We start from the raw sequence: 57,671 nt of genomic DNA on the forward strand, positions 1-57,671 counted from the left end.
CCGCCGCCAATCAGACAGGTTTCTTTCTTGTCATAGCAACCCGGTTTTGCAAGAAACAAGCGCCCATATATCGATAAAACACCGGTTACTCCGTCAATCGCGCGACTCAATCGATTTCCGGAAACCAGTTCGAGGGAATGAGCTTCTTGTCATTGGCAATATGGTCGCGTATGACGGTGTCTATCACATACGGGTCGAACTGCACGACGTTGCTCAAGTTCGGGTTATATGAAATATCTATGTATTGGATATTCCCATGACTAAAATTGATATACGTGATATCATTGTGCGAAACAATGATCTTTCGCAAGGAGAACCCGATGTCTATCCCGGTCAGCCGGTTGTGGGACAAATCGATCTCCCTGATTGTGGCTTTGTCGTATAATTTTCTTCTTTCCCTTTCGGGCAACTGCCATTGAGGATCGATTCTAAATTCGAAAATCTTGTGGAATGAATTGTACGACAGATTGAGCGTTACGATTTCTCTCGGCAGGTAATCCACAATCACGGTGTCCAACCGGTTATTGGACAAGTCCAATGACTTAATGGTAAAGTCCGAAAGGTCTGGGAAATCGGAAATGGAGTCGTACGACAAATCGAAGTAATCGATCACCGAATCACACGGCAACTGCATCAGCCGCTCCAACTTGCTTTGTTTCTCCGCTGCAACGGTATGCTCCCCCGTCTGTTTTTGGGAAGTGCCGCCCGTGCAGGAAAAGAGCGGCAGGAGCATTAAGAAAATGTATATCCTGTTCATAACCTATAAATTTTTCAGTTTTGATGATCCCGGCGGTACTCCTCCAACGCGGCATCGATTATGCCATGATTGTACCTTCTCATATAGTCGTGAAGCCGGTCGTTCCTTGTCTCCGTGGGAGAGTCAACCCAGGTTCCCGTCTGATCCTGCGTGAAGAAAATCGAAACAAACTCATCGCTGTAACCTTTATTTTTTAGATATTCGACAGCCTTTTCTCTTTTATTATTCGCGTAACGCATCGCGTCCTGATACCTGCCCCATCCATCAACGTAACCTCCGTCCCACGTTCCGTCGGCAACCATCTGGTCATACTCCTCTACCGTGTATGGGTCTTTCCGGGTCCCGTTGCCGCCGCCAATCAGACAGGTTTCTTTCTTGTCATAGCAACCCGGTTTTGCAAGAAACAAGCGCCCATATATCGATAAAACACCGGTTACTCCGTCAATCGTGCGACTCAATCGATTTCCGGGAACCAGTTCGAGGGAATGAGCTTCTTGTCATTGGCAATATGGTCGCGTATGACGGTGTCTATCACATACGGGTCGAACTGCACGACGTTGCTCAAGTTCGGGTTATATGAAATATCTATGTATTGGATATTTCCATGACTAAAATTGATATACGTGATATCATTGTGCGAAACAATGATCTTTCGCAAGGAGAACCCGATGTCTATCCCGGTCAGCCGGTTGTGGGACAAATCGATCTCCCTGATTGTGGCTTTGTCGTATAATTTTCTTCTTTCCCTTTCGGTCAACTGCCATTGGGGATCAATATCAAATTCGAAAATCTTGTGGAATGAATTGTACGACAGATTGAGCGTTACGATTTCTCTCGGCAGGTAATCCACAATCACGGTGTCCAACCGGTTATTGGACAAGTCCAATGATTTAATGGCATAGTCCGAAAGGTCTGGGAAATCGGAAATGGAGTCGTACGACAAATCGAAGTAATCGATCACCGAATCACGCGGCAACTGCATCAGCCGCTCCAACTTGCTTTGTTTCTCCGCTGCAACGGTATGCTCCCCCGTCTGTTTTTGGGAAGTGCCGCCCGTGCAGGAAAAGAGCGGCAGGAGCATTAAGCAAATGTATATCCTGTTCATAACCTATAAATTTTTCAGTTTTGATGATCACGGCGGTACTCCTCCAACGCGGCATCGATTATGCCATGATTGTACCTTCTCATATAGTCGTGAAGCCGGTCGTTCCTTGTCTCCGTGGGAGAGTCAACCCAAGTTCCCGTCTGATCCTGCGTGAAGAAAATCGAGACAAACTCATCGCTGTAACCACCTTCTTTCAAAAAGTGAGTCCACTTTAAAACGTTTTCTTTCAAAATCCTGTTCATTTTTTCTCTCCACACATCCCAATTCAGTCGTGTTTCAAACTCCTGACGCAACGCAGTCCTCAATTTCATGTAACGCTCTTTGTCGCCGAATACCGATCGTATCTTCTCCAACCTTTCGCCGATGCGGCGGGAGGCATTGAAAAGCCGTTCTTTCCCTCTCGTACCGGATGACTTACGCCACCGACGTAGGCGGCGATACTCGGTACGCCATAGGCTGATGTTTTCCCTTGCAGGAAATCAAGACCAAAAAAATTAGTAAAACAAAAGCCCTAATTATATTCGTAATTCTATTAATTCCAGTTGTTTTCATGATGATGTTTTCAATTTACCGAATCACTTATGATAATATAATCTACATGTTCAGGACCAATACTGCCAATATATATTAATTTTCTATTATTGGCTATATTGTTATGAATTACCGTATCTATTTTGTAAGGATCAAAGCCTACCACATTACTCAGATTCGGATTATAAGAGACATCTACATACTCTATGTTTTTATGGCTAAAAGATATGGATGTCAGCTCATTGTGTGACGCATTAATTTTTCGGATAGGTACACCTATGCTAACGGATGAGATCCGATTGTGAGAAGCATCTATCTCTTTTAAGTTATTGGACGGTGGTTTTATTTCAAGAATATAAAAGTTCCTGAGCAGGTTGTTTGATAGATTTAGCTTTTCGATACCTTTTGGTAAGAAATCCACGATAAATGTATCTATTTCATTATGTGACAAATCCAATGATTTAATGGTATAGACCGAAAGATCGGGGAACTCCCGGATACTATCGTTCGACAAATCGTAAAAATCAATTACCGTGTCAACGGGAAAGGTTAGAAGAAGTTCCAACTTGCCCGGTTCTTTCCCCGATTCCGTTTGTTGCTCGCTGATTTTCCTGTTTTCCCTGCAGGAAATCAAAACAGCGATAGAAATTAATACAAAATATGTTTTTTTCATGAGTCAATCCATTTAATATCCATAATAATCTCTTCTGTATTCTTCCAACGCGGCGTCTATTATTGGACGATTATATTTTTCCATATACTCGTGCATGTTGCTAACAATAGCATCGGCAATTTCATGCTCCCAAATACCTTTCTCATTCTTTTCAAAGAAAATATCAACAAATTCTTCACTGTATCCTTGGGATATCAAATCTGCCGCTGCGATATGGGGCCAACCATTGGCATTTCTTAATGCCTCCTGATATCTTGCATAGTGGTTTGCATGTTGCGCCTCGTGTGCGAGTGTTATCAGCAACTTTTCCTCCATATTGCGCGCCTTTGAAAAATCATAGCCCATATTGTCGAGACCATTGTGGGGATTGTTCCATCCGGCACTGTCGATAAAAATTGCATTAAAGTCGATATGATATGATTCGGGTGAGGGATAAGATGTCAAGGCCAGTGTTACTGCATTGCCCTGTGCCTGGAGATTCCTCACGCCAAAAGTCATGTGCACGATGCCCTTGTCGAAATAAGCGAGTAAGTTTTTTATCACGGAGTTGGTTTCCAGGATTCTTGTCAGTTGCGAGTTAAAGGCGCTGTGTCCTGTGGTGTTAAGGGTGAAATGGTTTGAGTTGGAGATATCCACCCCGTCTTTAAGGGGATCGATCCCGCCGCCATACCATCCTCCTCCGCCTCCTCCGCCTCCTCCGCCTCCTCCGCCGTAGCCCGGAGGCATTTGTCCAAATATGTCTCCGCTCACTCCATACCCCCACCAATAACCGGAGTCTCCTGACGAACCGGAATCCCCTCCGGTAAAGTCATTCCAAAATCCCGAATCAATTCCTCCCCATTCGTTGGTATTGCCATCACCGGAGGAACTTCCAAAATTATCATTCGATCCGTTGTTCTCATTTCCGGAATCACTGCCTCCGCATGAACCTCCACAACTTCCCGTGACAACCACATCTTTGAATGTGTATCCCCATCCGTCAACATAACCGCCATTCCATGTTCCGTCGGCAACCATCTGGTCAAACTCCGCAACGGTATAAGGATTGGAAGCACTTCCGTCTCCTCCCCCGATAAAACCATGCTGAACAGTTTCACTCAGCACCGGCATTCTTTCTGCCAATTCGTTCAAACTCAATTTTGTCAGTTTCTTTCTTGTCATAACAATTAAATTAAAAAAATAAATAGTTATAGATCAGACTAACAAGAGTCTGTTTTTATTTGAATAAAACACTTTTTGAAACAGATCCGACACTCCTCTGACAGGAATCATTCCTTTTTCCCGAAGTTTTTCCACTGCTTCAAACATAGACATCAATTCAGGAAGGTCTTTTTTGTTTTTTTCAATCAGGTACAACAAAACCTCACGCACTATTTTTTCCGAAGTTTTCACCTGTTCTTCCCCTTTTCGGTTCGTTATTTGGTTTTCTGAAATCCGACAATAGAGCAACGGTTGGGATTCCACATAAAACGTTCCGCCCTTCTTGGCGATTTCCGTCCACAGTTTGTAGTCTTCGGCATAAGCATAGTTTTCATAGCTCAACTGATTTTCCTTCAAAAAGTCTTTTCGTATCATCGCAGTAGGATGACACATAAAATTCCCTTTTAGAAATTGTAACAGCGGATACTCTACCAATCCGCTTATATTTCCGGATATCCCCCGTGGAAGTGCGCCTTTTCCAGTATGCTGCATCCATGTGCCGCAGACCGTGATGCCCGGTTCGGCTTCCATTAAGGCAAACTGAATTTTCAGTCTGTCAGGGTGCATGATGTCATCGGCATCCATACAGGCTATGTATCTGCCTCGCGCCGCATCCATCCCAAGGTTGAGCGATGCTGTAAAATCGTGCTTATTCTCCAATAAAACCATTCGCTTATCATCGTAGGCGCGAATAATGTCGCGTGTGCCATCCGTAGAACCATCATCCACTACAATGCACTCAAAATCGGGGAATGATTGGCAATTCACACTGTCTATTGCTTCCCTGATATACATTTCCGCATTGTAAGCCGGCATTACGATGGAGATAGCAGGTGTTTGTTTATCTTTATCTGTTGTCATTTTCTCATTTATATTATTGGCTCAACTCTCTGTACACTTCCAGGGTTCTGTTTATCATCAGTTCGAGATTTAACTTCTGCTCATACAGTTGCCGTGCATTTTCACTCAGCATTTTTCTCAATTTCTCACTGTTTATTAAACGGATCAGTTGGGCAGCCATCATTTCTACATCTACAGAAAGTCCAAAAACGGGAGAGAATCTGGTTTTTACTTTTAAGGCATTCACTCCATCGGTGAAAATTTCGTCCAAACCATCCACCGCCGTTGTTATAATCGGCATACCGAACATGGCCATTTCTATTGCCACATAGCTTGCCTGCTCTTGCAGTGAGGCAATTATTCCTATATCACACGCTGAATACAGTTCTTTTAATTCGTCAAAAGGAATCCGCCCTTTTACATCAACTTCCAAATCTGGAAAATCCTGCTTCAGTTGATTTCGAAATTGCGGATTGCAGGTTCCCGCAATTGTCAGCGAAACATTGTAGCCTTGTTGCCGTACCAGACGTAAGGCCTTAAGAATATACACAACCCCTTTACTCTCGCTTACTACGCCCACATAGAGACAGTGAAATTTATCATTTTTTGTTTTCTTTCCTTGATTTTCTATGTGTAAAGCTAAATCATTTATACCGTTGGGTATCACTCGGATATTGTGGGAATAGCGGTGTATGCATTTTTTTAGGAAGTCCACGGCACAGTTGGTTACGCACAGCAACGCATCGGGTGCGGCGTAAGATTGCAGTTCACAATTGTTGGTTGCATAAATCCCGGGGTTGGGCTTTTTGGCATTCTCCGCATTGCCGTAAGTTAATTGATAGAGTTTGTTGAAACGCTTCTTATCGCTGTTGTACAGTCCTTTCCAAGGGATACAATGCAAGTGAGTGATTATTTTACAGTTGATTTGTTCCCGAATATATACCGCCAAATCTATTAAGTTAAGCGTATGCAGGTGGATGATGCGTTTTTCTTTTCCATCAAAAAGATGTTTGGTAAGTCTATAGACCTGTCTATTGTATTTTCGTATCCAGAAGCGTTCGGCTATGATGGTGTTATACTGCTGCGGCATCGGGATGCTGAATTTCACGTAATGGTCAATCGTTTCTTCTTTCGGGAAAAGTAGCGTGTCATCATTTCGCAGGTGTATCCAATGCACTTGTATGTCCGCAACATCCTGAAGTCCGCTGATCAGCGTGCTTACGTACCTGTCCACGCCGGAAGTGTTGGTGGCGTGGGACATGTCGATGAGATAGAGGTTGATGAGAGACATGATCTTAAAATAAAACAGTTTTCTTGTGTGTCAAATAAATCAACAGCCTGCTCACTCCTTGTTCATACCCGGCTTTAAAAACTCCGGGCGGCATAAGCTTTAAAATCGTTTTCTCTATTTCGTTTTCTTCTCCCATCAAAAGCAAGCTTAAATGCTTGTCATTTCCCAATAATTGAGATAGTTCAATGCGGTCTTTTAAACTTGCATTTTTCACATCATCTAAAGCCGAAAATCGTTTGTTATCATTGATTATATCGTTGTATTTTCCTGTTTTGTCTAATTTTTCCAAATAATACGCAACCCTGCGGGAACTCTTCACTCGCCCGCTTCTATACAAATCGGCATAATCATCTAAAACCACCCGCGAATAATTTACATATCCGCACTCGTAAACTACTTTTAGATATTTCTCAAACTTTAATAAAACCGTAGTTTTGCTGTTGATGTAATGTATATCTTTGAAATCAAGAAACTGAATGGCCAAATAGAGTTCATTTGCCTCGAAAATGCTTTTCATTGCTTCATCTATCCGTTTATCGACAGGATTATGATATGATTCTACGGCAGCCAAAAAATAATTTAGCCGTATCGAATCCAGCAAGGTCTTAGGGTTTTCCTTTGCTTTTTCAAATCCGGACAGTATTTTTTCGTATTTCTCACCAAACAACTCATCAAAATCGGCATCGATGAAGTCGTTTTTTATCAGATAAATCAACACATGGCCAATTCCGCTGAGCCCGTTTTCAAAGCCAATATCATCCGTTTTGCTTATCAGTGCTTCCTGCAACAGATCAAAAGCTTGGTCTTCTATATATTCGTCTTGCAGGTAGCGTGCAACTTCGAATAACGCCCAGGCAATTCCCGCCTTCCCGTTGTAAAGTCCGGAAGAGTTGATGGAGCAGGCATTGAGGAGGAGGTAGTCAACCAGTTTTCGTATGGTTACAACGTTGATCATTTTTTAACACCCGTATTTCTTGCAATTCCACATTTTCTTTGAAATCATGCAACACCATGGTTCTTGGCGTAAAATAACTGTTCTCGGTATCTCTGATAGATTAAGAACAAAATATAGATGACATTTAGTCTCGAGAATACCCGGTTTATTCCGGTTACAAAGTTATAAAATAGTATAAATCGGCAAATTATTTCGATAGTTTTTTGTTATAAAAATACCCATGATACAGCATGTCGTTTGAGCAAGAGTAACCTCTGAAAAGGTATACCCCCATCCTTCTACATAAACACCGTTCCATGATACTAATAAGCGGAACTCTTTATTATCTTATAATCTTTATCTGTTTCGGAGCATCAATCTCACTTTTTATTTTTCCGTCGGCTTGTTTCACATGTTTTACTGTCACGACACCGTAAGGTGTGGGAAATGATCCTTCCGCAAAAGCGAGAACACCCAGGTTCGGACGTATGCGGATTACCTTTGATCCGGGTTCGATCACCTGGATCCCCAACACATGGGCCGTCAACCAGGCGGTTGGTCCGGATGCCCATCCGTGACAGAGGCTGGCCCTGAGGCCGATATAGCAATGATCACCCCCGTCGGCATGAATATCGAACTTCGCCGGGTCAGGAAGTTGATCGATCGGTAAGGCATTCAATCGTTCTTCATAATTGAAATTCTCCCAGAAGGTGGTGGCGCCCAAATCGAGCATTGCTCCCCAATAATCGGAGATAATGTCCATTGCTTCCTGGTATTTGCCGTCTTTCGCCAATGCCTCCAGCATGTAATAGCCATAGAAGGTCGCGAAATCATTTGCCCCGTTTCTGAGTATAACCGGAGAAGCTTGATTGGGAGGCAACATCCCTGCCAATGCGAGCAATGAGGCTGCCTGTTTATTGCCATGATGGGGTGGAAGGTGCTTATGTAGTGATGCAGCTGCTTTTATACATGCATTCTTGAGTTCCCTGTCGTTCAACCATCCGGCAATATCCTTTCCTGCTTCCATAGCCATCAGCGTCAAAGAGTGGAGTCCGGCATGGATCACGTTGGAATCTCTGGCCGTGGGCCAATCGAGAAAACGCCCTTCATCGAGATTTTCCCTGCCATCCGGCCCTATATTTGAAATGACCTGACGGATCAAAGACGAGAGATAGTCCTGCTGTTCTTTCAGATAATCCCAATCCCCATGATACAGGTAAAGATCGCGATGGGCAATTAGCCACCACAATGAATAGGAGGAGATCCCGTTCATCCATCGGGGTAGGGGGGTGGTGTCCCTTCCGAAATCGAGACTCTTTTTCACCACTTCGTGATCCCCGAACACGGCGTGTATGGTCATGATTTCCGGATGGATGTCCCCCAACCATACCAGCCGGTCTCTTTTTATTCCGTCCCACAGGTACTCCTGCATATTCAGGTGAACGGTATAGGCTCCCGTTTCCCATATTTCGTTCAGTCGTTCGTTATCGCATTTGAATGAACCCAGGTAAGGGATATTCCTGTACCGGAAAATCGCTCTTACCGATCGTAGCGGCAGTTCCACACCTTTATCCAACAGATCTATCCGTACGAACCGGAATCCGGAATTGCCCACCTCTACGGTTCCCAACCAGGGGAGTTCGAGTGTGTAATCTCTTAAAGAATGATCATTGGTGGCTGAACCCATGCCCGGCACACTGTTGTCAATACAATCGCTCATGGCTTCCGAAACCGACTCTCCCAAACGGATACGTACTCGCACCGGCTTTTTCTCGCCTCTTATCGCGGCGGCAATTTCTATTCCGCCGTAGAGTTCTTTTCCGAAATCGAGTAACACCGAGGCCTGTGCTTCGTCGTCCGACCGGAGGAGACACATGCCTGTTCCGCTGGTTGAGAGTTGTCCGTCGAATGGTGCCAACAGCACTTCGGCGTTCTTCACCTGTTGGTTTTTATCATCCGATTGCCAGACTATTTTCACAGGGGTAAGATATGCCCTTGTAATTTCGTCTTTGATCAGTTGTCCCTGGAAGGTTTTTTCTGCCAAGTATTTTTGGGCCGGAACGTTTTCCGCTAAAAGAAAAAGAAAAAGAATAAAGAATAAACGAGTTTTCATATGATTGGTGAGTTAAGAACTTAGAAGTTAGAACTGGGAGCTTAGAATTATCAATTATCGTGCACAGTAGACTATCGCCCAGGACATTATCGCGCGCAGCGCGCTATCATTTGTAATGTCGCGAGTGATAGGGATATTACCGTTCCACAGAGAACTGCCATTTCCCTGAACCGATATTTTCAATTATTGAAAAATTTCCCTCCCGTTTATATTTTACCGGTTGACCATTGATGCGTAAAGTCTGCCTTCGGCAATAGAAAGGAAGGTGTATTTCGGCGGTAGTGTTGGCCGGAATGTCGACTTCAAGCCGGAACGATTGACCCGGATCATTGGTAAAGCTTGCCGTTATGTCGCCCCGGATGGTGGGATGTCTGATCTGGGCTGATTTCAGCGAATCAGGCTGCGGCTTGATCCGTATCTTCCGGAAACCCGGTTCCAATGGTTCTATTCCCATCAGTTTGCGTGGGATCAGGTTGGCAGGTGCCGCACCCCAGGCATGGTTCCAGTCCTGATTGGGTTTATATTTGTTGTCCCACGCTTCGAGCGTGATTGTGGAACCGGCACGGATCATATTATACCAGCTCCTTTCTCCGGTGGAAGTGAGCAGCTGTAGCCCGTATCCGGCATCGTGGGCGTCGTAGAGGGCGTCGAGCAGGAATTGTGAACCGTACACACTACAAGCCATTCCGCGGGAACGGATAAACTCCAACACACTGTTGATCCGGTTTTCAGTGACCAATCCGAAAGCCAGCGCAAACATATTGGCATGGAGGGATGCGTGGTCTGTGTCGATGCCATCGATATAAACACCTCTTTTTTTATCGAAAAGGTGGTTATTGAAAGATTGTTTCAACTTGGCGGCACGTTCGTTATAGAATTTCTGATCAGCTGCCTTTCCTAACGTTCCCGCAATTCGCGCCATCAATACCAGGGTTCTGTAATGGAAGGCATTGACTACCGTGTTGATATCGGTGAAGACAAATCCGTCGGTCTCACCGCCTTCCTCCTTTTCCAACCCAAGGATACCGGTATGCGGCCAATCGACAATATCCCGTATCTGCCCGTCGAAATGGATAGATTGAAGCACTTCCGGCGTTACCTTGCCTGTGCGGGTACTGATAAAACCTCTTTCATCGGAGAGCGCGATCAGTGTTTTTGCCTGAAGGTCTTCATAAAAGTGCGCCAACGAGAGGTCATTACCGGTGTACATATAGTCTTCCCACGCTATGAGAACGGATTGCAGATGCCATTCGGTTGGCCAGGTGGGCTTCCGTATGAGGTATTCATGCGTATGGCGTGCCATGCTGTAATCGCGGGCTACGCCGTAGTGCGATAGTTGGTTGATCAGCGCGTCCGCTTCGTAAGGAATTCTTTCGCGGTCCCCGTCAATATAAATACCGAGGAAGGATGTTGCCTTTATCGAGTATTTACTGATATCCCAAACCCGGTTGAGTATTGTGTCGGAACTGTGGAAGTGAGAGTCGAAATCGTTGAACGGATAAAAAGCCGTCTCCCGTATCAGGTCTTTTTCCCCGAGCGGATGTTTATAATCTTCTATTTCGCAGTAGCGGAACGGGGTCACCTCTCCGATATATTCCGGCATCAGTACAGCCTGTGGGCCGGTATTTCTTTTATCGGGACGAATGGCGACCACATAGGTTTTCCAGCCTTTGTCAAGTCTTATTTTGTATCGGGAGTAGCGGATTGAAGCCTCCGGGGAGCGGTTAACCTCTCCGTTCATTTCTGTTTCTCCCAAATGGACGGTCACACTATCGGTTCCGGTGTCGGAATACAGATTCACCCTTACTCTGCCGAAAGATGCTTTGCCGAAGTCGGCAAAATAACGCATCTCATCGATCCGGTTTATTTTTACCGGATATTCGTCTTGTTTCTGAATCGGATACCGGTCTGTTGCGTAATCGACTAGATTTGGCGCTGTTTTAAAAGCCGAAATTCGGGAAAAACCCGATTCTTCTCCACCCTGATCCCATGTTTTTACTTTCCAGAAATAGACTTTTCCCGGTTCAAGATGTTTGCCGTTATACAGAATATTGACAGAACGATTCCCTTCCACTTTTCCGGAATCCCACAGATCAGCGGAATCTTTCAACAGAAAATCCCTCTTTGACGCGACTAATAACCGATAGGCTGTTTGCCGGGTGTTTTTTTCCCGGGAAGGTATTGCCCATCCGAAAAATGGTTCGCGGGTACTTATTTCAGTAAACTGGAAATTTTCTCTTTGAGAAACCGCTTTGTCTATCGGTGTGGTTACAGGATAGCCGTTTACATATACCTGTTCGGCCTGTGATAACAGATTCACCGTTAACTGGTATGGAACGGATTGCTCCTGTGCGTTGGCAGTAATGGACAAAAATACAAATAAGATCGAGGGTGATATTATTTTTCTGAAATGCATGAATGCCTGAAATTAGTTGCTGTTTTGTTTTATACGTCCTGAATTTCTGTATTCCATAGGGGTAACCCCGACTCTCTTTTTAAAGAAGGATAAGAAGTACTCATAGGAGCTGAAATTCAATTCGTAGGAAATCTCCTTTATAGAATAATTGGTTTCAGCCAATAACTCCTTGGCCTTTCTTAATTTTAATTCCTGAAAATACTGTGCCGGGGCATAACCGGTGTACTCCTTAAATGCTTTCCTGAATAAAGAGTAGCTGATCCCCAAGTTGGTGGCAATCTCTTTGATATCGACGTTTTTATGGATATTTTCAATCATGATGACTTTTGCCCGTTCAATTTTCTGAGCGGATTCCTTCGACTCGAAGTTCCTGTTTTGCGCCAGCGATAAAATCGTACCCAGGATATTAAATGCAATTCCTGCCAGATTCTGCTGTGCGGCCGTTTTATCTTCTTTAGCCACTTTAATGGCTGTGGAAAACAGGTTTACAAGATCTTCGTTCACCCCTACACTGAGAATCTGATTCTCCGGAGATATGAACCCGTTTGCCACGATATCATCAATGATCTTTCCGTCAAAGCCGATGTAATATTCATTCCATCCGATTTCTTTGAGTGGGCAGTAGGTATGCCATTGCCCGGGAAAAAGAAAAATAACCTGTCCTTTGGTAATATTTGTCCTTTTTGTGGAATCGGAAGAAAAAACTCCTTTTCCTTTACTGATATAAACGATTTGATATTCCGATAAAATACGTCCGTTATTTGGGGTGAAGTAGTAACTTTTGGGATGTTCCTTGGACGGATACGCCGTATTGGGTGCGATGGGCTGAAAACCAACGGTGTTGACCGTTAGCCCGAATTTTTTATCTTTTTCGTTTACTAACAGGTATTTAAAATCGATTCCTAAGTCGTTAAATCTCATGTTTTGTCTGTTTAGATTTGCATGTTTTATTTTGGGTGTAAATAGTTGTTTTCCTTCCCATTTAGCTTGACGAAAACGCTATTTCGGTTGTAAATTTACATAAATAAACCGAATTCAATGGCTTCCTGTTACACTTTCCGTGGGAAGTCAGCGATTTTCGCTTTGCTTCAATGGCTTCCTGTTACACTTTCAGTGGGAAGTCAGCGATTTTCAATTCCCGCCGCGCTCATCACTCTGTGTTGCGGCATATTGCAAATATTGTCAGGTCAGTACATGATTCATAAAACCGATAGGATTAAAACAGATTGGGTATTACCAAAGAAAATATCAAAACCGCCATGCCGATAGCCAGGAAAATGACGGCCTTTTTTCCCGCGCCTTTCCACTCTTTGAGGATAATGCCCCACACGTTGCTGAAAACCACGTTTAGAGACATCAGTATGCTCCATGAAAAAGCCATCATCACACTGCCGGGTTCGAAAAAGCTTTGTCCCATGCCCAACCCGAAAAATTGAGAATACCAGAGAAGCCCTGCCAGTGCACAAAACAGAAGATTATTTACCAAAACGGCTTTTGAGGAGCGTTTTATCTCACCGCTCGTTTTATTTTTCCGGTTCATATAGAGACAATACACGAGATTGGTGACAAATCCGCCAAGGGTGACCAATAGTGTGACCGGATTCTGTGCGAACAGCTCCTTTGCTCCGGCAGCGATGGCCGCTTCTTTTACCGGTATCCCGGCGCTTAATCCCAGACTGAAACAGGCACTCATTACGCCTGCAAACAACGCGATAAGAAGTCCCTTTTTCAGGGCAAAATCTTTGATCGCTTTTTTCCTCTCCTCTTCGGACATATTCTTTGAACGGAGGCTGCCGGCATACCCTACTAATGCAATACCTGCCAGTGTAACGGCAACAGCCAGCAACAAAACCAATCCTTTCGGGGAGAAAAGATCCGTGCCGGCAAGCATTGCCGGGATAAGTGTCCCGAAAGCGGCGCAGGTTCCCAGCGCCACTGATTGCCCGAGGGCGATACCCAGAAAACGCATGCTTAATCCGAAAGTCAATCCCCCGATTCCCCAAAGCACCCCGTACCCAATGGCTTTCCATGAGGCAGCCGCGTGGGAGGTATAGATTGCGATCAAGTCCGATGGCGTACTGGCCATGAATGCCCCCAGAAGAGGAAAGATCAGCCATGCGAAAATTCCCTGCATCAGCCAGAAGTTTTCCCATGACCACTCTTTTATCTTATTGATGGGGACGTATGAGCTTGATTGGCCCATACTTCCCACAGCAATAATAATTAAACCCAGAATTGTATTCATTGTTTAGACTCGTTTAGAGGTTACCTGATCTTCATACTCCTGGACCTCCTGTACATACGCATCGCCCACAGGTACGTTCTGCTGCCGGCAATAGTAATTATATACCGCGTTCCAAGGCATCGATTTCAATTCTTCCAGATAGGCCAGCCGTTGGAAATTTTTATCCTGCCGTTCAAATTCCCTTAATTGCGGGGTCGGCTCGAGCAGCGCTTGCAACATCGCTTTCTGGGTAGCGCGGATTCCCACTATGTAAGCTCCCAGGCGATTGATCGATGCATCGAAATAATCGAGCCCGACATGTACACGATCGGCGTGACCGGAACGGACAATCTCCTGAGTTAAAGCCAACAACTCGTCGCTTAAGATCACTACGTGATCGCTATCCCAACGTTCCGGACGACTTACATGCAGATTAAGTTCAGGCACAAAAAGGAGCATCGAAGAGATTTTGTCGGCGATCGATTCGGTCGGATGGAAATGCCCGGCATCCAGTGTCAGCATCATATTGTTTTTTACCGCATAACCCATATAAAATTCATGCGATCCCACCACATAACTTTCGCTGCCGATACCAAACAATTTACATTCCACACAATCTTTCAGGTAATCCGTACTGATCTTTTCGGTGAAAACATCGTCGAGCGCCTCTTTCATCAGTAGTCTGTGGGCAAAGCGTGAAACGGTTTTGTCCTTTTCTCCGTCGGGAAACCAGATATTGTGGATACAGGGATCGCCTTGCTGCCGACCGATTTCAGCCGCGATACGACGACAACGGCGCAGGTGCTCTTTCCAGAACTCCCTGATCTCAGGATCAAAATGAGAGATCGTGTATCCGCTCTCACCTTTGGGGTGCGAGAAAAGGGTGCAGTTGAAATCGAGTTTTACGCCGACTTTCTTCGCCCAGTCGATCCATGATTGAAAATGTTTTGGTTCGATCTGGTCACGATCGACGAATTGACCGCCAAAATCGCCATAGATGGCATGCAAGCTGATCCTGTGTGTTCCGGGGATCAACGTGAGCACTTTCTCGAAATCACTCCGTAGCTCCTCTATCGTCCTGGCTTTTCCAGGATAGTTCCCGGTAGCCTGGATGCCACCTGTCAACTCCCCGTCTGGATTTTCAAATCCCGACACATCGTCTGCCTGCCAGCAGTGAATGGATATGGAGAGATTATTCAGTTTCTCAATAGCCTGGTCAACATCCACTCCCATCGACGCGTATTGTACCTTTGCCTCTTCATACGCTTTTTTAAGTTGTTCTTCTTTCATACCTTTAAATTTAGATTCAAGATTCAAGAACCAAGAATCAAGATTGTTATTTACTTTTATTGTTATTTTTCATCATCACATCATCACATCATCACATCATCACACCGATTATGCTATATGTTCCTGTAAACATTCAGGTAATCAATGTAGTGGCTCTCCCATAGAGCGGTCTCTTCCGGCTCGAATGTATCGAGGTCAATGGAGTTTCTCACGATTTGACGGATTTCTTGTTTGTCATTGACTATACCGGCAGCTTTTGCCTGTAATAAAATATTTCCCATTGCCGTAGCTTCTGACGGGCCGGCAACGACCGGCTTGCCGATGGCGTTGGCAGCAAAGGTATTGAGCAATTTGTTTTGGGCTCCCCCGCCGATAATATGCAGGACTTGGATGGGAAATGTGGCAAGTTGCTGAAGATCAGCCAATACCTGCTTGTATCGGAAAGCAAGACTTTCGTAAATGCAACGGGCCAATTCTCCCATTGTTCGAGGGATATATTGATTTGTTTCTTTGCAATAAGACTGAATAGCCGTGGTCATGGATCCCGGGGCAGCGAAGCATGGTGAATCGGGATTGATAAAACATTTGAAAGGGACCGACTGTTTTGCAGCGGCTACTATATCTTCATAACTGACCGGTTGATAACTCTCCCATTCTTTTTTGCATTGTTCAATCAACCACATTCCACAGATATTTTTCAGCAGGCGGATAGATCCGTCGGCACCTCCTTCGTTGGTAAAGTTGAGTCGAAAGGTTTCGTCATTGATTACAGGCGTTTCCGACTCGATGCCCATTAATGACCATGTCCCCGAACTCAGATATGCGAAGTTTCCATCTTTCGCAGGCGTAGCCAAAACGGCCGAAGCCGTGTCGTGACCCGCAACGGCTATGACGGACAGATCCTTTATGCCAGTCAGGCGCTGGACAGATGGGGATATATTGGCTATCTTATGTCCCGGATATACCAGCATACCGAAGTGATTGTCATCCAGTTGCAGTGCTTGAAGGAGCGACCTGTCGAAATTTCGTGTGTAAGCATCGAGCATTTGTGAAGTGGAGGAGATGGTGTATTCTGTCACCGCCGTCCCCGTCAGCAGATAGGATAGGGCATCGGGCATAAACAGTATCTTGTGGATGACCGGATAGATCGACGAATTTTCATGCAGGAGGGTGTCGAGTTGGAAGAGAGTGTTAAAGTTCATGTTCTGGATTCCCGTTTTTCGATATACCTCTTCTTTCGGAATTTTGGAGAAAAAACGCTCCGGCGCGTCGAATGTACGGGGATCCCTGTAACTGTAAGGCATACGCAATGGTTCACCATCCTTTCCGAAACAGACAAAGTCTACCCCCCATGTGTCAATACCCAGGGAGGTGACGCGCGGCCTGTGAGATTTGACTTCCCGTACTGATGTTATAATCTGGTCATACAAATAGAAGAGATCCCAATAGAAACGATTGTTCACTTCGATGATAGGATTAGGGAAACGACTGATTTCCTTTAACTCCAATTGATCATTTTGGATAGTTCCCAGCATTGCTCTTCCGCTACTGGCACCCAAATCGATTGCTAAGAATGACATTAAATTATCCACACTCATGATGAGGTTAAATTCAAATTTTTTTTAAGATTGTCCGCAAACTTACAGGATAAATTGAATATATGCAATGAAATAAATGATTTTATGACTGTGTTTTTTGATAATGTTATTCTTGATTCCTTGTGGCCTTGATTATTATTTTCATGCGCTTGGAAATACTTGGATTTTCATGTACTTTTGTAAAGTAATTAAAAACTGAAAGTTATGTTACAGGGACAGATAGTAAAACATAAGTTTTGTCAAGCATAAAAATATCGCACCTGTTTAAGTAAATCCCGACCAGTAATAGGATGAAGATGAAAATGAAAATGAAAAAAAGGATATATATCAATGACTGGTTACTGTTTAAGCCCTATGAGCATCCCGTCAAAACGGATATGTATTATTTAAGGATATGCAACGATGTGAAGCGCGTTCTTTGTGCCGATAATAATTTCTTTACATTGGCAAACCGTTTTGATGAGAAAGAGATCAACAGTCTGGCATGTTTTCTGACGTCGTATTTTGAAGACATTATTTCCGGGACAAATATCTGGAAGAGCTTTGTAAGGGTGCACATGCGCTTATATAATAAACAGTTGCCTTTCTATGATCTGCAGGAGTATTATGAGGGAGAAATAAATACGCAGGAGGTGTGCTTTTTAACCTGGTATTTTTTCAATACTATTCAGGACGAAATCTTTTTCAATCCTTTCAATCCTTTTTTCCTCGAGGCAGCCGGAGCGGTAATGTCGGTTTTTGACGATGCATGGGATCATGCACCGGAGAACGATGATCTTTCCTCCTTTTATCGCATGAATGATACAGAGCGTGATTTTTATGCTGCAAGGCAGTTTGTTGAGACCGTTTTGTTCAGGACTTACCTTTTTGGTATCGATAGCATCCCGGTGCTTGAAGAGAAAAACGACGAAATAATCACAAAATACAGGAATGATGAAAAGCTGATGTTTTTTCTCAATGAGAACACCGATGCGCTCATTCACCATCACCGGACCCGGTTGCTCGCATTTACCGGCAAGGAATGGGCGGCCGAAATAATAGGGGAAAGTCATCCGCTAAAGTCGGATTTTCTGGAAATGTCTCCTAAAATACAGGGCTATTTCCTTTATAAGGGACAGGATCAAACGGATGTGTTTATCGAACACATTGCCTCGGGAAAACGCTTTCATCTGACAAAAAAATCATTCGATCATGCTGATAAATTAAAGGTGATAGACACTATTATTTTTATCGGGATCGTGAAATGGAAGGGAGAATGGTGGTTTTCAGGAACGTATTTTCAGGCACCGTTCAACAAGGAACTGGTGGCGTATGAAAAAAGTTCCATACAAAGCCGGGCACAGGTGAATTTTTTGGATCATCAATCGAATGATGTGGATGAGATGCTGAAGCAACAGGAGAAAGCTTTTCTGGATTTCAATCATGGTTCTCCGATAGCGTTCTTGCCGGTCGGTGAGACAGAGGGGTTTATGAAAGCCTATATGGAGTTCTTCAATAAATCACTGAATCTTTCCGAAAAAGAAATCAAAGAGTCGGAAGAGAGAATTCGGAAAGAAGGGATGAAGAAGCCGGATGATCAATCGTTTGATTTTCCTGAAGATTTTGAAACGGGTTTGGTGTTTTTCAATCCGAAGAGCGGCTGTGAAATGGTTTTTGAAGTCAATTCTGCTTTCCCCTTGCCGGACAACCCCTATTTCAGGCCCGAATTAAGCGAAGAGCATATTCAGTGCTTATTGATGGACGAAAGCATTTCTTCTGAGTTGGTAATGTTTTGCATAGATAATTGCAGGGAGGAGTTGCCTTTTTTCAATGCCGGTCCCGGGCAACTATATCTGGAAGATATCGACTTTTTACTGCGTTTCTGGAAGAGGGATAATTATTATACGCTTCCTGCCGTCACGTTGATAGGGCAGAAAGAGTAATCCCTATTCCCATATTCGCCTTGTGGCGAGTATGGGAATAGATAAACAGCAAATTTTATATTGGAAAACTATAAAGATGAAGAAAGGCCGGTCACTTTCTAATTGATTAAATGAAAAAGCTGTATCTTTACCAATAGAAAAAACAAGTGTTATGGCAAAGACTGTAAATAGCATAGAGGAAGCAAGCGTAAAAGAATCCGTCTTGGAGAAAATAAAGTCGGTAAAACCCAATCTTGCCATGTACGGTATCAGGGGTATCGTCACAAAAAACGGGCTAAGCCCTTATATCGGTCCCCAGATATTAGAAGAAGTGCAATATGCCTAAAGAACCGATTCAATACCTCCTGCATAATACCCAAACTATATAGGCAGATTATGGAAGTGATAGGAAAAGAATAAAACGACTTGAAATCATTTGTAAGATGAAAACCAGGGCTAAGGTCGTATCGAATTATTCTCCTGCTCATTTCATCTTTTTTGAGGTATTCTGTTGTAAGATAAGTGTAAAATATATAAAAAATGCTAAAATATTTGACGGGTAAGAAAAATTACCTTTATATTTGCGATATAAAATGTCATTTATTTTTATATAGATTCAGTTAACCGGTTTAGCAGCCGTGTAAAGAAGATGGAAAAAGTCTCTATGCAGGATATCGCAGATAAGTTAGGCCTTTCAAAAGGAACAGTCTCGCTTGTGTTGAGCGGCAAGGCAAGAGGGAGCCGTGTGAGCGAGGAGACGTGCAGGAAGGTCAGGCAAACGGCAGAAGAGATGAACTATCAACCGAATGAGATAGCCCGTAGCCTGAGTACAGGCAAGAGCATGTCTATCGGAGTGATTGTGACTGATATTTCGAACGAATTTTTCGGAAACCTTACCTTCCATATACAGGAACAGGCAAAGAAATATGGCTATACGGTAATCACCACAAATACAAATGAATCATTAGAAGAATTTAACGACGCTGTTACTAATTTATTGAACAAACAAATAGACGGCATCATATTTGTGCCTGTAGTCGGAGGAGAGAAGGTCGCCGAAAAAATCATAAAAAGACATCTTCCGGTAGTGCAGGTCGACCGTTATTTTCCGGATATGAAAGCCAGTTACATTATCGTGGATAATTACAAAGTATCTGCAGAGATAACTGAGTTACTTATCAAAAAGGGAAACAGGAGGATTGCAGTTGTTTGTTATGACATCGATCTGAATGCATTGAGGGAAAGAAGGCAGGGTTATATCGATACGATGAACCGTTATGGACTGTTAGACACTACACTTATAAAAGATATCAATTATGAAGACCAGGAAGAACAGATAAAGCAAGCCATCATCGACTTGAAAAACAATCCCGACAAAGTGGATGCTATATTCTTTTGCTCCCGGAGAGTATTCATTACCGGAGTAAAGCATATGCATAGAGAGGGTATAAAAATACCGGAAGACATGGAAGTGTTATGTTTCGATAAGATCGATTCTTTTTCTATTGCGAACATTCCTATTCATTACATTGAGCAACCTATCGGGGAAATGGGAAAAAAAGCGGTCGATATTCTTATAGAACAGATCAACGGAGCGAATGATATAAAACAATATGTATTGGATGCGGAAATCAAACATTCTATCTGAAATTTTATTAGCCAAGATGATACGATTTTTTATAAATGATTAGTTAACCGGTTTAGCTATTGAATAGAAGGCGAAATAATTTGATTCTTAGGATTTATATTCAAATAAGGTTGGGCGGTGGATAGAAAAAGAGGATTATAATTCTAAAAAGAGTAAATACTTTTTTTAATCTAAACAAATGAAAATGAAATGCAAAAAAGAAATTTAAATCTAGTGAAAGGAATCTTGTTCACTATAACGTGGATATTTTCCCTGTATTTATCAGCTCAAAACCTGACTGTAACAGGTACGGTTACTGATACTAAAGGCGAATCATTGATTGGAGTAACTGTTCAAATAGAAGGAACAAGTACAGGGACAGTTACCGATATTGATGGTGGTTTCATATTGTCTAATGTGCCTTCAAATGCCATATTAGAGGTCTCTTATGTAGGTATGGTAACGCAGACAATATTGGTAAATGGGAGAAGTTCCATCCATATTGTCTTGGTGGAGGATCCCAAAACATTGGAAGAGGTGGTCGTCGTAGGTTATGGGACCCAAAAAAAAGGAAATCTCACCGCTGCGATTAGTACCATTAAAAATGAGGAAATACTAACTACGACACATACAAGTTTAGCGCAAAGGTTGCAAGGTAAGATCCCCGGCTTACAGATCCGGCAAAACACGGGAGCACCGGGGGATTATGACGCGATGATTAATATTCGTGGGTTTGGTTCCCCCTTATTTATAATTGATGGTACAACCCGTGTAAGCGGGGCCGAATTTCAACGGATAAATCCGGATGATATTGAAAATGTTACCATACTCAAAGATGGAGCTGCTGCCATTTACGGTATGAATGCGGCAAACGGGGTTATTCTGGTAACCACAAAACGTGGAACACGAGGTAAAGCTAAATTTCAATATAATGGGGCAATTAGTTTTAGTACTCCTACGGAAATGCCGGAGATGGCAAATGCTTACCAATGGATTGTGATGAGAAATGATGCGGCAGTCAATATGGGATTGGCTCCTATTTATTCAGAAGAAGAAGTCGAAAAATGGCGTCAGGGAGGGGAAGGCTATGAAAGTGTTGATTGGTATAATCAAACAATGAAAAAATCTGCCATGCAGCAGCAACATACCTTTTCAGTACAGGGAGGTACAGAGATGGTTAGCTATTATGCCAGTTTCGGCTATACAAAAGACCCCGGATTATTAAAGTCAAATGCCATTAATTATGAAAAATATTCCATTCGTTCGAATGTGACAGCAAGGTTAAGTAAGTACCTGACGTCAGAAATAGACCTATCCGGATGGTATGATGAAAAAGATGGTTCAAGGTGGAGTTTCTTTGATATTATCAGAGGTACGATTTCAGAATTACCCATCCATACACCGTATGCAAATAACAACCCTGAATATCCTGCTTATGTGTATGACGGACAGGCCTATAACCCGGTCGTTACCTCTGACCCCGATTTGGTCGGTTATACAAAGGGTGTCAATAAGTCTTTTAAATCATCTGTTTCATTAATCTATGACGTCCCTTTCGTTGAAGGGATGCAACTTAAAGGTGTCGCCTATTACGAACATGGCAACAGTTATTCCAAATCGTTGAATAAGAGTTTTACCATGTATACTTATGATCAGACAAATGATACCTATGTCCCATTTCTTTATGGTCATCCGACAACACTCCATAATGGCTGGTCAGATGGAAACGGCATTACCCTACAGGCTCATCTGAACTATAAGAAAACAATTGCAGATAAACATAATATCGGGGTCACCGGCGTATATGAAGAGCGTAATGGCTGGTCGCGTTCGGCCGGACTACAAAGAGAATTCCAGTTTTACACAATTGACCAGATCGATATGGGAGATGACAATAACCAACGAACCAGTGGAATGGAAGACATGTCCGGATTTCGTTCGCTTTTAGGACGATTGACTTATGATTATATGGGCAAGTATCTGGTTGAATTAGCGGCACGGTATGACGGATCATATCGGTATCATCCGGATAGAAGATGGGGATTTTTCCCTGTTCTTTCGGGAGGATGGCGGATATCAGAAGAGCCGTTTTTTAAAGAAAATATTTCGTTTGTATCCAATTTGAAATTACGGGGATCGTACGGACTGGTAGGTGAGGATGCCGGAAGTCCTTTTCAGCATGTAGGGGGATTTTCTTTAAACTCCGGAGGGTATGAATTTGTAAACGGATCATGGACGAGTGGTGCTTCTGCTCCTGGAGTAGTAAATGAAGCACTCACATGGTATAAATCAAATATCAAAGATGTCGGCTTTGATTTAGGGCTTTTTGATAATCAGGTAAAAGTTGAATTTGACGTTTATCAACGTGATCGAAGCGGTTTGTTGGCTTACCGCAATGCAACATTACCCAATACATTTGGGGCCAGTCTTCCGCAGGAAAATTTGAACAAAGACCGTGTCAGGGGAATTGAATTTGCCGTGGGTTATGGTAAACAGGTGACTAGGGATTTTAATTTCAATGTCAGTGCAAACTTTAATTTCGCCCGTACGATGGTAGTCTACGCCGAACGAGGACCATTTGTAAACAGTATGGATCGTTGGAGGAACGGACAAAACGGACGATGGAGCGATGTGGTATGGATGTATGATTATATCGGACAATTTCAGTCTGAAGAAGATATCATCAATGCTCCAATTCAAAACGGAACTTTGGGAAACAGCCTTGAATTACCCGGAGACTTTCAATACAGGGATGTGAATAATGATGGTGTGATAGATGGCAATGATGTTATTCCTTTGGCTTGGGGTGGAAATCCTAAAATGTATTATGGATTGACTTTCAGTGCAAAATGGAAGGATTTTGATTTTAATATGCTCTGGCAGGGTTCAGGAAAGTATTCCGTCAGGTTTACGCACAATTATGCGACCATGCTATGGAATGACGGTAATATGCCGGCATACTTCTATGACAGATGGCATTTATCGGATCCTTATGATCCGAACAGCGAATGGGTTGCCGGAGAGTGGCCGGCAATAAGACGTCAACCGGATGTGGGAGCTATGTACAATGAAAGTTCGGTATGGAGAAAAGATGCGTCATATGTCCGATTGAAATCATTGGAAATAGGATACAGTCTTCCTTCTACTTATCTCGATCCGTTAGGAGTCCAGAACCTCCGTATCTACTTAAACGGATATAACTTATTGACCCTATGCGACCCATTTGTCAAACCTTTTGATCCGGAACGAATAGAAGGTTCACTGAATACAGGGTGGGTATATCCTTTGAACAAGAGTTTTAATATAGGAATTAATCTTACATTTTAATATTATGGAACGAAATACAGAAAGGTGTATTTTGGGGCTGCACCATAAGAAATTGGAATTATCCTGTTTAAATCCCATGTTAATTCAAATAGAAATTTATAATCGTATGAGAAAAACAAATATACTATTGTTGATTATATCAGTTACTCTGTTATTGTTTACATCTTGTCGTAACGATATAATGGATCTTCAACCTTTAAACAAGGTAAGTTCGGAAGTGTTACTTGCTAATGAAGACGGTATCCGTGTTTATTTGGCTAATTTATATTATCAGGCTCCTTTTGAGGATTTTACCTATAACCGGGTAGGATTCCACACGGGTTTGGTGAATACGGTGGGTATTCATCCGGATGCCCAGGCAGGAAATGCCGTTAATTCGGAATTCAACCATCTGGTAGATGGTGAAAACTTCCCATGGTGGGATGCCGGCTATAAGTTTAACAGGGACGTTAATCTGTTGATAAGGGAAATACCCAACATTGCATCTCTCAACGAAGAGAAGAAAAACGAATTACTCAGTGAAGCACATTTTTTGAGGGCTTTTGGTTATTATGCCCTGGCCAAACGGTATGGAGGAGTACCTATTATTGCAGAATATCAGGAATACACATCGGACATAGAATCGCTGAAAGTACCCCGAAGTACTGAAAGGGATACATGGGATTTTGTAATGTCGGAATGTGACGAAGCCATAAAGTATTTACCTTCAACCCGTAGTGGAAGTGACTCAAGAAGAGCCACAAAATGGGCTGCTTATGCATTAAAATCCAGGGCCGCTCTGCATGCGGCATCGGTTGCTAAGTATTGGAACAAAGCGGCGCTTTCCGGGGAAGCTGTTTCACAAGGCTTGGTGGGTATGGATCCCTCGCTTGCAGATCATTATTATAAACTTTGTATAGAAGCATCCAAAGCCATAATGGATGGAGGAGTACACGCCCTTTATAAAGCGAATCCCGCATCAGTAGATGAAGCAATTGATAACTTGTTGAAGCTTTTTCAGGATCCGAATGTGGCACCGGAAGAGGCAATCTTGGTTTACGGATATGGAAAACCGGGAAGCGGCCATAGTATGGATTTCTGGTATAATCCGAATCAGACTGCAGACGGGGCTCCCCATCCGGGAAGAATGAATCCGACATTGGAACTGGTCGACATGTATGAAAGCTATTCAAATCCCGGTTATGATGCTCCGATTGTCACTACGGTAGACGGAAACATCAATGACTACAACGGGTATAGTAAAGATAAATCATATTTATATTTTGATACGCCGTATGATATCTTTAAAGATAAAGATGCCCGTTTATGGTCAACGGTTGTGTTGCCCGGAACTGAATGGAAAGGTGTAACGATTAATATTCAGGCTGGATACATACAACCCGACGGTACGCCTGTTATTGAAGCGGATAAGGCATCTATTGTCGTGAATGGCGTTACCTATCACACTTTTGGTGCAGATGCATGGAAAGAATATTCGGGTTTCGACCAGCAACACCTGGCGGAAATGACCCGTACCGGATTTAGTTTCAAAAAGTTTTTGTCTCCAACTCCGGTCGATGGAAATAAGGATCTGGGTTATTCTACGAGTGACTGGATGGAGTTCCGTTATGCGGAAATTCTGCTTAATTATGCGGAAGCCGTTGTTGAAAGCGGCTATACCGATAACAATGCCCAGTCTACAGCCAAAGAAGCATTGAATGCTACAAGAAAAAGAGCCGGTCACACTACCGATATTCCTTTGACATTAGAGAATATTTTACGTGAAAGACGGGTAGAGCTTGCTTTTGAAAATAAACGTTGGTGGGACCTGATCCGGAGAAGAGAATTCCATGAAGTATTTAACAATACAATTCAGAAAGCTTTATGTCCGGTATTAGACCTACAGGTCAGCCCTCCGAAATATATTTTTGTCAGGAAATATATTATTCGGGCGATACCACTCTCTTTTGACCGAAGGATGTATTATGGACCTATACCGGGAATCGGCTCTAATGATTTAATTCAAAATCCTCAGTATTAATTAGCTAAAAAAATATTATGAAACGAATAAGATTATATTTTCTGCCTTTCTTTTTGGGGCTGTTCGTATTCTATTCCTGTGAACTGGATAATTATGATTATCCTGATGCAGCGCTAACTGGCAGTATTATTGATTCCGAAACGAATGAACTTATCGAGTCCGACATAATCAATGGAACCACCATCAAGCTTATTGAACATGGTTATGATCCTGTCTCGCCACAATACCTGAGGGTGAAAAATGATGGTACATATGCCAATACGCTTTTATTTTCAAATACGTATACGGTACAACCCGACCAGCGTAATTTTTTACAAATAGATGAACAGGAGGTTAAAATCGGAAAAGATACGCAACTCGATTTCAGGGTAACACCGTATATCCGGGTAAAAGATGCAAAGATTGTGAAAGAAGGGAACAATATTATAGCCACCTTCCGACTTCAGCAGACGACCCCTGATGCTGTTGCTAAAATTGGGCTGTATGCCCACAGCCAGTCAATTGTAGGGGAGCCCGTATACTTAATAGCCGCGGAAATAGCACTGAACCGGCAGGTTACCGGAGAGGAGACTTTCAAGGTCGCTATCAATGTGGCAAGAAATACCGCGTTGTTGAAACCTAATCAATCGTATTATTTCAGGATAGGAGCCGTAAGCAGCATTGCCGGTGCCAAGTTCAATTATGCATCGGCCCAACTGATCAATGTAGGGGAAATTAGTCCGGAGATCGAACCGGAAGGTACTTCTTTTGATAAATGTGAATCAACAGAAGGATGGGCCGGTGGTGATGGCGATCCGACTTTGGATTCCGACAACCCGCAAGAAGGAAACCATTCCGTCAGGTTCCAGTCCGGAGGTGGATTTATTATTCAGAAAAACTTTGGACAACCTGTAAATGCAAATGTAGGGCTGGAATACGGCGTCTTGCAGTTTCATTTATATATCTCGGATGTTTCCGTTATTAATTGGGACTGGCCGGGACAAATTGAGATAACAAGTTCCGGTAATCCTGACTCCCAGGAATTACACTGGAATTTTATGAGTCAACTTCGTCTTAGAAACGGATGGAACAAAGTTGTGCTGAAACTTTCGGAAGCCGAAGTAAGCGGCGGCAATATAGATCTTGCAGCGATTAATTTCTTCAGAATTTATCATCTTGATGTGCAAGGTCCTGTTGAGATCAAAATTGACAATATGAAATTCTACGAAGAATATTGAACAGAATCGGGCAGGTTTTAATTATCGTACAAAATAATAATTAGAACCTGCTCCTCTCTGAAATATTCATAAAATCCATTTATTATGAATTTTTTTACAGGTTCCATTGCTTTTCTACTTTCAGGGATACTCCTGTCCGTTTCCGGATGCGATAAAAAAGGCAGTTTACCGTCATCGTCAATGCAGGAAAAACCGGAAAACGCCATGTATGTATACACATTAAAAGGCTCTTCTACGGTGTCATCATATGATGAGGCTATGGCGGTTGCTTGTATCCAGGGCATTTTAAACAGAGACGGAATCCATTTATACGTTTTATCCAACACATTGAATAAACCATCTTATTGGCTTGATAAATTTATGGCAAGAGGCTGGTTGGCCGGAAAAGAACAGGTGCCTGTTTCTTCTTTTGAACAATTGTTGGAGTTAACAAAAACGAAATTGAAAGGAGTCATCATCTGGGATACGGAAGTGCCTGCTACAATGAATGTGGCAACTACTTTAGCCGGACTCGAAGATGCTCTGGTATTAAGTCCCGATATGGCGAATACATATTTAGAAAAACTGGGACTGCCTGTTATAAAGGATTTCAGGGGCGTTTTTACGGGTGTGGAAACAGGCAGTAAGAAAAATGATGCTTATCGCTGGGCTATCAGGGAATTCCTGGAAACAGGCCGCTGTAATCCGCACTGGTTATATCTGTATGAAGATTCTTACATGACACGCCATAAAGGAAATGTGGGATATGTGGTTACCCGTGATTGGGCGGTTTATAACCGTGGTTTTGTTTACGACCTGTCGCCCTGGGGAGACGAAACCCCGTTAGATGATCCGGGACAGGCTCTTGGAACGGATTTGCAGACCTATAAGTTGATGTTGGAAGCTGTATTAAAGCTGACCAAAGGTCAACAGATGACTGAAGTAGCAGGTTTTTTTTCTTTCCCTAAATACAGTAATATAGAAGGTTATCCCAGCAAGCATGATCCGGTGCCCACCGAATGGGAAACTGTTTACCAAATCTCTCCCTATAACTGCTATCAAAATACGGTGGCTCATAATTGTTTCAATCAATCCATCCATTCACAGGCACCCCAAAAGCAGATGAAACAAGGGCGTCCGCAGTTGCGTGCCCCGGAAAACGGGAAAACTTATATCAGCATTCTTATGGCCGACTATGATTCCGCAACTCCTCTATATGAATTTATGCCTACACATTGGGAAGATAAGGCAAGAGGCTCCATGCCTTTCCTATGGGGTATTAATCCGAACCTGTCTGAATCTTATCCCGATATCATGCAGTATTTATATGAAACAAAAACCGACAATGACTTTTTTGCTGCAGATGCAAGCGCAGCAGGTTATATGAATCCCAATCGCATCGATCCCGCGTATCTGCCATTATTTATCCGTCATAACAAGAAATTTTACGAACAATGGGATATGTCTTTGTCCCCGATGGTACTCGATACCGATGAACCCTCACCGGCAGTAAAAGATGCTTTTGTTGAATTCTCGCCTGACGGATTTGCTACTATTGTCATTGATTTTCAAAATGCCGGCGGAAAATTGCCCGAACCACATATCTGGAAGGGAATGCCGGTAATTGAATTAATTAATAATGCCGGTAATTTTTATAATGCGGAGCAAACAGCCCGGGAAATGTCCGTTTCAATACCTGCTTCGAAAGATGAAATCCCCCAATATTATTTTTTCAGAATCATATGGACGAGTCCGAATCAGGTAATTTCGGCCATAAACAGATTGAAAGAAATAAGGCCCGAATTGGATATTGAAGTGATTGATGCGTACAACTTTTTTCACTTTTTCAAAACTACACACCAGGAAAACAATAAATAATGAAAAGAAGAGATTTTTTATCTAATACAGCATTGATAGGTGCGGGTATCCCCTTGGGAATCTCGCCTGTCGCATTGTCTTCGTGTAGCGGCCAACCTACTGCCAAATTTTATACGCCCGAAGAATTGGGGATGTTTTCTTTTGAAAAAGTAGCACCTGAAGGTAAGCCATTGAAGGCTGCTTTAATAGGTTGTGGAAGCCGTGGAACGGGAGCTGCACTGCAGTTTCTCGCAGCGGGAAAAGAGTTGTCAATTATTGCGTTGGGTGATGTTTTTGCTGACAGGTTGGATAGCTGTAGGAAAATGCTGAAAGAACATCAAAACAATGAGGTGCCTGATGCTAATTGTTTTATAGGATTTGACGCATTCAAGAAAATACTTGATATGAATGAGGTTGAACTTGTGTTGCTCTGTACGCCTACATTCTTTCGTCCGGAACATTTCAAAGCAGCGGTGGATGCAGGAAAGCATGTTTTTATGGAAAAACCATGTGCTGTTGATCCGATTGGCATACGGACCGTTATCGCTGCCTCGAAATCTGCTACGGCAAAGGGGCTGACCGTTGTTACAGGTACGCATAAACGGCATCGCAGGGATTATTGGGAGGCTTTTCTGAAAGTCCGGAACGGGCTTATCGGCGATCTTGTATATGCTACAGCACACGGACATCAAGGAGCTATGTGGTTTAAAAACAGACGTCCTGAATGGAATGATATGGAATATTGCATACGTAACTGGTTCAATATCTACTGGCTTAGTGGCGGACTTTTTATAGACCAGACAATTCATAATATTGACGTAGCGACATGGTTTTTAGGGCGGACACCGGCAAAGGCAGTCGGATTCGGCGGACGGGCGCAAAGGAAGATTGGTGATACTTATGACTTCATGGCTGTAGACTATCATTATGATAACGGTACCCGAATGTTGGCTACAGGTCGTCAGATCGACGGATGTGACGGTAATTTTTCAGAGCAGATATACGGATCAGAGGGTGTTGCTTTACTGACGGATAGTAGCGAAAATGTGATGATTAAGGACTATGAAGGGAACATTTTGTGGCAGTACGATTATAAGGCTATGCCCGTAAAGAACCCTTATGAGCAGGAACATGTTCATCTTGTTGAATCAATACGTCTGAATAAGAAGATCAATCAGGCCGAAGCACTTGCATACTCATGCCAGATAGCTATATTGGGTTGTGAAGCCGCGTTTTCGGGAAAGGTTTTAACATGGGAAGAGATGATGTCTTCTTCTTTAAAGTATGGCCCTGAAAAGGCTGAGTTTGGCGCTCTTCCTGACTATCACGAAGGAATAGTTCCTATTCCTGGAAGCGTTCCTAAAGCAACCGAATAGTCAAGCAATAATAGTAACAAAAATGACTAAGAATATAGCAGTAATCTCTTTTACGGCATTGTTTGTAACGTTAGTGTCGGTATCGGCTTTTGCCGAAGGAAAGGACGGATGGAAACCTTTATTCGGAGTGGATCTGTCGGATGCAATGTACGATAAGAATGTATGGACCCTTTCGGATGGTGTTCTGACGGCATCGCAGGATCAGGCTATATGGTCAGCAAGAGAGTATGAGAACTTCATTTTGGAACTGGAATTTAAAAACGAACATGAAACGAATTCCGGTGTAATAGTTTATTGCTCGGACAGAGATAATTGGGTTGCTAATGCGGTGGAGGTTCAGATCACAGATGATTATTGCGAAAAATGGAGTACCTCCCCTTTAAGTTGGCAATGCGGAGCTATTTTCGGGCATCTCGCAGCAAAAAAACAGAAAGTGGTTCGCAAACCAGGGGAATGGAATTCAATGAAAATAACCTGTAAAGGTAAAATGATTACTGTGATACTCAACGAGAAAAAGGTCACGCGGATGGATATGAGCAAATGGACCTCAAGTGAGGTGAATCCCGACGGCACAAAAGTATTGGAAATTCACCCGATACCATTTGCAGAATTGCCCGTGAAAGGATATATCGGCTTTCAGGGTAAACACGGCGATGCTACGATATGGTTTAGGAATATTAGGATAAAAGAATTATAAACGGAAAATATTATAGAGATGATTATCAGAATAAAACAGTTCATGATGGTATTGGTGGCGCTTTTGATAGTGGCTGGAAGTGTTTTTGGACAAGAACCCCTGTTAAATAAAAACGCATCGTCTTTGGATTGGCGCTTATGGTGCTACAGGCCCAATGTATGGAGAATGAACTTTAATTTTGAACAGCTTTCCGGAAGTTGGGCCGAACATTCCGATTTACCGATGACAGTGCCCGGATCGGTTCAGAATGCATTGAAAAAAGCAGATGTGATAGACGATTGGAATGTGGGAGTGAATAGTAGAAATGCCGAGTGGATAGAAAATCGTGAATGGCTTGTCGTGGCAAAACTTCCGGACAATATCAAAGCCAAAGAAGGTGAGAAAATATTTGTAAGATGCAAGGGGTTGGATTACAGGGGTATATTGATGGTTAACGGACATGAAGCCGGCCGATTTGACAATGCTTTTATACCCTATAGTTTTTTGATCAGCCCATACCTTAAAGAGAGTAATAATAACATTGTTTTTATATTTGAGTGCCCGCCTAAGAATCTAGCCCAGATCGGCTGGACTTCACGTATTACCGATTGGAAACCCAGATTTAACTACGGTTGGGACTGGATGCCGAGAATTGTACAGATAGGTATATGGGACGATATTTTTATCGAGACGGTAAAAGAGGACCAGATGGGATTCGATGGGTTGAAGGTATTTGCTTCAGCCGACCGTGCAAAGGATACTGGATCATTATCGGTTTCAGCCCGATTCAATAATTTTGCCGGATCGGGGCAGGTAAATATTACTCTTTCCGATGGGTCGGGAAAGAAACTTATCAATGAAAACCTATCGGTAAGGCAGATCGAAGAGAAAAAAGAGTGGAATAACCTGAAAATAAAACACTGGTGGCCTAACGGACTTGGGCAGCAACCATTATACCTCTTGACGATAACACTCAAAGATACCCAAGGCAATGAAATACAGCAGGAAACCAAACGGATCGGTTTCCGTACAATCGACTGGCTTCCAGCCAAAGGAGCACCTGCCGGAGCAGATCCCTGGATCTGCAGTGTGAACAATACTCCGGTATTTTTGCAAGGAATAAACTGGACGCCCATACGCCCTAACTTTGCAGACCTCACAGCGGAAGATTACAGGCAGAGACTACAGATGTATAAAGATATGGGTATAAATACTATCCGTATCTGGGGTGGAGGTTTCCCCGAGAAAACGTGGTTGTATGATTTATGCGATGAGATGGGCATCCTTGTCTGGCAGGATTTTCCGCTCAGTTCCTCCGGATTGGATAACTACCCCCCCGAAGGATCTCAGGAAGTTTACGTGATCTCACAAATCGCTACGCAGTATGTGAAGAGATTGCATCACCATGCCAGCTTATTGCTGTGGTGCGGAGGGAATGAACTGTATGAAAAAGGTGATGTGGCCCCTATAACCGACCAACATGCGATGATCAAAGCGATAAAAGAGACCGTTTTTTTGCTTGATCCTGCAAGACGGTTTGTTGAAGCCAGCCCTTCCGGCCCCAGTATTTATGGCGATCACAGTACGTTTGGAACCGGCCGGAACTGGGATGTACACGGTCCGTGGGACTTGCCATATACGGAACACGATAAAACCATGAATGCTGTTGAAGATTTCTGGAGTAAAGACGACGCCATGTTCCGTTCTGAAGTCGGGGTACCGGGGGCTATGTCGGTCGAGATGATGAATAAATACAAAGGAGAGTTCCGTTTACTTCCGGCAAGTATGGATAACCCGCTGTGGCGGAGTGTTTGCTGGTGGCTGCAGTGGGAAGAATATAAACAAACCGGAAAAAGTACCGGCGACATCCATGAATATGTAGACTGGAGTCAGGACCGACAAACCAAAGGACTTGCCCTTGCATTGAAAAAAAGCAAGGACAGATTTCCGGCTTGCGGCGGATTTATTATCTGGATGGGACACGATAGCTATCCTTGTATGATCAATACGTCACTTATTGATTTTGATGGTAATCCGAAACCTGTAGCGGCTGAGTTAAGTAAAATATGGAAAGACAATTCATATCTGACACCCGGGCTTTGACTGAATGTCCTTATTTGACATTCCTGGGAATGTCGTTTAAACTTACAAACAAAACCATATCAATTTAAATATAACTTTGACTTATGAGTTTTCAAAAACCAATCATCCTGTTCATTGCTTTGTTTTATGTTTCCTTTGGTGCATGTAATGATAAAGATGCTATAGACAAGCCCGAAGAGTTGACAAAAGCAGACTATCCGAATCCAGTTATTAATCCAGACCCGATAGTAGATTACAACCTTTGGAAAATAGAAAACGGGAAATTCTATTTAGACGGAGAATGGGTGTTTCTTAAGATTGCCAAACCGTTAATTGATTTTTCTGATGCGGAGCAAGTTGAAAGGCTTATTTCCAATCTGAATACTTTTCGAAATAAATATTTCAATACGATTGAGTTGAATTGTTATTGGCATCATTTTGACACTGATGGGGATGGTATTCCGGACAAGTCGCTCGCTCCTCTCGCTAAATTGGTCGATGCCATCTATGCAAAAGGTATGTATCCCTGTCTTTCGGTTGAAACCTATGCTGTCGGCGGAGGCACAATTCCCGAAGATTTCTGGGATTTATATCCGGATGCCTTTGCCATCAATGAAAAAGGTGAAAAAGTTACCGATACCGAATATGGATTCGGGTCAAAAGTGGTTTCGATTTTTCATCCCGGATACAGGACGACAGCTCATACATTCATCAAAAGTCTGGCAAAAGGAATTGATACCCGGAAAATATTGTATTTCGAAACTACGGTAGAACCTCAATATATGGGAGCCATAGCCCTCTGTTACAGCGAAGCCGCCCGGGATGAATATCGTAAGTGGAGAGATATAAATCAACTGACCGGTCCCGATTCGGAAATGCCTTCAACCTTTCCTGTTCCCGCTTCATTTATTACGAATGCGACGTGGAACAAGTTCAGGGCCCAGTTCCTTGCCAGATGGGTCAATGAGGATGCGGCTGCATACCGGGAAATAGCCGGGGAGAAAGCATATGTTGCAGTGGATTATTTGGATGCAAATGAAAATGAACAACAATTAAGGATGGGAGATCCGGTTGAGTTTTTATCGCATCTTACAGCCGCCAATATCATCCAGGTAAACTGGACATGGTATTTTCCGGATAATAAACCCAATCAAAAAGCGTACGACCGGGTATGGCAGGTAAGAAAAGCGACGGGAAAAGACTGGGCAATTGCGGAACACATGACATTTAACGGAAGTGATTTTGTCCATTTCAAAGAGAGTGAACTGGAGTCAATTCTGGAAAATACATTGACTCAAGGTACCCGGTTTGGATGGGAATTTGTAAGTGTGACGAACGATTCGAATGGAAGCTTCAGTTTGTATAACAGTGATTGGTCCCCAAAAAGAGTAATGAAATTTGTAGACCAGTATTGGGGGTATTGGTTGCATAGGATAAAAGTTATTGATAAAAACGAAAATGTTTATACCATAACCAAACAAAATAAACCAAAATGAAGAGAAATGTACTGTTGTTACTGATTGCAGGTTATACTTGTATAAACCTGTATGCTGGTACTCCCAGAAAAAAGGTTGCCGGGACGGACATTCCCACGAAACAAGACACCATTATGCTTATCGGGCATGCCCATCAGGATATGAACTGGCTGTGGAAAACCGCCGAAACGCAAAAGATGGCGGTGGATAACTTGCGGCAGGCAGTAGCCTTTATGAAGGAGTTTCCCGACTACACTATGCTGCAAAGTCAGGCTGCTGTTTACCATTTTGTGGAATTGAACGACCCACGTACTTTTGAGTTGATTAAGAAGTATATAACCGAAGGGAGGCTTGAACCTGTCGGTGGTATGTGGACGGAAGGTGATACTAACCTCTCGTCGGGTGAGGCGCTGTGCCGCTCGTTCTTGCAGGCACAACGCTACTTTCAGCAGCACTTCGGACGCACTGCCCGTGTTGGCTGGCTTCCCGACAACTTCGGACACGTAGCACAACTGCCGCAACTGCTCCGACTCGCTGGAATGAACTATTTCTACCACATGCGCTGTAGCCCCACAAACGGACCATATTGGTGGATAGGACCCGATTCGACCCGCATTCTCGCATACACTAATGAGGATTATAATGGAACGGTACACGAAGGTCTTAAAGATCAGCTGGATGTGTTTGCTCCTGGAAAACGCCTTATATTCCAGCCTGTTGGAGAGGGAGACCACGGCGGTGGCCCAACACGTAACGACATCAACAAGGCGCACGAGTTTGACAAAGACCCGTCTAAGCCCGCTTATGTCTTTGCTACTGCCGAACAGTACTTCCGCACGATGGAGCCGAAGATGGACGGTCGTCCCACGCACCGTGGCGAGATGCAGTTCATCTTTGAGGGCTGCTACACCACCGTTGCCGACACCAAAGAGGGCAACCGCAACTGCGAAAACCTGCTCTATAGCTCCGAACTGTTGAGCACGCTGCGCTGGCTCGACGGCGCCAAATACCCCGCCGACGAGTTGCGCGAGATGTGGCGCACTGTAACCTTCAATCAGTTCCATGACATTCTGCCCGGATCGGCTATCTATGAGGCTAACAAAGAGGCGCACGCCAAGTATATGGACGTGCAATGGAAAGCCGAAGCCCTGCGTAACAAAGCCTTTTATGGCATCACTGATGATATAAAGTTCAAAACAGACAAGGGACAGCCTGTTGTGGCGTTCAACCAGCAACCGGTTGGAGGCAAAAAAATAGTCGAAGCGACGGTCTATTCCTACGACCTGCCCGTAAGTATTCAGGGCAACCCTTGGGGTGATTATTATGGCGCCGCCAACATCCGCCTTGCCGACAAATCTCCGGTTGCGACCGTACTCGTGAGCGATGGTACAGGTAAAACCTATCCAGCGCAGATAGTTTACAGTAAACGTACCCCACCGCTGTGGGAGAGCAAAGTGCGCTTCATCGTTGATGATATGCCCGCAGGCGGTTACCGCACCTTCTACGTTGACGTTACCAAAACCGGCGACTACAACAAGCCTATCCCCTTTGCCGACAATACCTTTGAAACAGACTATTACAAGGTGAAAATCAATATGCAAAACGGAAACATTATCAGCCTTTTCGACAAACGGACCGGTACCGAATATGTGCGTCCTGGCTGGGAGATGAATCGTCTGCAGATATACCTTGAAGATCGACGCGGCGAGATGAAAGCATGGTGGCTCAACAAGGTTCAGGCTGAAGATGAGGTTACCGACGTCAAAAGCGTTCGCATAGCTGAGAACGGACCTGTGCGCGCTACCATAGAGGCCGTCAAGATGTGGGGTAAATCTAAATTTATCATCCGCACCATTATTTACAAGTCGCATCCACGTATAGAATATGAAGTTGAAGCACATTGGCTCGAAACTAATAGCCCATACAACGACACACCAATGTTGAGGGCAATTTTCCCAATAGCAATGAAAAATCCTAAATTTATGTGCCACACACCTTTTTATGCTTCGGATCGTACAACTACCCATTCTTTCGGCGAACATAACGGCAGCGCTGAACATGGACGCACCCTTAACGACGGTCAGGAAGTGCCTGCTCAAAAATGGGTTGATCTGAGTCTCGACAAAGCCGGTATAGCTCTGCTTAATGCTTCCAAGTACGGACACTCGTTTAAAGATGGCAACCTACGCCTCTCACTATTCCGCTCGGCAGGAGAACCAGACATCTATCCTAATATAGGAAAGTTTAAAGTACGTTACGCATTACTGCCCCATGAAGGTGGACTCTCACCTGAAATATGGAATGAAGGTGATGATTTCAATGTCCCGGTCTATGCTATTGAACCACTTTCACGCTCAACAGGCGTTTCCAAAAATGCCAATCGTCCTGAGGAGATGTCATTTTTATCACTTGCGCCTGCCAATGTGATGCTGTCAGGTGTCAAGCAGTCGGAAGACGGCACAATGCTTGTCGTAAGGATTTATGAAACAGAAGGAAAAGCAACCGATGCCACACTGCAACTGCCTGTAAAAGCTGGTAAGGCAACCGTGCTTGACCTGCTCGAAAACCCGCTGAAAGGCGCCAAAACGCCCGTGCTGAGTAACGGCTCGCTGAGAGTTTCGCTGAAACCGTATGAAATCATTACAATAGGAATAAAAAGATGACTAAGCGTGAATTATTAAGATATGTAGGCGACTACAGACAACTCTTTGGTATTAAACATTATATGCTAACTAACGGGCGTGATAACGGTGTCCGTGCTTTTGACATCCGTAGTGGCAGCGGTTTGGAATTTACTATACTTCAAGACCGTTGCTTAGATCTCGCCGCACTGTCGTTCAGGGGTATCAATTGCAGTTATCTAAGTAAGACTGGAATTGTATCGCCATTTTATTACGAAAGGGATGGTAATGGTTTTCTCCGAAATTTTTATTCTGGTATGTTGACCACTTGTGGATTGAGAAATGTAGGACCATCTAGTGCCGATGGTGAGGATTTTTTCACACAACACGGGCGGATCTCTAATATAGCCGCCGAAGACGTAAGTGCAGTAGTTGAAAATGACAACGAAAGTCCGGTAATAAGAATAAGAGGAACGATGCGAGAAGCCTGCGTGTTCGGTGAAAACCTTTTGTTGCACAGGGAAATAATTTGTCGATACGGTGAAAACAAGATAGAAATTCGTAATACGGTACGGAATGAAGGTTTCCGCAGGGAAGCACTGATGTTGCTCTTTCATTTTAATGTGGGTTATCCGTTACTTGACGAAAATGCTTATCTTATCGTCCCTTCAGTCCATGTCACGCCCCGCGACGGCGATGCCAAAGCAGGTATCGAATTTTGGGATCGTTGTCAGAAACCGACCCGTAATTATAGGGAACAAGTATTCTACCACGATTTGAAGGCTGATAGTGACGGAAATACAGCGGTATCTTTGGTAAACGAAAAATTGGGACTGGGGCTTGTTATCCGATTTAACAAGAACCAACTGTTTAATTTTATCCAATGGAAGCAGATGGGGGAAGGCGAATACGTGATGGGGCTTGAACCTTGTAATTGTTTTGTTGACGGGCGGACAGCCTTACGAAACGCCAACGTTATCGATTATATGGAACCGGGAGAAGTGCGTCGTTTTGACCTTACGATCGAAATATTGGCCGGAGTTGAAGAAATACAGCATTTTTCAAAAGCAATTAAATGAAAACTCTGGCTTTCGCCGGATAATAGTGACAATAATTGAAATGAATAATTACAAATTTTTTACTTTAAGTAAGCACACATATTCAGGTTTATATGTAGTGAATCAGAAAATATTCTGGATACTAATTGTATTGTTCTCCATTGTTTCCTGCAAAAAAGAGGGTGCTGGCGGGATCGGCATGTTCGACCTGAAATATACGCTTACTTATGACCTCAAAGACAAAGGTCAAGTGCTTTCCCTTTGGGACGACATACATACTATATCTACACTTCAGGGAGTTGTCAACCGCGAAGAACCCCGACTGTTTGTCAATTATGTTGTGGAATCGGGGATTGAGATCGACAGTTACTGGTGGAATAAATACAGACAGCAGGGCGAGTGGCTGCACGGAAAAGATACGATCGTGTACAATGATATCGTCACATTGATCGAGGCCTATCAAAACGATTTTGACGGAGTGGTCGTCTACGATTCGGATATAGCGGCCACCAGCAATGTCGCTTCGGCCGTTGCCGGAATTGAGAATCTGATCGCGATTCGTTACGATAAATCTCCGGGCAGTCTGTACGACCGTTTAGTCGCTAAAGGTCCGAAACTACCTGTGAAAGTATGGTTAATCCATGAAGACGGCACACCCTTGTTTAGCGGGCAGGGCGATATTCCCGGTACAAACAGGAAATCAACCGGTTCCATTAAAAACGATCCCTATATCTGGTTTATCGAAAATTACATGAAAACGAACCGGTGCAATGGGAAATTTGGAGCCTATTATATCGATCAGAAATGGAGGGAGAACCCACAGGCGACTGTCGTTAATCACCATACACTGACAAACCATGATTTCTTTGTCAGTAAACGGGCATTTTTCTTTGACCTTTCACCTTGGGGGGATGAACCCGCAACGGATGACCCGGAACAAGCTGTTGGAACAGATTTAGCCACTCTTAAAGAATTTCTTTCTGAAGCTTACAGGTTGAATAAAGGCGAAAAAATGTGCCATATCGGGGGATTTCCTGCATGGGCGTTTAAATATACCACGCATGCAGGAGGTAGTCATGACGATGTGCCTACCGAATGGGAGTTCAGCCGTATCATTAGCGCGTATAATGCATTCAAAGATGCCGATGCCATCGGTTACGGTGCATTGGCAAACGCTTCGTTCTGGCAACATTTTCCATTGGAAGAGAAATACGCGCAAAAATGGGTGACACAGGATGAATTGAAAAAACGTGGTTACCTCACGGAAGACGGAAAAGTAGATTGTGAAAACCGGGAATTTATGATATTCTATGTGGGTGATTACGATGCTTCGTCATGGATCACACAGCGTACACCGACAATATGGGATCATCCGGACAGGGGAAAACTACCCTTGATGTGGTCGATAAGTCCTGTGCTGGAACGACGTGCCCCTATGGTTATGCACAATTTCCGTAAAACCGCTACCCGGAATGATTATTTTGCAGCAGCCGATAATGGCGCCGGATATTTAATGCCGGGGATGTTACAAGAACCCCGGGATATTTCAGGATTACCATGCGGACTGGATGCCTGGGCGGAACATTGTAAGAAGTATTATGATAAATGGGGATTGAGCATAACCGGTTTTGTGATTGATGGATATGCTCCGGGTCTATCTTCAAAAGGGTTGGATTGCTATGCCTCGTTCAGTCCGAACGGCATTGTCCCGCAAAAAGTGCCGTTAACGCTATTGCATGGCAACATGCCTGTATTGCGTTCGGATGAAGACATCCAGCAAGAGCCAAAGGAAGCTGCACAACGGATTGCACAACGGGTCGCAGACCGTCCGATACCGTTTCACTGGTTCCGGAACATTTTGAAAACCCCCGGATGGTACGTAGAAGTAATGGATGAATTGGATAAGATCAATCCGAATATTGAACTGTTGGATGCCCCGACCTTTTTTGAATTATACCGTATCTGGTTGAAACAAAATCCGGATGCGGCAAATGGAGGTATTCCCGTACAATAACGCCAACAATTCCATACACCTTAGTGTCGAAAAATAGAAAAATAGAATAATCGTATGAACAAATACCGAATGGTTACGTGTAAATATTTTTTAACTACTGTTTTACCTGTTTGCCTGATGTTGTTTGTCGGTTGCCAGAACAGAGAATTAAGTAAGCAGATAGCAGATGACAAACGCTTGGAAACAGTTGTAAGTAAAGCCGAAGGATTGGTCGCTACCGGATTGAATGCCGGCGGGCATTATAATGAGATTTGGATCAGGGACCTTAATACTTTCCTAGAATTGGCTTGTGACATGGGCCGTGCCCAGGAAATAAGAGAAGCCTTGTTGATGTTTTTTCATTTCCAGAAAGAAGACGGCGATATCCCGGACGGATATGTCCCTGCAGAGAAAGCGCACGAGTCTTATGACTACCGGTATTCCGACAGCGCTCCCGGTTTTATGGCCCACAAGAACACAGTTGAAACCGATCAGGAAACATCACTGGTACAAGCTGTGGCGAAATATATCAGCGCTAGCGGCGATACGACAATCCTCCAGGAAAAAGTGAACGGTGTATCCGTAGTATCACGGATGGAAAACGCAATGTATTATCTTTTAAATCATCGTTATTCCGACAAATATGGTTTGTTGTGGGGAGCTACCACAATTGATTGGGGCGATGTGCAACCGGGACATGAATGGGGCGTTTTTTTAGACAGCACGTCACATCTCTGTGTGGATATTTATGACAATGCGATGTTTATCATTGCGATAAGGGATTTTATGTCTATAACCACCCACAATAAAGAATTCTGGTCAGAAACATGCAATACCATATCCACAAATGTAAGGACACATTTATGGGACGGGAAACACCAGAAATTCATTCCCCATCTCTATCTGGATGAATCGCCCTTCCCCGGTGAATTGAATGAATCGGAGATTTATTATCACGGAGGTACGGCGGTTGCAATAGAAGCGGGATTGTTATCAAAGAAGGAAGTTCTCCGTGCATATGAAAAGATGAAAGAGAATGTTCAAAAAGCAGGAGCCCAATCGATAGGCTTAACGATATATCCCTTCTATCCCGTCGGATATTTTAAGAACCCAATTTTATACGAATGTGGCGATTATGGCTATCAGAACGGGGGTGATTGGACATGGTTCGGGGCACGAATGGTTAAACAGCTTGCCCGCAACGGTTTTTATGCGGAAGCGTATGAAGCCATATCCCCCATGCTTGACAGGACAATTGCACATGATGGTTTTTACGAATGGTGGTCGCATGCCGGTGAGCCTAGCGGTTCGGGAGCATATCGCGGCACAGCCGGAGTATTATGGTCGGCCATAAAAGCTATTAAAGAATACAATCAATGATTAATATTTTAAGGTTATGTTTAGAATTTATATTTTAATAGGACTGTTTCTTATTTCTCCTATAGTTTTTGCGCGACCGAACCTGTCGTATGTAGACCCGACGATCGGTGGGGTAGGACTTATACTTGAACCTACACGACCTACCGTGCAGTTGCCGAATTGCATGCTAAGATCTTATCCGATGAAGAAGGACCAGTTGGATGACCAGGTCCGCTACTTCCCTTTGAATGTGACTTCCCACCGGATTGCTTATGTTTTTCAGTTTCTGCCCGTAAGCGGTAAATCCGATCTATGGGACAAGGGGTTTACCATAGAAACGGAACAGACCACCCCCTATTATTACCAGGTAACATCGGAAGTGAAAAATGATCTGATTGAATTTACCACTGCGGCACGAAGTGCGATCTTTCAGATGACTTTTGGGGAGAATGATCATAATTTTTTTCGTTTGGGCATTCTCAACGGTGAAGGAGAATTGCAGGTAGGCAAAAGGGTGATTACCGGGACCGATCATTTTCAGGGGATGAAAGCATACTTATATGCTGAAACGGATGTGGATATCGAAGATATCCGGTACAAAGACGATGAAAAGAAACAGGCATTATTGAAAATCGGTCAAAACGCGAAGACCGTACGCTTCAAATACGGTATTTCTTATATCAGCGTAGAACAGGCAAAACAAAATTTATACAATGAAATTCCGGACTGGAATTTTGATGAGGTCAAACAGGCTGCTTATAATGCCTGGGGCAAGGTTTTGTCGCAAGTCAATGTGGAAGGGGGAACGGAAGCACAAAAAAGGGTCTTTTATACTGCTTTGTACCGTAGCTATGAACGTATGGTCGATATCAATGAATATGGAGAGTATTATAGTGCTTTCGATCACAAAGTACATCAATCCGACAAACCATTTTATGTGGATAATTGGCTGTGGGATAATTATATCTCCTTAGAACCGTTATCCATGATCCTTAATCCGGAAATGGCACAGGAAAGGATCCGTTCGTATGTAACCATGTATGAACAAAGCGGATGGATGCCTTCTTTTGCGGTCGTTTTCGGTGATTGGCCGGCAATGACCGGTAACAACGCGGCTATATGGATGACGGATGCTTGGGCGAAAGGATTGCGGGATTTTGATTTTGAAAAAGCGTATGAGGGTATTAAAAAAGGCTCCCTGGAGGCGACCCTTTTGCCCTGGAATAATGGACCCGCAACATCGCTCGATTCTTTTTATAATGAGAAAGGATATATGCCCGGACTGTGGCCCGGTGAGGAAGAAACCGTAAAAGAAGTAGATCCGGATTGGGAAAAACGACAAAGTGTATCCGTTACTATTGACAACAGTTATAGCGATTGGTGTATCGCACAGATGGCCGGTTATGCAGGTTATGAAAAAGACCGTGAATTGTTTTTAAACCGCTCATTGAATTATCGAAATGTATTTCGTGTCGAAAAAGGTTTTGTCTGGCCCAAAGATAAAAATGGTGAATGGATTGAACCTTTCGATCCCCGTTTTGCTGGTCGGGAATATTTTACCGAAAATAATGCATACATATTTAATTGGGCAGCCAAGCACGATCTGCATGGGTTATTTAACCTTATGGGAGGACGGAAACAGGCTGAAGAAAAACTTGATCAATTGTTTCGTGAAGAACTGGGTCTTCCTAAATTCAGGTTTTGGTACACACAACCGGACGCATCGGGTTTGGTAGGACAGTTTGCCATGGGAAATGAACCGGGATTACATATTCCTTACCTGTATAATTATCTGGGTGCTCCATGGAAAACCCAAAAACGCATCCGTATGTTGTTGGACACCTGGTTCACGGATAACCTGTTCGGCATTCCAGGAGATGAAGACGGAGGAGGAATGTCTTCCTTTATTGTGTTTGCAATGATGGGTTTTTTCCCTGTCACGGCGGGTATTCCGGTTTATAACATAGGGAGTCCCGTATTTGAAAAGATAACCATCGATCTACCCAATGGGAAACAATTCATCATCAACGCCCATAATAGTTCAGGCGAAAACAAATATATACAAAGAGCCAGTCTCAACGGTAGCAACCTGTCCAAATGCTGGTTTACCCATGAAGATCTGGCAAAAGGCGGTATCATGGAATTGCAAATGGGCGACAAGCCCAATCTGGAATGGGGAAGTAAAGAAAGTGATACCCCGCCATCTTCCAACGATTATCAATCAATAACCAAATAAAGTATTAAAAAACGGGAATATGCAACGTAATGGAATCATTTCAGCAGGGAATTGGATTATCGATCATATTAAAATGATAGATGTCTGGCCCGAAAGGGGAAATTTAGCTAATATCAAATTTGTTGCCGAGAGAGCTTTAGGTGGGTGTTCGCACAATGTGCTTATCAATCTGGCCCGGTTGCAAACTGATATGCCTTTATGGGCAGGAGGAATAGTAGGTAATGACGACGATGGCAAATACATCATGGATGAAATCGCCAAATACAACATCGACAGCCGATACATGTCGATACGCTACGGCCTTACAACATCTTTTACCGACGTGATGTCGGAAATACCGACCGGGGTACGCACTTTTTTTCATTATCGGGGATCAAACGCACTGTTAGATTATCCCGATCTTGAAAAAATGGAATCGCCTGCAAAGATTTTTCATCTGGGCTATTTATTGTTGTTGGATAAATTGGATTCGTTCGATGAGGAGTACGGCACTGTGGCGGCAAAGGTCTTGCATATGCTCAAATCAAAAGGATACGAAATATCCATTGACGTGGTGTCGGAACAAGGCGAACGATTTCGGAGTGTGGTCATACCAAGTTTAAAATACGTAGATTATCTTATCTGTAATGAGATAGAAGCCGGTGCCTGTACGGATATAGTACTTCGGAAAAAGGATACGCTTTACCGGGAAAACCTGCCTAAAGCTGCTGGAGATCTTTTCAACCAGGGAGTAAATAAGATGGTCGTGATCCATTTTCCGGAAGGGGGGTACGCCATGCAAAAGGATGGACAAGAACTATTTGTCCCGGCGTTTAAAGTTTCCCAATCCGAGATAAAGAGTACGGTAGGTGCCGGTGATGCTTTTTGTGCCGGAGCTTTGTTTGCCATTCATGAAGGTTTTTCATTGCATGATATTCTTCGATTGGCCAATGCGAATGCGAGGTTTAACCTGCTGAGCGAAAACAGTACAGGAGGAGCGGTTCCGCTGACCGAATTACAGGAATACATAAAAATATATTGATTATTAAACAGATTGATTATGAGACGAAGTGAAATTAACAATGCCATTGACTTTGCGATTGAATTTTTTAAACAGCATTCATTCAAATTGCCTTCCTGGGCATACCTTACTCCGGAAGAGTGGAAAACCAAAGGTGAAGGGTATGAAGAGATACGGCTGGCCCAATTGGGCTGGGATATTACCGATTTCGGTAAAGGAAGGTTCACCGAAGAAGGACTGACCTTATTTACCGTTCGTAACGGGTATCCTTCACGTGTCCCCTACAAGACATACTGTGAAAAAATCATGATTGCCGGAGAAAAGCAGGTTACCCCGATGCACTTTCACTGGAAGAAGATGGAAGACATCATTAACCGGGGTAGGGGAGATCTTTGCATTCAACTATGGAAAGCCGATAAGCAAACGGAAGAAAAAACCAATGAGCGATTTTCTTTATTAATAGACGGCGTGAGGAAAACATTTAATGCGGGTGATATCGTTCGCCTGAAACCGGGTGAGAGTATCTGTTTTGAACCGTATGTGTATCACGCTTTCTGGGCGGAAGGTGGACCCGCACTGGTCGGCGAAGTGTCGACTGTAAACGATGATAACAATGATAATCGTTTCTATGAGTCATTGGGGCGCTATCCGGAAATCATAGAGGATGAACCCGCACGTTTCTGCCTGTGTAATGAGTACGGAAGATAAACGATGACAGCGAAGCCCAAAAAATTAGTTTTATTCGGTGCCGGGAAAATCGGGCGCTCATTTATCGGACAACTCTTCAGTCGTTCCGGATATGAAGTCGTTTTTATTGATATCGACCAACAGGTTGTCGACGCTTTAAATCAGAAGCATTCTTATAAGGTCTTTATCTGTGACACGAATCCGGAGACCATTGTTGTCGAAAATGTACGGGGCGTACAGGGTAAGGACATGGAAAAGGTTATCTGTGAGATTATCTCCGCCGATATCCTTGCCGTTTCCATCGGGAAGAACGGACTGAAACATATCGTTCCCACACTATCCCGTGCATTGCTGGAACGTGAAAAAGTATATCCGGGACGAAAGATCGATATCATACTGGCGGAAAACATGCGTAACGCAGATCGGTTTCTTCATGATGCATTGACGGATGTCCTCACGGAAAGTTATCCTTTAGACCAACGTGTGGGACTTGTGGAAACAAGTATCGGAAAAATGGTGCCTTTCACTGTCAATCATCAGGATAATGATATCCTTTCCGTTTATGCAGAGGCTTACAACACACTTATCGTAAATAAGGAAGCATTTAAAAATCCCATCCCCGTTATCTCCGGAATGCAAGCGAAAGAGAACATGAAAGCCTGGGTGGATCGTAAATTGTTTATTCACAATTTCGGGCATGCTGCGGCTGCCTATCTCGGATATACACATCATCCCGAGCGTACTTTTTTATGGGAGGTGCTTGAAAATGAATCCATAAGGACCTTTGTGCGTGAAGCAATGCAGCAGAGTGCCGCCGCACTGCAACATGAACATCCGGGTGTTTTTTCCTCCGTACATTTGCAGGAGCATATCAATGACCTGATCGAACGTTTTTCGAATCGTAATCTGGGAGATACTATATTCCGGGTCGGGTGCGATTTGCCCCGAAAATTGGCATTCGATGACAGGATCATTATCCCGTTGATGTCGGCGTATAAGAACGGGCTACCGTATAATAACATAACGAAGGTTCTGGCATCGGCATTACGCTTCAAGGCAACCGATATCAACGGTAAGATGTATCCCCCGGATATTGAATTCCACGAGAGATTAAAAGAGTCCGGGGCTTTGCATACCCTTGAAGAAATAAGCGGATTGACAGAATCCGAAGCAATGCAGTTTTTGAACCAAATCAATGAAACAAACGAATTATGAGTAAGAAAAATTCAATTCAGAAAGCACTCCCTGTTTTTTTTACCTTTTATGTGATGGGGTTCGTCGATATTGTAGGCGTAGCGACCGGTTATATCAAGCTGGAATTTCAATTGAGTGACACCCTGACCCAGATGCTGACCATGATGATATTTGTCTGGTTTGCCGTACTGTCTATTCCCGTAGGCGTTTTTCAGGATAAGAAGGGAAAGAAAAACACCGTTAACCTGGGAATCATCCTTACCGGAATAGGTATGCTTATTCCGTTGGTCTGGTATTCATATTACGGTATGCTCTGCTCATTCATTTTTCTGGGAATAGGGAATACCATTATACAGGTCTCTGCCAACCCCTTAATGCAGGATGTGTCGTCGGCAGATAAACTTTCCCGTAATCTCACCTTGTCACAATTTGTCAAGGCTATAGCCGGTATGCTCGGGCCTGTTATCGCTGCATTTTGTGCGGTTCGATTCGGCAATTGGACCTATATTTACTGGGTATATCTGGCGATTTCTATTGTGTCTGTATTGTGGCTTTCTTCAACAAAAATAGAGGAAACAAAAGATACCAAAAGGGCGAGTATATCGGGCGCTTTGAAATTGTTGGCCGATAAAAGGGTTGCTTTACTGGTTTTGGGGACTTTCCTGATGGTCGGGTTCGATGTGGGAATGAATACTAACATAGTCAACTATATGAAAACTCAGTTCGCCGTTTCCCAGGAAGAAGCGAGCATCGGTATCAGTGTTTACTTTGCCGCACTCATGATCGGGCGTTTTCTCAGTGCCATTGTCCTTAACTGGATTTCCAGCAATAAAATGTTTATTTATTGTACTGTTCTATCTGTTACCTCTCTTGTGCTGTTGTTTTTCATGTCTTCTCCGGTAACGGGGCAAATAGCCATTTTCTGTATAGGGTTGTTCAGCGCATCGCTGTTCCCCCTGATTTTCGCAACCGGTCTGCGTTATCTCCCCCAAAGGGCCAATGAGGTATCGGGATTGATGATCATGAGCGTATGCGGTGGGGCGATTATACCTCCTGTGATAGGCATCCTTAACGATACATTTGGGCTGATGACCGGGATGATCCTGCTCTTGGCATGTTTAATCTATGTTGTCTGTTTGTCTTTGTATGCTTATTCCCGTTATTAAATATTGTACGGATGAAACGAGCATATAAGTCGATTTAATGATGTGATGATTTATCGATTTGATAATTATTAGTCAACAAATCGATAAATCGTTAAATTAACAAATTGTTCAGGTTCCATACACTGAAAAGAGAAAATAATATAATCGTATGAAAGTTAAATCATTATTATTAATCCCTCTGTTTTGTCTGAGCTTTTTGGCAAAGGCGGAAAATTCAAATGATCCGGAAGAATTGGTCAATCCTTTAATGGGGACACAGTCGAAACATTCATTATCCAACGGTAACGTATATCCGGCCATTGCCGTTCCCTGGGGCATGAATTTCTGGACAGCACAAACCGGAAAAATGGGTGACGGATGGGTATATACCTACGATGCCGATAAGATCAACGGCTTTAAACAAATCCATCAACCCAGTCCTTGGATAGGTGATTACGGACAATTCGTGATCATGCCGGTTACCGGAAAGCCTTCTTATAGAGAAGAGGAACGGGCGAGTTGGTTTTCGCATAAATCCGAAACGGTTAAACCTTATTATTACAGCGTATACCTGGCAGAACATGATGTGGTTACGGAAATAACACCGACCGAACGTGCGGCGATGTTTCGTTTTACTTTTCCTGAAAACGATAACTCTTATGTTGTGATCGATGCCCTGGATAATAACTCCTATGTGAAGATAATTCCTTCGGAGGGAAAAATCGTGGGTTATTCCACAAAAAACAGTGGAGGGGTGCCGGATAATTTTAAAAATTATTTTGTGATAATTTTCGATAAACCATTCAGTTATCATGCTGTTTTTGATGAACAAGATCTGAAAACAGGTCAATTGGAGAAAAAGAGTGATCATACGGGTGCCGTAATTGGTTTTAATACCAGGAGAGGCGAAAAAGTGCATGCACGGGTTGCATCTTCTTTCATTAGCCACGAACAGGCTGATATTAATTTGAAAGAGCTGGATAGTGACAGTTTCGATGCTGTTAAGGACAGAGCCAAAGCAGCATGGAATGAGGTCCTGAGTACTATTATCGTGGAAGGAGGAACCGCGGATCAAACACGCACTTTTTATTCGTGCCTCTATCGTTCCTTACTTTTCCCTCGTAAATTTTACGAAGTGGATGCGCAGGGTAACATATTGCATTACAGTCCATACAAAGGGGAAGTGCTTCCGGGATATATGTTTACCGATACCGGATTTTGGGATACTTTCCGCTCTTTGTTCCCTTTCCTGAATATGGTATTTCCCTCAATGAACAGCAAGATGCAGGAAGGCTTAGTGAATACTTATCTTGAGAGTAATTTCCTGCCCGAATGGGCGAGTCCGGGTCACCGGGATTGCATGGTGGGCAATAACTCTGCTTCGGTAGTGGCCGATGCTTACCTGAAAGGAATTACCGGATATGATATTGATACACTCTGGAAGGCGGTAGTATATGGAGCCAATACCGTGCATTCTACCGTGCGTTCCACTGGGCGCTTAGGACATGAATACTATAATGAGTTGGGTTATATTCCCTATGATGTGGGGATTAATGAGAATGCGGCCCGTACATTGGAGTACGCTTATAACGACTGGTGTATCTATCAGTTGGGAAAGAAACTCAACCGTCCCGCTTCGGAAATAGGTGTCTTCGCGAAACGGAGCCGGAATTACAAGAACTTGTTTGATAAGGAAACGAAACTGATGCGCGGCCGGAATAAAGACGGTACTTTCCAGTCTCCGTTCAACCCGTTGAAATGGGGTGACGCTTTTACGGAAGGGAATAGTTGGCATTATACCTGGTCTGTGTTTCACGATGTGCAAGGATTGATCGACCTGATGGGAGGTGAGAAAGAGTTTAACAATATGCTCGACTCTGTATTCAATGTCCCACCGTTGTTCGACGAAAGCTATTACGGGTTTGTTATCCACGAGATCCGGGAAATGCAGATCATGAATATGGGAAATTATGCTCATGGTAATCAACCCGTTCAGCACATGCTCTATCTCTACAACTATTCCGGTGAGCCATGGAAAGCCCAATCTCGAATTCGTGAAGTGATGAACCGCTTTTATCTGCCTGCCCCCGATGGCTACTGTGGTGATGAAGACAACGGGCAAACATCGGCCTGGTATGTGTTCAGCGCACTGGGTTTTTATCCGGTATGTCCGGGTAGCGATGAATATGTGTTGGGCGCACCTTTGTTCAAAAAAGCGACTATCCGTCTCGAAAATGGGAATAAGGTAGTAATTAATGCGCCTGAAAACAGTGATGAAAATTGCTATATCAGGAGTATGAAGTTAAACGGAGTGCCTTATTCAAAAAACTATCTGAAACATAGTGGATTAATGAAAGGTGCGACCCTCGATTTTGAAATGTCTGCTACACCCGATAAAGAGAGGGGTACTGATAAAACAGATTTCCCCTATTCATTTTCTGTAGAAAAGGATTAAAATTTTTTATAACTGAAATGCTATTTACAGCCACCGGCAAAATAGAGATGGGATAATTATTTATCTGATGAGTTTTGTTTTTAAAATAAAGCATTGTATCAAAAAGAACATATGAAAGATCATTTATTGAATTGGCGGCGAAAGCAAATTCTATATATTTGTCGATGCTTTCTGTGTGGCTCAATTCATTGTAATGAATAGAATGATCTTTACATATCCGAAAATATCGGCTATTAATTTAACGGCATCTATCTTTGGATTCCACCCCGGATGATGTTATCTTTGTGTCAGCATAGTTCAGCACAGTTGGCGGTAGTCAAATTATGTATATTGATAGAATATAAGATACGCCTCGGATAAGTTCTACGCATTAGACTTATCCCCCGGTTTTCATTATATTTGCATACTTAAATCATGTATAAATGGCAGTTGTAGTAATCATGCCCAAACAGGGGCAATCAGTGGAAAGTTGTATCATTACCGAACTGAAGAAGAAAAAAGGTGATACCGTGCAAAAAGGAGATATACTATTTTCTTATGAGACGGATAAGGCTTCGTTTGAAGAAGAAGCCCCCGCGGGGGGAGTCGTTCTCGAATGTTTTTACAGCGAAGGCGATGAAGTGCCCGTATTGGAAAATATGATGGTGATCGGAGAACCCGGAGAAGATATTTCCTCATTGTTGGTCGGGCGTGAATCGCCGGCTGAGGGGAATAAAGGTGTGTCAATGGAATCCCGACCCGTGGACTCTTTGACAAGTGAAAAACAAGAACAAAAAGAGAGTCCGACCCCCATTACCGCCCAATCGGGAAGAAGCCCTGTTTCCCCGCGTGCCAGAAAATTGGCGGAGAAAAACGCCGTGGATACTTCCCGCCTTTCAGGGAGCGGTCCTAAGGGACGTATTATGGAAAAGGATGTACAGGCGGTCTTGCATGATCGGCCGAAGATGACACCGCTGGCAAAAAAACTGGCTGCGGAACAAGGTATGCTGCCGCAGTCGTCCGGAACGGGGCTTGCAGGTACGGCCCGGGCTTCCGATCTGATCGTTCCTGTGAACAATGTTTACTGCAAGGATTTCGAAGAACGGAAGATATCTAATATGCGCAAGATCATCGCCCGTTCCATGCACGCTTCCCTGCAAAATTCGGCGCAGCTAACCCACCATTTGGGTGCGGATGCCAGAAGAATATTGGCGCTTAGAAAAAAAGCAAAAGCAATGCTTCAAGAGGGAAGCCTTGACATCAATATCACCTTGAACGACATGGTCTGCTTCTCGGTCATCAGGGCGTTGAAGAAGTTTCCCAATGTAAACACCCATTTTCTGGGTGACAGTATCCGCTATTTCAGTAAAATACATCTTGGCTTGGCGGTAGACACCGAAAGAGGATTGATGGTGCCGGTCATACGTAACGCCGATGATCTGTCCATTACCGGTTTGGCCCGACAGTTCAAGGAGATTGCTGCCGCTTGCAGAAACGGAAGCGTGAATCCCGACATACTTTCCCCGGAAGCGGGTTCATTTACCGTCTCGAACCTGGGAAACTATGGCGTGGAGATGTTCACGCCGGTCATTAACCTGCCTCAATCGGCTATCCTAGGCGTGAATGCCATCGTACCCCGTCCAAAAGATATTGGTGACGATGTATACGCTTTTGTCCCTTTTATCGGACTGAGTCTTACTTACGATCATCGTTCATTGGACGGAGGAGAAGCCACACGCTTCCTGAAGCAAATCGCCATAGAAATAGAAAATCTGGAATTGGATATTTTCTAATGTGCCAATAAGGCAAACAACGTTCAACGGGGCACAGCGTGGTTCAATACGCCACTCCCGATAAATCGGGACAAGTATTGCCAATTAAATAGAAACGGAAAGAATTGAGCTGAAGATCCCGGTTCATCGGGAGCGAATAAAATGTATAACAATTGATGGGAAAATATGCTTCTATAGGTTTCATGAGCTTATCGGCACATTTCCACATTGGCAAATTTTAGATATTATGTACGATTTATTGATTATCGGTGGAGGTCCCGCCGGGTATGTTGCGGCGGAACGGGCCGGACATAAAGGATTGAATGTGATACTGTTTGAAAAAAAAGCGATGGGTGGGGTATGTCTGAATGAAGGTTGTATTCCCACCAAAACACTGCTTTATAGTGCCAAGACCTATGAAAACGCCTTGCACGGGGATCTCTATGGTGTTTTTGGAGATAATATCCGTTTTGATTATGGGAAAATGATCTCCCGCAAAAAGAAAGTGGTGCGTAAACTTGTACTCGGTGTGGAAAGCAAGATGAAATCCAACAAAGTGACGGTGATAAAGGGAGAAGCCGTTATCAACGGACGCTCATCGGAGGGGATTGAGATAACCAGTAATGGTGAAAAATATATTGGAAAGAATCTCCTGGTCTGTACAGGATCGGAAGCCTCCGTGCCTCCCATACCAGGGCTGCGGGAAGCGGGAGAAATCATCGTTACCAACCGCGAGATACTGGAACTGGCCGAACGGCCCGAATCTCTTGTCGTTATTGGCGGAGGGGTGATTGGTATGGAGTTTGCCAGTTTCTACAACAGTCTGGGAAGCCGGGTTACTGTAGTGGAAATGCTTCCGGAAATTCTTGGCGGACTCGATCTGGAGATTTCCTCCATGCTTCGGGAAATCTATGCAAAGAAAGGAATTACGTTCCATCTGAACGCAAAGGTGACACAGGTAGATGGTCACAAGGTCGTGTTTGAGAAAGACGGAAAAACCGAAACAATAGAAGGTGAAAAGATATTGCTGAGTGTGGGTCGTCGTCCCGTCACGCAAGGATTCGGATTGGAAAACCTGGGAGTAGAGTTGTTGCGTGGCGGTATCAAGGTGGATGAAAAGATGCGTACCAATGTCCCGGGTGTTTTTGCTGCCGGCGATGTGACCGGTTTTTCGTTGCTGGCTCATACGGCAAGTCGCGAAGGAGAGGTGGTGGTGAATAACCTCACCGACAGAAGCGATATCATGCGTTACAATGCCATTCCGGGTGTGGTCTATACCAATCCCGAAGTGGCCGGAGTAGGGGAGACCGAAGAATCGGCCAAGGCGAAAAATATTGCCTATAAGGTAGCTAAGTTACCCATGGCTTATGCCGGACGTTTTGTCGCTGAAAACGAGGGCGGAAGCGGACTGTGCAAAGTGCTGGTCGGTGAAAGACATGGCGAGGTGATCGGGGTGCATATGCTGGGTAATCCCGCCAGCGAGATCATTTACGGAGCCTGTATCGCTATTGAACAGGAAATGACGCTGAAAGAGATGCAAGAAGTGGTCTTTCCGCATCCTACCGTGAGCGAGATTATTAAGGAAACTGTCTTTTTATAGAATTAAGAATTAAGAACTAAGAACTAAGAACTGAGAACTGAGAACTTGGAACTGAGAACTTGGAACTTGGAACTAAAACTTCTGAATTTTCTATTTTCTATACCTTTTGACTTCTGAGTGTGGTATAATCTTCAAATCAATAAATTAGTAAATCAACAAATCGATAAACAATGCCCAAAGTACAACTTATAGATCCTATCGAAGCACGCAAACCCGGCTTCGTGGAGTTTCAACCGATACCTGTCAACCAGTACCAGAAAACGGTACAAGATGAAAAAGAGAATTTCACCAGGGAGGAATTCAAGGCGATTTACCATGATATGGTATTGATCCGTGAATTTGAAACCATGCTGAATCTGATCAAGACGCAGGGAGAATACAACGGTACTCCCTATAATCATCCCGGTCCCGCACATTTGTCTATCGGACAGGAATCGTCGGCAGTGGGTATGGCCTGGACGCTGACGGTGGACGATTTTATTTTCGGGAGCCACCGTTCGCATGGCGAAATCCTGGCCAAAGGAATGTCTGCCATCCATCAACTGGATGACCATCAGCTGATGGATATCATGGAGAATTTTTTTGATGGTATGATCTATGAGATCGTGAAAAAAGATTTTGAAGGATCGGTCAAAGAGCTGGCAAAAAGATTTCTGGTATATGGCACATTGGCCGAGATCTTTGCCCGTAAAACCGGTTTCAATAAAGGGTTGGGCGGCTCCATGCATGCCTTCTTCACTCCGTTCGGCGTCTATCCCAACAATGCCATCGTGGGCGGATCGGGCGATATAGCCGTCGGCGCTGCTTTATACAAAAAGGTGAACCGCAAGCCGGGATTGGTCGTGGCAAATATCGGGGATGCTTCCATGGCATGTGGCCCGGTGTGGGAGGGAATCACCTTTGCGGCAATGGACCAATTCAAAGAACTTTGGGAAGGTGATATGAAAGGCGGTCTTCCGGTAATCATCAACATCATGAATAACCAGTATGGTATGGGAGGGCAGACCTGTGGTGAAACCATGGGCTATGGTATCGCTGCCCGTATCGGTGCCGGAGTCAACCCGGAACAAATGCACGCTGAGCGGGTGGACGGATATAACCCGTTGGCTGTTATCGATGCTTACAAGCGTAAACGTAAAGTGATCGAAGAAAAGAGAGGCCCTGTCCTGTTGGATGTCCTCACCTACCGTTATAGCGGACACTCGCCCTCCGATGCTTCGTCGTACCGCTCCAAAGAAGAGGTGGAAGCATGGGAATCGCAGGACTGTATCCGCAGCTACGGTGAACAGTTGCTGGAAGCGGGAGTGGCTACTCAGGCCGAACTCGACTCTATCTCCGACAATATACGGGCTCTGGTATACGAAATGTTCCTCAAATCGATCGATGATGAGATATCACCCAAGATGGAGAATCCCGATGTTATCGGCGACATGATGTTTTCTGAAGGTTCGGTGGACAGTTTCTCCAACGAAAAGCCGGAGGTGCTGATTCCGATGGAGGAAAACCCACGGGTGAAGAAGATCGCGAACAAAGAACGCTTTGCATTCGATGCCGAAGGGAAGCCGTTCAGTAAGATGAAACAGTTCCAATTGCGCGATGCTCTTTTCGAGGCGATTATCGATCGTTTCTATAAGGATGCATCCCTGATCGCTTATGGTGAGGAAAACCGTGACTGGGGTGGCGCGTTTGCCGTTTACGGAGGACTGACCGAGTCATTGCCCTACCACCGCCTGTTCAATTCGCCAATCTCGGAGGCATCCATCGTGGGAACGGCTATCGGTTACGCCATGTGCGGCGGGCGCGTGATTCCCGAGATCATGTATTGCGATTTCATCGGCCGGGCCGGCGATGAGATTTTCAACCAGTTGCCCAAATGGCAGTCCATGAGCGGGAATGTGCTGAAAATGCCGGTGGTTGTCCGTGTCTCGGTGGGATCGAAATATGGTGCGCAGCACTCGCAGGACTGGACGTCGCTCGTGGCCCATATCCCGGGTTTGAAAGTATGCTTCCCGGTGACGCCTTATGATGCCAAAGGATTGATGAATGCCGCGTTGCAGGGTACCGATCCGGTGATTTTCTTTGAAAGCCAACGTATATACGATATAGGCGAGCAGTTCCATGAAGGAGGTGTTCCTGCCGGTTACTATGAGATCCCTATTGGTGAGCCGGATGTGAAGAAAGAGGGTAGGGATATTACGTTCCTGACCATTGGCCATACCCTCTATCCGGCATTAAAAGCCGCGAAAGAACTGGAAGACAAATACGGGATGAGCGCGGAAGTGATAGATGCCCGCTCGTTGGTGCCTTTCAACTATGAAAAGGTGTTGGAGTCGGTAAAGAAAACCGGAAAAATCATCGTTGCCGGTGACGCCACCGCACGTGGATCATTCCTTAATGACCTCGCGGCCAATATCGGTCAACTCGCATTCGATTGGCTCGATGCGCCCGTATGTGTGTTGGGTTCACGCAACTGGATCACGCCCGCCCATGAGCTGGAAGAATCCTTCTTCCCCCAGCCAAGTTGGTTCCTGGATATGATCAATGAACGGATCCAACCGCTTAAAGATTATATCCCCGTACAGAACTTTACCGATGGGGAGCTGATCAGAAGAGCGAAGAAAGGTGTTTAGGTTGATGTGACAATTCGATGATGTGACAATTCGATGATGTGAGGATTTGAGGATTTGATGATTTGAGGATTTGATGATCTGAGGATCTGAGGATCAATCATCCGGTAATCGGAATAGCACTAAATATTCTAATTAATTATTCGATGAAGAGCCAATTGAACAAGCCGGCTGTTGTGAAAGTAAACGCTCACCTGCACACACCATACTCTTTCAGCGCCTTTGCCGATGTCAATGATGCATTGGACAGGGCGGTGGCCGAGGAGGTGAAAGTGGTGGGAATCAACGATTTTTATACTACAGAAGGATATCAGGAGTGGGCCGATGGTTGTAATAAGCGAGGTCTCTACCCCCTTTTCGGTATCGAATTCATCAGCCTGAATGAGGAGGATCAGAAAGCCGGACTGCGTGTGAATGATCCTGCAAATCCGGGGCGTACCTACCTGAGCGGAAAAGGATTGTCATATCCTTTCCGCTTGGAGGAGCCCTATGCAACAATGTTATCCCATGTCCGGGATGAGGCCAACCGACAAGTAGAAGCAATGTGCGACAAACTGAACGGCCTGCTTCGACGGAAAGAATGTGGTTTCACACTTGATTTCAAACGGATAACCGGCGAATTGACCAAAGGACAAATTCGTGAGCGCCATTTGGCAAAAGCGTTGCGCATACATGTCTATGAAGTGTGTGGTAATGACGAGTCGAAAATAAAGGAATTGTTGGAGATGCTCTTTGAGGGAAAGATCCTCAAATCGGCGGTGGAAAACCTTGCCGGCGTGGAAAATGAGATCCGGGGCAACCTGCTGAAAGCGGGTGGGGCAGCGTTCGTTCCTGAGGAACCCACCGCTTTCCTGCCGATGGAAACCGTGCAGGAAATCATTATTGCCGCCGGTGGTATTCCTACTTATCCCTTTTTAGCGGATGATGCAAATGGAAATTATACCGATTTTGAGAGAGATCCGGAACGGGTAGCCCAACAGCTCACACAACGGGGATTGCATTCGGTTGAGTTTATCACAACCCGCAACGATGTCCGGCTTCTGGAAAAATATGCCGCCTATCTTTATGAACAGGGTTTTGTGGTGACTTTCGGCAGTGAACATAATACGCCTGCAATGGAACCCATTGAACTTTTTGCCCGGGGAGGCGCACCTTTGACCGAAAAGCTTATGGAGATGAATTACAAAGGGGCTTGCCTCATTGCGGCACATCAACATTTAGTAAAACAGGGATTGAACGGATATATAGATCAGAACGGTCATGCAGCCCGTTCTCAACGGCATGAGCTGGAAGCTTTGGGTGATCAGCTCATCTCGAACTGAAGATCCCCAAAAAATATCTGAATGACTCCGCTTTGGTTCCCATCCAATGGCTAACGAAACTGAACACATATAAAAAAGATAAAGATGGAACAGCATTCTCAAACCTTTCTACCT

41 protein-coding genes (1 of these 41 running past the window's edge) are annotated in these 57,671 nt (G+C 44.0%); 26 read left to right on the forward strand and 15 right to left on the reverse strand.

What is annotated here, in order from left to right; genetic code table 11:
• Positions 1-106 precede the first annotated feature (106 nt).
• The 15 genes from D7D25_RS08720 to D7D25_RS08790 all read right to left on the reverse strand — a co-directional run bounded on the left by D7D25_RS08720 (position 107) and on the right by D7D25_RS08790 (position 16,954).
• Positions 107-757, reverse strand: coding sequence for a hypothetical protein (locus tag D7D25_RS08720; protein WP_122968581.1), 651 nt, complete (start codon positions 755-757; stop codon positions 107-109).
• A 14-nt stretch (positions 758-771) separates the two neighbouring features.
• Positions 772-1,215, reverse strand: a complete 444-nt coding sequence (locus D7D25_RS08725; protein WP_122968582.1) for a hypothetical protein — start codon at positions 1,213-1,215, stop codon at positions 772-774.
• The gene (locus tag D7D25_RS08730) at positions 1,212-1,862 is read right to left on the reverse strand and encodes a hypothetical protein (RefSeq protein ID WP_122968583.1); all 651 of its coding nucleotides are present in this window, start codon (positions 1,860-1,862) and stop codon (positions 1,212-1,214) included. Before D7D25_RS08730 ends, D7D25_RS08725 begins: the two co-directional genes overlap by 4 nt.
• 14 nt (positions 1,863-1,876) lie before the next feature.
• Positions 1,877-2,215, reverse strand: coding sequence for a hypothetical protein (locus D7D25_RS08735; protein WP_148038898.1), 339 nt, complete (start codon positions 2,213-2,215; stop codon positions 1,877-1,879).
• A 209-nt stretch (positions 2,216-2,424) separates the two neighbouring features.
• Complete coding sequence (locus D7D25_RS08740) at positions 2,425-3,066, reverse strand: hypothetical protein (protein WP_148038899.1); 642 nt, start codon at positions 3,064-3,066, stop codon at positions 2,425-2,427.
• A gap of 12 nt (positions 3,067-3,078) precedes the next feature.
• Positions 3,079-4,227, reverse strand: a complete 1,149-nt coding sequence (locus tag D7D25_RS18700) for a hypothetical protein (protein WP_122968586.1) — start codon at positions 4,225-4,227, stop codon at positions 3,079-3,081.
• Between the two features lie 33 nt (positions 4,228-4,260).
• On the reverse strand, positions 4,261-5,127 hold the full coding sequence (locus D7D25_RS08750) for a glycosyltransferase family 2 protein (RefSeq protein ID WP_122968587.1): 867 nt from the start codon (positions 5,125-5,127) through the stop codon (positions 4,261-4,263).
• Positions 5,128-5,140: 13 nt separating this feature from the next.
• The gene (locus tag D7D25_RS08755; RefSeq protein WP_122968588.1) at positions 5,141-6,397 is read right to left on the reverse strand and encodes a glycosyltransferase family 4 protein; all 1,257 of its coding nucleotides are present in this window, start codon (positions 6,395-6,397) and stop codon (positions 5,141-5,143) included.
• 4 nt (positions 6,398-6,401) lie between these two features.
• The gene (locus D7D25_RS08760; protein WP_122968589.1) at positions 6,402-7,352 is read right to left on the reverse strand and encodes a lanthionine synthetase LanC family protein; all 951 of its coding nucleotides are present in this window, start codon (positions 7,350-7,352) and stop codon (positions 6,402-6,404) included.
• 322 nt (positions 7,353-7,674) lie between these two features.
• Entirely contained in the window at positions 7,675-9,444 is a 1,770-nt protein-coding gene (locus D7D25_RS08765) for an alpha-L-rhamnosidase C-terminal domain-containing protein (RefSeq protein ID WP_255417243.1), read from the reverse strand.
• A gap of 136 nt (positions 9,445-9,580) precedes the next feature.
• Entirely contained in the window at positions 9,581-11,860 is a 2,280-nt protein-coding gene (locus tag D7D25_RS08770; protein ID WP_255417244.1) for an alpha-L-rhamnosidase C-terminal domain-containing protein, read from the reverse strand.
• Between the two features lie 12 nt (positions 11,861-11,872).
• Complete coding sequence (locus D7D25_RS08775; protein WP_122968592.1) at positions 11,873-12,781, reverse strand: AraC family transcriptional regulator; 909 nt, start codon at positions 12,779-12,781, stop codon at positions 11,873-11,875.
• A 295-nt stretch (positions 12,782-13,076) separates the two neighbouring features.
• Positions 13,077-14,105 carry an L-rhamnose/proton symporter RhaT gene (rhaT, locus tag D7D25_RS08780; RefSeq protein WP_122968593.1) on the reverse strand — a complete coding sequence of 343 codons (1,029 nt, stop codon included), beginning with the start codon at positions 14,103-14,105 and terminating at the stop codon, positions 13,077-13,079.
• 3 nt (positions 14,106-14,108) lie between these two features.
• Positions 14,109-15,374 carry an L-rhamnose isomerase gene (locus D7D25_RS08785; protein ID WP_122968684.1) on the reverse strand — a complete coding sequence of 422 codons (1,266 nt, stop codon included), beginning with the start codon at positions 15,372-15,374 and terminating at the stop codon, positions 14,109-14,111.
• A gap of 113 nt (positions 15,375-15,487) precedes the next feature.
• Positions 15,488-16,954 (reverse strand): rhamnulokinase family protein, encoded by a 1,467-nt coding sequence (locus D7D25_RS08790; RefSeq protein ID WP_255417245.1) that lies wholly within the window; start codon positions 16,952-16,954, stop codon positions 15,488-15,490.
• A gap of 326 nt (positions 16,955-17,280) precedes the next feature.
• On the opposite strand from D7D25_RS08790, the gene D7D25_RS08795 reads away from it, so the two are divergent.
• From D7D25_RS08795 to D7D25_RS08915, 26 genes are all read left to right on the forward strand, one after another.
• Complete coding sequence (locus tag D7D25_RS08795) at positions 17,281-18,894, forward strand: DUF3843 family protein (protein ID WP_221407987.1); 1,614 nt, start codon at positions 17,281-17,283, stop codon at positions 18,892-18,894.
• A 151-nt stretch (positions 18,895-19,045) separates the two neighbouring features.
• Positions 19,046-19,219: a hypothetical protein gene (locus tag D7D25_RS18160; protein ID WP_185140243.1), complete on the forward strand. Its 174-nt coding sequence runs from the start codon at positions 19,046-19,048 to the stop codon at positions 19,217-19,219.
• A 303-nt stretch (positions 19,220-19,522) separates the two neighbouring features.
• A complete protein-coding gene (locus D7D25_RS08800) occupies positions 19,523-20,521 on the forward strand; it encodes a LacI family DNA-binding transcriptional regulator (protein ID WP_122968596.1) in 999 nt (332 codons plus the stop codon).
• A gap of 189 nt (positions 20,522-20,710) precedes the next feature.
• Entirely contained in the window at positions 20,711-23,827 is a 3,117-nt protein-coding gene (locus D7D25_RS08805) for a TonB-dependent receptor (RefSeq protein WP_122968597.1), read from the forward strand.
• 106 nt (positions 23,828-23,933) lie between these two features.
• Positions 23,934-25,847, forward strand: coding sequence for a RagB/SusD family nutrient uptake outer membrane protein (locus D7D25_RS08810; protein WP_122968598.1), 1,914 nt, complete (start codon positions 23,934-23,936; stop codon positions 25,845-25,847).
• A gap of 17 nt (positions 25,848-25,864) precedes the next feature.
• Positions 25,865-27,064 carry a DUF3823 domain-containing protein gene (locus tag D7D25_RS08815; protein ID WP_122968599.1) on the forward strand — a complete coding sequence of 400 codons (1,200 nt, stop codon included), beginning with the start codon at positions 25,865-25,867 and terminating at the stop codon, positions 27,062-27,064.
• An 84-nt stretch (positions 27,065-27,148) separates the two neighbouring features.
• Positions 27,149-28,921, forward strand: a complete 1,773-nt coding sequence (locus D7D25_RS08820) for a GxGYxYP domain-containing protein (RefSeq protein ID WP_122968600.1) — start codon at positions 27,149-27,151, stop codon at positions 28,919-28,921.
• A complete protein-coding gene (locus D7D25_RS08825; RefSeq protein ID WP_122968601.1) occupies positions 28,921-30,276 on the forward strand; it encodes a Gfo/Idh/MocA family protein in 1,356 nt (451 codons plus the stop codon). The genes D7D25_RS08820 and D7D25_RS08825 overlap by 1 nt, the downstream gene beginning before the upstream one ends.
• A gap of 22 nt (positions 30,277-30,298) precedes the next feature.
• Positions 30,299-30,973: a DUF1080 domain-containing protein gene (locus D7D25_RS08830; RefSeq protein WP_122968602.1), complete on the forward strand. Its 675-nt coding sequence runs from the start codon at positions 30,299-30,301 to the stop codon at positions 30,971-30,973.
• An 18-nt stretch (positions 30,974-30,991) separates the two neighbouring features.
• Entirely contained in the window at positions 30,992-33,055 is a 2,064-nt protein-coding gene (locus D7D25_RS08835) for a glycoside hydrolase family 2 protein (protein WP_122968603.1), read from the forward strand.
• A gap of 83 nt (positions 33,056-33,138) precedes the next feature.
• On the forward strand, positions 33,139-34,530 hold the full coding sequence (locus D7D25_RS08840; RefSeq protein WP_122968604.1) for a hypothetical protein: 1,392 nt from the start codon (positions 33,139-33,141) through the stop codon (positions 34,528-34,530).
• Positions 34,527-37,172, forward strand: a complete 2,646-nt coding sequence (locus D7D25_RS08845) for a glycoside hydrolase family 38 C-terminal domain-containing protein (protein ID WP_122968605.1) — start codon at positions 34,527-34,529, stop codon at positions 37,170-37,172. The genes D7D25_RS08840 and D7D25_RS08845 overlap by 4 nt, the downstream gene beginning before the upstream one ends.
• A complete protein-coding gene (locus D7D25_RS08850) occupies positions 37,169-38,209 on the forward strand; it encodes an aldose 1-epimerase family protein (RefSeq protein WP_122968606.1) in 1,041 nt (346 codons plus the stop codon). The genes D7D25_RS08845 and D7D25_RS08850 overlap by 4 nt, the downstream gene beginning before the upstream one ends.
• 97 nt (positions 38,210-38,306) lie before the next feature.
• A complete protein-coding gene (locus tag D7D25_RS08855; RefSeq protein ID WP_370453850.1) occupies positions 38,307-40,202 on the forward strand; it encodes a hypothetical protein in 1,896 nt (631 codons plus the stop codon).
• A gap of 54 nt (positions 40,203-40,256) precedes the next feature.
• Positions 40,257-41,561 (forward strand): hypothetical protein, encoded by a 1,305-nt coding sequence (locus D7D25_RS08860; protein ID WP_221407988.1) that lies wholly within the window; start codon positions 40,257-40,259, stop codon positions 41,559-41,561.
• Positions 41,562-41,577: 16 nt separating this feature from the next.
• Entirely contained in the window at positions 41,578-43,776 is a 2,199-nt protein-coding gene (locus D7D25_RS08865; protein ID WP_122968607.1) for a GH92 family glycosyl hydrolase, read from the forward strand.
• A 19-nt stretch (positions 43,777-43,795) separates the two neighbouring features.
• The gene (locus D7D25_RS08870; RefSeq protein WP_122968608.1) at positions 43,796-44,797 is read left to right on the forward strand and encodes a carbohydrate kinase family protein; all 1,002 of its coding nucleotides are present in this window, start codon (positions 43,796-43,798) and stop codon (positions 44,795-44,797) included.
• Between the two features lie 18 nt (positions 44,798-44,815).
• Positions 44,816-45,484 carry a D-lyxose/D-mannose family sugar isomerase gene (locus D7D25_RS08875; protein ID WP_122968609.1) on the forward strand — a complete coding sequence of 223 codons (669 nt, stop codon included), beginning with the start codon at positions 44,816-44,818 and terminating at the stop codon, positions 45,482-45,484.
• A gap of 3 nt (positions 45,485-45,487) precedes the next feature.
• Positions 45,488-46,678 carry a mannitol-1-phosphate 5-dehydrogenase gene (locus D7D25_RS08880; protein WP_122968610.1) on the forward strand — a complete coding sequence of 397 codons (1,191 nt, stop codon included), beginning with the start codon at positions 45,488-45,490 and terminating at the stop codon, positions 46,676-46,678.
• Positions 46,675-47,823, forward strand: a complete 1,149-nt coding sequence (locus D7D25_RS08885) for a sugar MFS transporter (RefSeq protein WP_122968611.1) — start codon at positions 46,675-46,677, stop codon at positions 47,821-47,823. The genes D7D25_RS08880 and D7D25_RS08885 overlap by 4 nt, the downstream gene beginning before the upstream one ends.
• 148 nt (positions 47,824-47,971) lie before the next feature.
• A complete protein-coding gene (locus D7D25_RS08890) occupies positions 47,972-50,257 on the forward strand; it encodes a GH92 family glycosyl hydrolase (protein ID WP_122968612.1) in 2,286 nt (761 codons plus the stop codon).
• Positions 50,258-50,679: 422 nt separating this feature from the next.
• A complete protein-coding gene (locus D7D25_RS08895) occupies positions 50,680-52,029 on the forward strand; it encodes a dihydrolipoamide acetyltransferase family protein (protein ID WP_122968613.1) in 1,350 nt (449 codons plus the stop codon).
• Positions 52,030-52,252: 223 nt separating this feature from the next.
• On the forward strand, positions 52,253-53,608 hold the full coding sequence (lpdA, locus tag D7D25_RS08900; RefSeq protein ID WP_221407989.1) for a dihydrolipoyl dehydrogenase: 1,356 nt from the start codon (positions 52,253-52,255) through the stop codon (positions 53,606-53,608).
• Positions 53,609-53,778: 170 nt separating this feature from the next.
• Complete coding sequence (locus D7D25_RS08905; protein ID WP_122968615.1) at positions 53,779-56,238, forward strand: thiamine pyrophosphate-dependent enzyme; 2,460 nt, start codon at positions 53,779-53,781, stop codon at positions 56,236-56,238.
• A gap of 143 nt (positions 56,239-56,381) precedes the next feature.
• Positions 56,382-57,557, forward strand: coding sequence for a PHP domain-containing protein (locus D7D25_RS08910; protein WP_122968616.1), 1,176 nt, complete (start codon positions 56,382-56,384; stop codon positions 57,555-57,557).
• Between the two features lie 84 nt (positions 57,558-57,641).
• Positions 57,642-57,671 carry the start of an SDR family NAD(P)-dependent oxidoreductase gene (locus D7D25_RS08915; RefSeq protein WP_122968617.1) on the forward strand. The gene runs 1,971 nt beyond the window's last position, so the window shows 30 of its 2,001 coding nt (coding positions 1-30); the start codon lies at positions 57,642-57,644; its stop codon lies off the right edge, out of view.

Origin of the sequence: Proteiniphilum sp. X52 (genome assembly GCF_003712195.1) — a bacterium.
Taxonomy (GTDB): Bacteria; Bacteroidota; Bacteroidia; order Bacteroidales; family Dysgonomonadaceae; genus Proteiniphilum.

Excerpts from the sequence above, each read along its gene's own strand:
- D7D25_RS08720 (WP_122968581.1), bottom strand. The coding sequence starts at position 757 with ATGAACAGGATATACATTTTCTTAATGCTCCTGCCGCTCTTTTCCTGC.
- D7D25_RS08730 (WP_122968583.1), bottom strand. The coding sequence starts at position 1,862 with ATGAACAGGATATACATTTGCTTAATGCTCCTGCCGCTCTTTTCCTGC.
- D7D25_RS08740 (WP_148038899.1), bottom strand. The coding sequence starts at position 3,066 with ATGAAAAAAACATATTTTGTATTAATTTCTATCGCTGTTTTGATTTCC.
- D7D25_RS18700 (WP_122968586.1), bottom strand. The coding sequence starts at position 4,227 with ATGACAAGAAAGAAACTGACAAAATTGAGTTTGAACGAATTGGCAGAA.
- D7D25_RS08750 (WP_122968587.1), bottom strand. The coding sequence starts at position 5,127 with ATGACAACAGATAAAGATAAACAAACACCTGCTATCTCCATCGTAATG.
- D7D25_RS08755 (WP_122968588.1), bottom strand. The coding sequence starts at position 6,397 with ATGTCTCTCATCAACCTCTATCTCATCGACATGTCCCACGCCACCAAC.
- D7D25_RS08760 (WP_122968589.1), bottom strand. The coding sequence starts at position 7,352 with ATGATCAACGTTGTAACCATACGAAAACTGGTTGACTACCTCCTCCTC.
- D7D25_RS08765 (WP_255417243.1), bottom strand. The coding sequence starts at position 9,444 with ATGAAAACTCGTTTATTCTTTATTCTTTTTCTTTTTCTTTTAGCGGAA.
- D7D25_RS08770 (WP_255417244.1), bottom strand. The coding sequence starts at position 11,860 with ATGCATTTCAGAAAAATAATATCACCCTCGATCTTATTTGTATTTTTG.
- D7D25_RS08775 (WP_122968592.1), bottom strand. The coding sequence starts at position 12,781 with ATGAGATTTAACGACTTAGGAATCGATTTTAAATACCTGTTAGTAAAC.
- rhaT (WP_122968593.1), bottom strand. The coding sequence starts at position 14,105 with ATGAATACAATTCTGGGTTTAATTATTATTGCTGTGGGAAGTATGGGC.
- D7D25_RS08785 (WP_122968684.1), bottom strand. The coding sequence starts at position 15,374 with ATGAAAGAAGAACAACTTAAAAAAGCGTATGAAGAGGCAAAGGTACAA.
- D7D25_RS08790 (WP_255417245.1), bottom strand. The coding sequence starts at position 16,954 with ATGTCATTCTTAGCAATCGATTTGGGTGCCAGTAGCGGAAGAGCAATG.
- D7D25_RS08795 (WP_221407987.1), top strand. The coding sequence starts at position 17,281 with ATGAAAAAAAGGATATATATCAATGACTGGTTACTGTTTAAGCCCTAT.
- D7D25_RS18160 (WP_185140243.1), top strand. The coding sequence starts at position 19,046 with ATGGCAAAGACTGTAAATAGCATAGAGGAAGCAAGCGTAAAAGAATCC.
- D7D25_RS08800 (WP_122968596.1), top strand. The coding sequence starts at position 19,523 with ATGGAAAAAGTCTCTATGCAGGATATCGCAGATAAGTTAGGCCTTTCA.
- D7D25_RS08805 (WP_122968597.1), top strand. The coding sequence starts at position 20,711 with ATGCAAAAAAGAAATTTAAATCTAGTGAAAGGAATCTTGTTCACTATA.
- D7D25_RS08810 (WP_122968598.1), top strand. The coding sequence starts at position 23,934 with ATGAGAAAAACAAATATACTATTGTTGATTATATCAGTTACTCTGTTA.
- D7D25_RS08815 (WP_122968599.1), top strand. The coding sequence starts at position 25,865 with ATGAAACGAATAAGATTATATTTTCTGCCTTTCTTTTTGGGGCTGTTC.
- D7D25_RS08820 (WP_122968600.1), top strand. The coding sequence starts at position 27,149 with ATGAATTTTTTTACAGGTTCCATTGCTTTTCTACTTTCAGGGATACTC.
- D7D25_RS08825 (WP_122968601.1), top strand. The coding sequence starts at position 28,921 with ATGAAAAGAAGAGATTTTTTATCTAATACAGCATTGATAGGTGCGGGT.
- D7D25_RS08830 (WP_122968602.1), top strand. The coding sequence starts at position 30,299 with ATGACTAAGAATATAGCAGTAATCTCTTTTACGGCATTGTTTGTAACG.
- D7D25_RS08835 (WP_122968603.1), top strand. The coding sequence starts at position 30,992 with ATGATTATCAGAATAAAACAGTTCATGATGGTATTGGTGGCGCTTTTG.
- D7D25_RS08840 (WP_122968604.1), top strand. The coding sequence starts at position 33,139 with ATGAGTTTTCAAAAACCAATCATCCTGTTCATTGCTTTGTTTTATGTT.
- D7D25_RS08845 (WP_122968605.1), top strand. The coding sequence starts at position 34,527 with ATGAAGAGAAATGTACTGTTGTTACTGATTGCAGGTTATACTTGTATA.
- D7D25_RS08850 (WP_122968606.1), top strand. The coding sequence starts at position 37,169 with ATGACTAAGCGTGAATTATTAAGATATGTAGGCGACTACAGACAACTC.
- D7D25_RS08860 (WP_221407988.1), top strand. The coding sequence starts at position 40,257 with ATGAACAAATACCGAATGGTTACGTGTAAATATTTTTTAACTACTGTT.
- D7D25_RS08865 (WP_122968607.1), top strand. The coding sequence starts at position 41,578 with ATGTTTAGAATTTATATTTTAATAGGACTGTTTCTTATTTCTCCTATA.
- D7D25_RS08870 (WP_122968608.1), top strand. The coding sequence starts at position 43,796 with ATGCAACGTAATGGAATCATTTCAGCAGGGAATTGGATTATCGATCAT.
- D7D25_RS08875 (WP_122968609.1), top strand. The coding sequence starts at position 44,816 with ATGAGACGAAGTGAAATTAACAATGCCATTGACTTTGCGATTGAATTT.
- D7D25_RS08880 (WP_122968610.1), top strand. The coding sequence starts at position 45,488 with ATGACAGCGAAGCCCAAAAAATTAGTTTTATTCGGTGCCGGGAAAATC.
- D7D25_RS08885 (WP_122968611.1), top strand. The coding sequence starts at position 46,675 with ATGAGTAAGAAAAATTCAATTCAGAAAGCACTCCCTGTTTTTTTTACC.
- D7D25_RS08890 (WP_122968612.1), top strand. The coding sequence starts at position 47,972 with ATGAAAGTTAAATCATTATTATTAATCCCTCTGTTTTGTCTGAGCTTT.
- D7D25_RS08895 (WP_122968613.1), top strand. The coding sequence starts at position 50,680 with ATGGCAGTTGTAGTAATCATGCCCAAACAGGGGCAATCAGTGGAAAGT.
- D7D25_RS08905 (WP_122968615.1), top strand. The coding sequence starts at position 53,779 with ATGCCCAAAGTACAACTTATAGATCCTATCGAAGCACGCAAACCCGGC.
- D7D25_RS08910 (WP_122968616.1), top strand. The coding sequence starts at position 56,382 with ATGAAGAGCCAATTGAACAAGCCGGCTGTTGTGAAAGTAAACGCTCAC.